Below are 57,230 nucleotides of genomic sequence, written 5' to 3'. Positions count from 1 at the left end.
GTATGCACGTAAGCGAAGCGAAAAGAACAAGCCGCACTGCCTGACCGTGTTCAGGCAAGGCGGCTTTTTCTTTTCGCGCCCGCAAGGGTAGCGATGTGAAAACGCATTGAGTCGGTTGCCTAGCGACGTTGGCTGAAGCGCTGCAATTGTGAGGAGTTGCAGCAGTTCAGCCGGTGCCGGATTCATTGGCCCAAATCGCCTGGCGGTTTGGTCCGATGAATAATTCGCCCGCCAAGGATTGGGTGGGCGGGTTTTAAACCTTGAGCGTATTTCTCATCGCAGATGAAGGAGAATCAAATGGCAACCGCTAAGAAACCAGCAGCAAAGGCTGCAACCGAGAAACCGGCAGCAAAAGTTGCCGCCAAGCCTGCAGCAAAAGCAGCCGCCAAGCCGGCAGCCAAGGCCGCTCCGGCCAAAGCAGCTGCCAAGCCGGCAGCCAAAGCTGCAGCTAAGCCGGCAGCAAAGCCTGCTGCCAAGAAAGCCGCAAGCAAGACCGCTGCAACCAAGACCACCGCCACCAAGGCGACGGCAAAGCCGTCCGCCAAGCCTGCTGCAAAGAAGGCCGCCGCAAGCAAGACCGCAGCAACCAAGACCACTGCTACCAAGGCAGCAGCCAAGCCGGCTGCAAAGAAAGCCGCTGTCAAACCAGCAGCCAAGGCCGCTGCGACCAAGTCGGCAGTCAAGCCGGCTGCAAAGAAAGCCGCAGCAAAACCGGCAGCCAAGCCGGCAGCAAAGAAAGCCGCCGCCAAGCCGGCAGCTAAGCCTGCTGCAAAGAAAGCTGCAGCAAAACCGGCAGCCAAGCCTGCTGCTAAGAAAGCTGCGGCAAAACCGGCAGCGAAGCCTGCAGCAAAGAAAGCTGCAGCAAAACCGGCAGCGAAGCCTGCAGCAAAGAAAGCCGCTGCAAAACCGGCAGCCAAGGCCGCTGCGACCAAGTCGGCAGCGAAGCCGGCAGCAAAGAAAGCCGCCGCTAAGCCGGCAGCCAAGCCCGCTGCAAAGAAAGCCGCTGCAAAGCCGGCTGCTAAACCGGCCGCAAAGAAAGCCGCAGCTGCCAAGCCGGTAGCGAAAACCGCTGCCAAGCCGGCAGCCACGAAATCGGCCGCAACCAAAACCGCTGCGACCAAATCGGCTGCAAAGCCGGCGGCAACGAAAGCGGCCGCGACCAAAGCCGCCGCCAAGCCTGCGGCAAAGCGAGTTTCGCCAGTGGCGAAATCGAGCGCTGCTGCACCGGCTAAATCGCCTGCACCGGCTAAATCGCCTGCACCGGCTAAATCGCCTGCCAAGAAAGCCGCTGCTCCGGCGAAAGCCGCAGCGCCGGCAAAATCGGCCGAAAAAAAAGTCGCTACTCCGGCAAAAGCAGCCGCTCCAGCTAAATCCGCCGCTACCAAATCGGCTGCCGCCAAGCCTGCTGCAAAGCCGGCCGCAAAAGCGGAAGCCAAGCCGGAAGTGAAAGCCGAAGCGAAACCGGAAGCCAAGGCCGAAGCAAAACCGGAAGTGAAAGCCGATAGCAAGGCCGACACCAAATCGGAATCGAAAGCCGATACCAAATCGGAATCGAAAGCCGACGCAAAACCGGAAGCAAAGACGGATTCGAAATCGGACAGCAAGGCCGCAACGCCTGCTCCGGCAGCGAAAACCACGCTGTCCCCGGCAGCCGCATGGCCATTCCCGACCAGCAGCCGCCCGTAATTCCGGCTCGATAGCGAGTCTTGCCTGGATCAGGCAAAATACCGCTGTGTGATCGTTCACACAGCGGTTTTTTTTTTGAGGAGCCTACGTGCTGTCTATTCTCCAGTTTATCGTCGATACCGCTGCCGCCTTGCTGGGAGGGCTGCTCCTGCTGCGCTTCTGGATGCAGGCCACGCGCGTTCGCCCGCCGCAGCAGATCGGGCAATTCACCTTCACCCTGACCGACTGGCTGGTGCTGCCGCTGCGGCGCCTGGTGCCGGGCATGGGCGGCTACGACTGGGCGAGCCTGATCGGCGCTTTCCTCGTGGTGCTGCTGGCCAGTTCGCTGCTGCTGGTGGCGGGGGCGGATGCGCAGATGGTGCTGCTGCATGCGCTGTATCGGTTCCTGAACTGGATCCTGTACGGCTTCATGGCGCTGCTGATCATCGACGCGATTTTCAGCTGGGTGAACCCGCACGCGCCGCTGGCGCCCTTCGTGCATGCGCTGAACACACCGATCCTGCGGCCGATCAGGCGGGTGGTGCCGCCGATCGGCGGGATCGATTTATCGGTGCTGGTGGCGCTGGTGCTGATTCAGATTATCCAGTTCGTGTTAAGGCAGGTTTTCTACGGCTGAAGATCGGCGTGCTTTTAATGCGCGCTAAACAAAATGGGGTCCCCGCAGGGACCCCATTTTTTTTGTGCCTTGTTATCGCATGCTGTTAGCGGAACTTGTATCCAAACGCCGCCTCAAACTTCTGCTCGATTTCTTCCGGCGTGAAGGTGTGGTTCTGGCCACCGGTGCTGCCGATCTTGACCGCGCCCAGCAGGCTGGCGACGCGGCCGGTGGTCGGCCAGTCGAAGCCATTCGTGATCCCGTACAGCAGGCCGGCGCGGTAGGCGTCGCCGCAGCCGGTCGGGTCGACGATGTCGTCGGCCTTCACGGCCGGAATGCGATAGTGCTCGTTGCCGGCATAAATGTCCGAGCCCTCGCCGCCACGCGTCACCACCAGTGCGTCCAGGCGGCCGGCGATGTCGGCCAGGCTCAGGCCCGTGCGGTCCATCACGACTTCGAATTCGTAGTCGTTGCACGCCAGGTAGCTGGCCTGGTCGATGAAGCGGATCAGTTCTTCGCCCGAGAACATCGGCAGCTGCTGGCCCGGGTCGAACATGAAGGGAATGCCCCGCGCCGCGCAATCGGCCGCGTGCTTGATCATGCCGTCGCGGCCGTCCGGCGAGATGATCGCCACACGCAGTTCGCCCTGGTCTGCCACGTTGTTCTCGTGCGAGTACTGCATGGCGCCCGGGTGGAAGGCATTGATCTGGTTGTTGTCCTGATCCGCGGTGACGAAGCACTGCGCGGTGTAGGCATCAGGGATCGTGCGGATGGCGCGGGTCTCGATGCCCTGTTTCTTCATGCGCTCGAGGTAGTCGCCGCCGTCCTGGCCGATGGTGCCCATGACCAGCGGTTCGCCGCCGAGCAGCTTGAGGTTGTAGGCGATGTTCACCGCACAGCCGCCGTACTCCAGGCGCATGGTCGGCACCAGGAAGGAGACGTTCACGCGGTGCAGCTGGTCGGCCAGCAGGGTCTCGGCGAAGCGGCCGTGGTACTGCATGATCTTGTCGAATGCAATCGATCCGCAGATCAGGGCGGTCTTGGTCATGGGGGGCCTTCAAGAGATTAGGGATAAAAGACGGCGACATGGTAACCGGACGGCGCCGGTTCCGCGACACGGAAGTGCAGCTTCACGGGCTGTTCGGCATGCGCGGCGAAGCCAAGCGTCAGGAGCGGCCCGGCCTGCAGCGGCCCTGCGGCCAGGTAGTCGCGCGGGCCGAACACGCGCCGCACCAGCGGCTTGTCATCGGCATCATTCAGGGTCAGCTCGATGCTCGGCCAGGCCTGGGTGGAATCGCCCTGGTTGCGCAACTGCGTCGTAAAGGTGTAGGCATTGCCGCCGAGCGTGGTCAGTTCGCCGGTGTCGATCACCAGTTGTTCGATCCGTGCCGGCAGCTCGACGCGGCAGCCCAGCACGCCGCACAGCGACACCAGCGTCGGCTTCAAGCCGGGATAGCGCGCCGCCAACGGGGTCCCGAAGTGCATGACGACCTGCGCCGCCAGGACCAGCAGCAGCAGCATGCTGCCGACAGCCATCGCGATGCGCATGGCCTTGCCCGAGCGTTCGCGCTGGCGGCCGCGCCGCACGAATTCCGGCTCGTCGGGCTCCGGCACGCGCAGCTTGGGCGGTTCGATTTTTGTGGGTGTCAGCTTGGACTTGCGCGCGGCGCGCGCTTCCGCAGCCCGGGTGCGGGGCGTCCTCGGCGCGACCGGGGGCGCGCTCGGCGGCGCCGGCATGGTGACCGTCGCGGGTCCGGATTCGCGCAGCAGCAGCGGCGGGACGGCGGCCCCGGCCTTTGCGGAGGCGGGGGCCGGCGCCCGCGGATGGACCGCGGCCGGAGCAGCGGCAGGAGCAAGAGCAGGCTCCTCCGGATGGTCGCCATGGTCAGGCGCCGGTGCGGCCAGCAGTTCTTCATCGACCTGCAAGTCCGCCGCTGGCGCCAGCGCCGCCTCGGCGGATGCCTGCGCGGGCGTGGGGTCGGGAACTGGTGCCGGAGCCTCCGGGGCTGCTTCAGTGACTGCTTCAGTGACTGCTTCAGTGACTGCTTCAGTGACTGCTTCAGTGACTGCTTCAGGCATCGGCTCCGGCGCCCGTGCCGGCTGTACCTCGTCCGTCGGCCGCTCCGCTGCGGGCGGCGTGTCTTCGCGGTGCGTCTCGGGTGCAGGCGCGTTGCCGTCCGGCCCGGTGCTTACCTGCGGCAGGATGCCATAGGGCGCGAAGGTGCGGTCGAATTCGAGGGTATAGATGGGATCGTCGGCCGCTTCCTCGGCGGGAGCGGGCAGCGCTTCGGCCGGGGGCGCTGCAGCTGCGGTGGCCGCGGCGGCGGCAGGTGCAGGGGAAGGTGCAGCAACAGGTGCGGCGTCCATCGCCCGGCGGTGCCGTGGAGGAGGAAAGGGGCGCGCCGCGGTGGCCAGGTCGACCAGCGCGGCGTTGCCGTCAAAGACCTCGGTGCAGGCGCCGCAACGCACGATGCCTCCACGCAGCTTGAGCTGGTCCGCAGCGACACGGAACATCGTGCCGCAGTGGGGGCATTGGGTGGCGAGCGCCATGCCTTATCCGCCGGTGGCGGAGCGCGGCGGCGGTGCGGTGTCCTGGCCGAGCGTCCCGTGAAGGGCGACCCAGCCGTCCTGCTCGGCCCAGACGCCCAGCTTGATGAAAGGTGCGTAGGCGGCAGCCACTTCCTCGGCCTGGCGTGCCAGCACGCCGGACAGAATCAAGCTACCGCCCGGCGCCACGCGGCCGGACAGCATCGGCGCCATCAGCTTCAATGGGCTCGACAAGATGTTGGCCACGACGATGTCGAACTGGCCCTTCGCGTGGCGCTCGTTCGGCGCGGCGGCGAAGTCGTCCGGCAGGTAGTAATCGATGCTGACATTGTTGCGCTCGGCGTTGCTGCGTGCCGATTCGATCGCCTGCGGGTCGATGTCGACACCGGCCACGTCCGCCGCGCCCAGCTTCTTGGCGACCATCGCCAGGATGCCCGAGCCGCAGCCGTAGTCCAGCACCGACTTGCCCGGCGCCGGGTGCGCCTCCAGCCACTCCATGCACAGGCGGGTGGTCGGATGGCTGCCGGTGCCGAAGGCCAGGCCCGGATCGAGCTCGAGGATCAGGCCGTTCGGGTCCGGGGCCTCGTGCCAGCTCGGCACGACCCAGATGTTGGTGCCGATGTGGATGGGCTCGAACTGCGACTGGGTCAGGCGCACCCAGTCGGCGTCCGCCACCGCGCGGGTGGTAAAGGAGGGCACGATGGGGAGTTTGATGGCGTTGGCGGCTTCCTGCACGATCGCGAACTGGTCGGCGTCGGTATCGGTCAGCGCAACCACGCGGCTATGGTCCCAGGCCGTTTCGGTGGGTTCCATGCCCGGCTCGCCGAACAGCGGCTTTTCCGCGTCCGTGCCTTCGTCCGCGTCCTCGACGGAGACCGACAGGGCGCCCGCTTCCATCAGGGCGTCCGACAGGGCCTCCGCGTGTTCGCGGGCTACTTCGATGACGACTTCGGTCCAGCTCATAGATCAGCCTTAAGGTCCGCTACCTTGGTTTCCGATTTGGCGCCGATGCCCGTTTCCTTCGGCAGGTCCGGCTTGGAAGCCAGCTTGTGCTCCAGGTAGTGGATGTTGGTGCCGCCCTCGATGAAGCGGGCGTCGACCATCAGCTCACGGTGCAGCGGGATATTGGTGAGAATACCTTCAACCACCATTTCCGAGAGCGCGATTTGCATGCGGCGAATTGCCTGCTCGCGTGTCGCACCGTAAGAAATTACCTTGCCGATCATCGAGTCGTAATGAGGTGGAACATAATATCCTGCATACGAGTGCGAGTCGACACGGATGCCGGGACCGCCCGGCGGGTGCCAGCCGGTGATGCGGCCCGGGGAAGGCGTGAACTTGAACGGGTCTTCGGCATTGATGCGGCACTCGATCGCGTGGCCCGACAGCATGATGTCGCGCTGGCGGAAACGGAGTTTCTCGCCGCAGGCGATGCGGATCTGTTCCTGCACGATGTCGATCCCGGTGATCATCTCGGTGACCGGGTGTTCCACCTGCACGCGGGTGTTCATCTCGATGAAGTAGAACTCGCCGTTCTCGTACAGGAATTCGAAGGTGCCGGCGCCGCGGTAGCCGATCTTGCGGCAGGCTTCGGCGCAGCGGTCGCCGATCTTTTCGATCAGCTTGCGCGGGATGCCCGGCGCCGGCGCTTCCTCGATCACCTTCTGGTGGCGGCGCTGCATCGAGCAGTCGCGCTCGCCCAGCCAGACGGCTTGCTTGTGCTCGTCGGCCAGCACCTGGATCTCCACGTGACGCGGATTTTCCAGGAATTTCTCCATATAGACTTCCGGGTTGCCGAAGGCGGTGCCGGCTTCGGTCTTGGTCATCTGCACGGCGTTCAGCAACGCGGCTTCGGTATGCACCACGCGCATGCCGCGGCCGCCGCCGCCACCGGCCGCCTTGATGATGACCGGGTAGCCGATGCGGCGTGCGGTGGTGATGATCTCTTTCGGATCGTCCGGCAGGGCGCCGTCCGAACCGGGCACGCAGGGCACGCCGGCCTTGATCATCGCCTGCTTGGCCGAGACCTTGTCGCCCATCAGGCGGATCGAGTCCGAACGCGGGCCGATGAAGACGAAGCCCGATTTCTCGACGCGCTCGGCGAAGTCGGCGTTCTCCGACAGGAATCCGTAGCCCGGGTGGATCGCCTCGGCGTCCGTCACCTCGGCGGCGCTGATAATCGCCGGCATGTTCAGGTAGCTGAGCGCCGACTGGGCCGGGCCGATGCAGACGGATTCGTCCGCCAGCTTCACGTACTTGGCGTCCTTGTCCGCCTCGGAGTGAACGACGACCGTCTTGATGCCCAGTTCGCGGCAGGCGCGCTGGATACGCAGCGCGATTTCACCACGGTTGGCGATGAGGATTTTTTCAAACATGGTAGGTTCGGTGTTTCAGTGAAAACCGGCGCTCTGGTGTGCAGGCGCCGGACACGACATGGATGGGCTGGCGGCGGACGCCGCCTGGCCAGACAAACTATCAGATCGTCTAACAAAACCCCAGGCGAGACGATGCAACGCCGCCATGGGGGAATTGCCAGGCGATCTTAACCGATGACGAACAGCGGCTGGCCGAACTCGACCGGCTGGCCGTTTTCCACGAGGATCTTGGTGACCGTGCCGGCGACGTCGGCATCGATCTCGTTCAGGAGCTTCATCGCTTCGATGATGCACAGGGTATCGCCCTGCTTGATGCTCTGGCCGACTTCCACGAAGGCCGGGGCGCCCGGGGCGGAGGAGCGGTAGAAGGTGCCGACCATCGGCGACTTGACCACGTGGCCGGTCTGTTCCGGCGCGGCCGGAGCGGCTGCCGGTGCGGCGGCAGGGGCCGGAACGGCGGCCTGCTGGGCCGGAGCGGCGTAGTGCTGCACGGCCTGCTGCGGCACCATCATCATCTGGTTCTGCGGGTTTGCGGACGACTTGACGATGCGGACCTTGCTTTCGCCTTCGGTCACTTCGAGTTCAGCGATGTCCGATTCGGCGACCAGGTCGATCAAGGTCTTGAGTTTTCTGAGATCCATGTGAAACCCCTTGGTGTTTTATTCGTTTTAAAGAGCTGGCGCCACGCTGGTGGATGGCCGCGTCGCCGCTGATACATGAAGTTGACGTAGATTAACGCGATTTAAGCGCAAAGTCGATGGCAAACCGGTATCCGTCCGGCCCTAGTCCGCAGATCACGCCTTGCGCAATTGCTGCTAGGAGCGAGTGGTGCCGGAAGGGCTCGCGGGCATGGACATTCGAGATGTGTACCTCCACGAACGGGATCGCCACCGCGGCAAGCGCATCGCGCAGGGCCACGCTGGTATGGGTCAGGCCGCCCGGATTGATGACGATCGCCTCCACGCCTTCGCCGCGCGCGGCATGGATGCGGTCGATCAGCGCTCCTTCATGGTTGCTCTGGAAGCAATCGAGGCTTGCGCCCGCGCTTGCCGCCTGTGCCTGTGCTGCCTGTTCGATGTCGGCCAGCGTCGTCGCGCCGTACACCGCAGGCTCCCGGGTCCCCAGTAGATTGAGGTTGGGGCCATTAAGCAGCAGTAGCTTTTTCGCCATGTTGAAGAGTCTGAACGCCCGAAAGGAAGGCATTGTGCCGCCAAGCTCGACTATTGGCAAGCAGTAAAATTGCCAGTTGATGAAGGCATGTTCGACGCAATTCGGAAAAGTACGATCGTTCGATACGTGTGCTTGATGTAGGGTGTACGGCTCCGCCGTACGCGCGTTCAAATGACGCTGATGCTGCCTGCGCGGCTGTTCCATTGCCGCTTGAACGCGCGGTCGGCAAAGCCGACCACCCTACAATTCAGCGAGGTCTGCACGCAGCTCGTCGAACTTCAACTTGCCCAGGTAAGTCTTGCGCACCTGCCCATCGGCGCCGATCAATACGGTATACGGCAGCCCGCCGGCGCTATTGCCGAATTCCCGCGACAATTCGGTCCCGCCCATCCCGGCCACGTACAACGGATACGAAATCTTCAGCTTGGCCGCGAATTCGTTCATGTTCGATGGCGAATCGATGCCGATGCCGATCACGTTGAAGGTCTTGCCGGCGTCAAGCGCCGCCAGCTCGGACAGTTCCGGCATCTCCTGCACGCAGGGCGCACACCAGGTTGCCCAGAAATTGACCACCAGCGGCTTGCCGCGCCACTTGGACAGCGGCTGCGGATTGCCCTGCAGGTCGTTGAGCGATTGGGCAAACAGATTGTCGACCGCGGTGTGCGGCTTGCCGCCGGTCGGCGCGATCGCGGTGGTGATAGGGGGAGGGTCTTTCTTGTTGATCGCCACCAGGGCGCCCATGATGCCGAACATCGCGGCAACGGCCGCATACGCGGCCACGTGTTTCTTGTTCATTCGTCCTGTTCCAAGGATTGATCATCTGCCATCAGCGCGCGCAGCCCGGCTGCGTCGACCCGCTGCAGGCGGCCGTCGGCGCGCGGTTTCAAGGCGCCGCGTAAATCATGAAAGTCGTACAACTCGGCATGAATAGTTTCCTTATGCCACATGAAGCTGACGGTTTCAACCGGATCGTGCCGTCCGCCCTTGAAATGGGGTGTCTCGGAGATCTCGATATTGACGTTGCGGTTGAGCAGGTAGATTTCGACTTCCTTGGCGCTGTCGGCGAACAGCTGCAGGTGGATCTCGTCGTGTTCGCCTGCGGTGCCGTTCAGGACGGCGCCGGTGAGGTAAGGGCGGAAATCGGCGAGCTGGTCCATCACCTGCAGGGCGGTCTCGCGCATGGCAAGCAGGCGCGCGGCCTGGCCGGGTCCGCCGAACAGGGCCTGGTATTGACGTACCTGTTCCTCGATCTGGATGTTATCGGGCATCAGGTTCGGCGCCGGCCGGTCCACCCCGAGCACCTGGCGGGCTGCCTTGCGGCGCGCGGTGTCGTAGTCGGCGCCATCCTGGGCGATCATGCGCGCCGCATTGGCAGCGATTTCGGCGCGCAGCTGGAGTACGTCATAGTTAGGTGTAGGCATGATGCCTGAATCATACTCTTAAGCGGAAAATGACAGCGGGTCGGGTAGAATCGCGCTTTCGGACCAATTCGCGCAGCGCTATTTATTCGACCATGCACATTCATATTCTCGGTATTTGCGGCACCTTCATGGGTGGCCTGGCGGTCCTGGCCAAGGAAGCGGGCCATCGCGTCACCGGTTGCGACGCCAACGTCTATCCCCCGATGAGCACCCAGCTGGAAGCCCAGGGCATCGAGCTGATCCAGGGCTACGGCCCGGAGCAGGTGTCGCTGAATCCCGACCTGTATGTCATTGGTAATGTCATGACGCGCGGTAATCCGCTGATCGAAGAGATCCTGAACCGCGGCCTGCCTTACGTCTCCGGCCCGCAGTGGATCGGCGAGCACATCCTGCGCGAAAAATGGGTGCTGGCCGTCGCCGGTACCCACGGCAAGACCACGACCACCTCGATGCTGGCCTGGATCCTGGAAGACGCGGGCTACGCGCCGGGTTTCCTGATCGGCGGCGTGCCGATGAACTTCGGGGTGTCGGCGCGCCTGCACGGCGACAAGCCGAGCGACTTCTTCGTGATCGAGGCCGACGAATACGACACCGCCTTCTTCGACAAGCGCAGCAAGTTCGTGCACTACCATGCAAAAACGGCGGTGCTGAACAACCTGGAATACGACCACGCCGACATCTTCCCGGACATCGGCGCCATCGAGACCCAGTTCCACCACCTGGTGCGCACCGTGCCGGGCGTGGGCCGCCTGATCGTCAACGGCGACGAAGTCTCCCTGGGGCGCGTGCTCAAGCGCGGCTGCTGGAGCGAGAAGGAAAGCTTCGGCGCCGCCGAAGGCGTGAACTGGACCCTGGTCGAGCACCCGGGCGGTTCCAGCTTCGACGTGCTGTTCAACGGCGACCTGCAGGGCACGGTCGAGTGGGAGCTGACCGGCAAGCACAACCGCTCGAACGCGATGGCCGCGATCGCGGCCGCGCGCCACGTCGGCGTGCCGACCTCGCAGGCGATCGCCGCGCTGTCGCGCTTCCAGAGCGTCAAGCGCCGCATGGAAGTGCGCGGCACCGTGAATAATGTCACCGTGTACGACGACTTCGCCCACCACCCGACCGCGATCGCCACCACGGTCGGCGGCCTGCGTCAAAAAATCGGCACCAATGGCCGCATCCTGGCCGTACTGGAACCGCGCTCGAACACCATGAAACTGGGCGCCATGAAGGATGCGCTGCCGGGCAGCCTGAAGGATGCCGACCTGGTGTTCGGCTTCGGCAGCCAGCAGGCGCTGGGCTGGTCGCTGGCCGACGCCCTGAAACCGCTGGGCGGCATCGCCCACAGCTTCGACCAGCTCGACTACATGGTCGAGGCGATCGTGCAGGCGGCCCAGCCGGGCGACCACATCCTCGTGATGAGCAACGGCGGCTTCGGCGGCGTGCACCAGAAACTGCTGGACGCGCTGGCTCCATGATTTTGTATTTGCACGGATTTCGTTCGTCGCCGAAGTCCTTCAAGGCGCGGGTAGTGCAGAAGGCGCTGGAGGATGCCGGCCGCGCGAGCGAGCTGATCTGCCCGCAGCTGCCTGCGTCGCCGAAAGAGGCGATGGACCTGGCCCTGCTGCTGGCCGAACCTCATGTGCCCGGCAAGCTGTCCATCATCGGCTCCTCGCTGGGCGGCTTCTATGCTACCTGGCTGGCCGAGCGCCTGGACGTGCCGGCCGTGCTGCTCAATCCGTCCGTGAACCCGTTGAAGAACCTGGAGCACCACGTCGGCGTGACCACCGCCTGGCATTCGGATGAATCCTTCGAGTTCCGCCGCGAGTACATCGACGAGCTGGCCGCGCTGCGTGTCGAGAAGATCACGAAGCCGGAGCGTTATTACCTGATCGCCGCGACCGGCGACGAAGTGCTGGACTACCGCGACATGGTGGCGCACTACGCCGGGGCGAAGCAGCACGTGATTACCGGCAGCGACCATGCGATCTCGGAATTCCCGCAGTACGTGGACGACGTGCTGGCTTTCTGCACCAACGCGAGCACCACCCGGTGAAAAAGCGAGTGAGGGGAAGTTCGCTGAGACTGGCCGCCTGGCAGCCGCATGCCGGTGCCGTGCGCGCGCCCGGGAAAATGCGCGAGTGGCTGACCACCGAAGGCTCGCTGACGGCGCGCCTGATGGCGCACAGCGAGACCTTCCGCGTGCGCCGCCTGCACCAGAACCCCGCCTTGTGCCTGGCGGACGAGGCACGGGCGATCGGCCTGCCGCGTCCGGGGCGGGTGTGGGAGCGCGAAGTGCTGCTGGAGTGCGACGGCCGCCCCAGGGTATTCGGTCACACGGTGGTGCCGGCCAGCTGCACGGCCAGCGACTGGCCGCTGTTTTCGGCGCTGGGCGAGCGTTCGCTCGGCACCACGCTGTTTTACGACCCGCTGGTGCGCCGTGGCCAGCTGGAATACGCGCGCATCCGCGCGGGCCATCCGCTGATGGGGCGCGTGCGCGCGGCCCTCGGGGAAGCTCACGAATCCGTTCGTGACGACACAGTTTATTATGCGCGGCGCTGCGTTTACCGCCGCCATCAAGGCCTGCTCCTGGTCACCGAGGTATTCTTGCCTTCGGTGCTGGACCTGAAGCCGACCAGAACACAACAGAACACGAAATAACATGAACGTATTTTTTGAAGAGTCGGGCGACTTCAAGGTCGGCGCCGTATTGTCGCAGGCGGGCGAGGCCTACCAGGTGGAGCTGGCCAGCGGCAAGCGCACCAAGGTCAAGGGCAAGGACGTGCTGATCCAGTTCGAGAAGCCGGAACCGGAAGCCCTGCTGGCCGCCGCCAAGGGCATCGCCGCCGAGGTCGACCTGGACTTCCTGTGGGAGGTCGCGGGCCAGGAGGAGTTCGGCTTCATGGAGCTTGGCGCGGAATACTTCGGCCATGCGCCGCTGCCGAGCGAGGCCGCCGGCCTGGTGCTGGCCCTGCACGCCGCGCCGATCTACTTCCACAAGAAGGGCCGCGGCCGCTACAAGGCCGCCCCCGAGCAGACCCTGAAGGCGGCCCTGGCCGGCATCGAAAAGAAGAAGCAGCAGGCCATCGTGCAGGCGGCCTACGTCGAGGAGCTCAAGGCCGGCAAGCTGCCACAGGCCATGCAGTCCATCGTGCATCAGCTGCTGTTCAAGCCGGACAAGAACACCATCGAATACAAGGCGCTGGAAGCGGCCGCCAACGAGTTGCAGACCACCGCGCCGCGCCTGATGCTGAGCACGGGCGGGCTGGCCTCGCCGAAGGAACTGCACATGTCGCGCTTCCTGTTCGAGCACTTCCCGCGCGGCGCCGGGTTCCCCCAGGTCGGGGCGGGCGGCGTTCCGCTGCCGAAGGCCCCGGACGACCTGCCGCTGGCCGACGTGGCCGCCTTCTCGATCGACGACGTCACCACGACCGAGATCGACGACGCCTTCTCGGTGGTGAAGCTGGATGACGGCCTGGTGCGCGTGGGTATCCACATCGCGGCGCCGGGCCTGGGCATCCGTCCGGACGATGCGATCGATAGAATCGCCCGCGCGCGCATGTCCACTGTTTATATGCCGGGCGACAAGATCACCATGCTGCCGGACGAGGTGGTGGACGCCTTTACGCTGGCCGAAGGCACCGACTGCCCGGCGCTGTCGCTGTATGCGGTGCTCGATCCTTCCGACTGGACGGTGGTCTCGACCACCACCCGCGCCGAGCGGGTGCCGATCAAGAGCAACCTGCGCCACAACGACCTCGACGAGCTGGTCAACGAAGAAACGCTGGCCAGCGGCGCCGGCGCGTACCCGCACAAGGAAGAATTGGGCCTGCTGTGGCAGTGGGCGCTGCAGCTGGAAGCGGGCCGCATGAAGAAGCGCGAAGCCTTCGGCCTCAAGCCGGAGCAGGCCAACCGCGTGGACTTCAACTTCTACGTGGAAGACGACGTGGTCACCATCGTGCGCCGCAAGCGCGGCGCGCCGCTCGACAAGATCGTGGCCGAGCTGATGATCTTCGCCAACAGCACCTGGGGCAAGCTGCTGCACGACTCGGGCGTGCCGGGCATCTACCGCTCGCAGGGGCCGGGCGCGGGCGGCTGGAACGCCAAGATCCAGGTGCGCATGGTGACGCACGCTGCCCCGCACCAGGGCCTGGGCGTGGACCAGTACGCATGGAGCACCTCGCCGCTGCGGCGCTACACCGACCTGGTGAACCAGTGGCAGATCCTGGCTTGCGCCTCCCACGGCGTGACCGCGCCGCTGGTGGCGCCGTTCAAGCACCGCGACGCGACCCTGTTCTCGATCGTCTCGGCTTTTGATGCGGCCTATGCCGCCTACAACGACTTCCAGCAGAACATGGAACGCTACTGGTGCCTGCGCTGGCTGGGGCAGGAGAATGCCAGGCAGGTCGATGCCGTGGTGCTGAAGGACGAAGTGGTGCGCCTGGTGGAGATCCCGCTGGTGACGCGCCTGGCCGGCATGCCGCAAGTGGCCCGTGGGGCCCAGGTCAAGCTCGACATCGTGCGCTGGGATGAAGTCGACCTCTCGCTCGAGGCGCGCCTGCTCGAGGTGGCGGCGCTGGCGCCGGATGCTTCGGTCGAACTCGATGAGGAAGAAGAGGACGATACCGGGGAGGCGGCGCTGGCCGAAGTCGTGGAGGCGGAAGGTGTCGTTGCCGCCGTCACGACGGAAGAAGGCGTCGAGGTTCCCGCCAACGCCGGCACTGCCTGATTTTGTAGGGTGGGCAGGTGTCCTGCCCGCGCGGTCAGCCGGCGGCGCGATCGTCGTCAACGATTATTCATCCAGCAACGATCACCGCGTGGGCAGCAAAGCTGCCCACCCTACGAACCCCACCACACGCTGCCGTTGCAGGTTAGAATGCCCAATCCCTGACCCAACCGCCCGTCCGGGCACGCGTAGTGAAGTATTTGCAAGATAACCGTCCCCTGATGATCGCCCTCGGCGTCTCCGTGCTCGCCCACGCGGCGCTGCTGGCGGTGCGTTTCGCCGCGCCGGATGCCTTCCGCCAGCAGCCGGCCGACCCGGGACTCGAAGTCATCCTGGTGAACGCCAAGCATGCCAAGGCTCCGGCCAAGGCGGACGCGCTGGCCCAGGCCAACCTGGAAGGCGGCGGCACCGCGGACGCGGGCCGCGCCCGTTCCCCGCTGCCCGACCTGCGGAAAGTCGAGAACGGCGAAAGCATCAAGGCCCTGCAGCGCCGCATCGCCGAACTGGAACAGCAACAGCAGAACGTCCTGACCCGGGTGCGCTCGTCAAGCTTCCATGCGCCGCCCAAGACCGAGCAGGACAAGCCCGATCCGACCCGTACCGGCTCCGACGCTTTTGATACCAGCCGCGCCATCGCGCGCGCAGCAAGCGAAGTCATCGAGCGCATCGAAGACCAGAACAAGCGCCCCAAGCGCACCCAGATCACGCCCAGCACGCGCCAGGTCGGCTATGCGCTCTACTACAAGGAGATGCAGAAGCGGATCGAGGAAGTCGGCACGCTCAACTTCCCGCAGCAGAACGGCAAGAAGCTGTACGGTGAACTGGTGGTCTACATCCCGGTGTTCCAGGACGGGACCATCTATATGAAGGACGGCGGCCCGCGCGTCGAACGCAGCTCGGGCAACCCCGCCCTGGATGCCGCCGCCCTGCGCATCGTGCGCCAGGCCGCGCCCTTCGGGAATTTCCCGGCCAATATGCGCACCCAGGGCAAGGACGACCTGTGGGAAGTGATCACGCGCTTCCGCTTCACCCGCGAAGAAAAAATGCAGACCGAACTGCGAGGCAGCGAAGGATGACAAGCTTGAGCGACAAGTACTGCGTGATCGGCAACCCGATCGCCCACAGCAAATCCCCCGAGATCCACCCCGTCTACGCGCGCCAGACCGGCCAGGACCTGGTCTACGAACGCTGCCTCGCGCCGCTCGACGGCTTCGCGGCGACCGTGCAGCGCCTGGTGGCCGAGGGTTATAAGGGAGCCAACGTCACCCTGCCGTTCAAGATCGAAGCCGTGCAGGCCTGCACCCGGCTGGAAGAGCGGGCCAGGGCTGCCGGCGCCGTCAACACCCTGGTGTTCGCGAACGGCGAGATCGTCGGCGACAACACCGACGGTCCCGGCCTGGTGGCCGACATCACCCGCAATGCCGGCGTGGCCATCGCCGGCAAGCGCATCCTGCTGCTGGGCGCCGGCGGCGCCGCGCGCGGCGCGCTGCTGCCCTTCATCCAGCAGGGGCCGCGCGAAATCGTTATCGCCAACCGCACCGTGGCGACCGCCGGGAAGCTGGCCGAGGACTTCGGCCGCTACGGCATCCCGATCCGCGGTACCGGCTTCGCCGACGTCGCCGGCAGCTTCGACATCATCGTCAATGGCACGTCGGGCAGCCTGGCGGGCGAGGTGCCGCCGGTACCGCCGACGGTGTTCGGCCCGGGCGCGCTGGCACTGGACATGATGTACGGGAGCCAGCCCACCGTGTTCATGGCGTTCGCGGCAGGCCATGGCGCCGTCGCCCGCGACGGCCTGGGCATGCTGGTGGAGCAGGCGGCCGAAGCCTTCGCCATCTGGCGCGGCGTGCGGCCCGACACGACGGAAGTATTCAAGAAGATGCGCCCCTGACAAAGCAAGCATGAGCACAACGACAATCACGATGGGTAAAACCCGCAAGGTGGGCGCGAAGTCCTCGCGCCGCTGGCTCAAGTGGCTGATCCTCGGGCCGATCCTGCTGGTGCTGCTGGTCCAGCTTTATTTCTTCATCATGGTCTGCTGGTATGCGGTGTTCAACCCGTCCTCGACCAGCTTCATGCGCCAGCAACTGGCCGCGCTGCAGGAAAAGAATCCCAACGCGAAGCTCAAGCACGAGTGGGTGCCCTACGAGCGCATCTCGGACAACCTGAAGCGGGCCGTCGTTGCCTCGGAAGACGCGCGCTTCAACGAGCACGACGGCGTCGACTGGGAAGCGCTGGAGAAGGCTTACGAAAGGAACAACCGCCGCAGCAAGGTGGTCGGCGGCGGCTCGACCATTACCCAGCAGCTGGCCAAGAACCTGTTCCTGACCGGCTCGCGCAGCTACCTGCGCAAGGGGCAGGAAATGATCATCGCCTTCATGCTCGAGACCGTGATGAGCAAAAAGCGCATCCTCGAAGTCTATCTGAACGTGGTCGAATTCGGCCGCGGCGTGTTCGGCGCCGAAGCCGCGGCGCGGCATTACTTCCGCACCTCGGCCGCCAAGCTGGCGCCGGCGCAGGCGGCGCGCCTGGCGGTGATGCTGCCCAACCCGCGCTACTACGACAAGCATCGCTCTACCAGTTACCTGGTGCGCCGTACCAACGCCATCCAGCGCCAGATGCGTTTCGCCGAGCTGCCCTGAGCGTTCCAGCGTATCCCGTGACGAAATTGTCGTTACGGGGTGGCCGCGTCCGGGGGCTGTCGGTTACACTTGCGGCAGTTTTCGAATCCCGGCCGAGAAAAACGCATGATCAACGTATTTGTCCTACAAAATGGCCGCCTGAACCAGGTCAGCGTCGACTCGCGCGAGGACCTGGAGAATGTGACGCCGGTCTGGGTCGACCTGAACGAGCCCACCGAAGAGGAACGCATCCTGGTCAAGACGACCTATGGGGTGACGCTCCCGGGTGAGGACGAAGTCCAGGACATCGAGGCCTCGGCCCGCTACTACGAGGCGGAGAACGGCGACCTGCACCTGCGCACCGATTTCCTGATCGAAGAAGAGGACGGGCCATCACGCGTGATCACGGTCGCGTTCATCCTGTCCGGGAAAATCCTGTTTTCGGTGCACAACGACGACCTGCCGGTGTTCCGGCTGGTGCGCCTGCGCGCGCGCTCGCGTCCCGGCTCGATCGAAGATTACATGGACGTGCTGCTCGACCTGTACGCGACCGACGCCGAATACTCGGCGGACGCGCTCGAGGGTATTTATGAAGCGCTCGAAGAAGTCTCGACCCGCGTGCTGCAGAAGGAATTCACCGACCAGGACGCGGCCGCCGCGCTGAACGCGATCGCCCACGAGGAAGACTTGAACGGCCGGATCCGCCGCAACATGATGGACACGCGCCGCGCGGTCAGCTTTCTGATGCGCGGCCGGCTGCTGAACTCGGACCAGTTCGAGGAAGCGCGCCAGATCCTGCGCGACATCGAATCGCTGGACGGCCACACTTCCTTCCTGTTCGACAAGGTGAACTTCCTGATGGATGCCACCGTCGGTTTCATCAACATCAACCAGAACAAGATCATCAAGATCTTCTCCGTGGCCTCGGTGGCCTTCCTGCCGCCGACCCTGATTGCAAGCATCTACGGCATGAACTTCGAGGTATTCCCCGAACTGAAATGGGATTTCGGCTACCCGTTTGCGCTGGGGCTGATGGTGGCTGCCATCGCAGCGCCGCTCCTGTATTTCCACCGGCGCGGCTGGCTACGCTAGATGAAATAATCTTTCAAAATAGAGGCGGCGATGAAATAAGATTTCATCGCCGTCTTTCCTGACGCGGGCGGATCAGCCGATACGCTTGAACACCCGGCGCGCCGCCTCGACCGTCTCGTCGATCACCGCATCCGTGTGCTGGCTTGATACGAAGCCCGCCTCGAACATCGCCGGCGCAAAGTACACGCCCTCGTCCAGCATGCCGTGGAAGAAGCGGTTGAAGCGCTCCTTGTCGCCCGCCATCATCTGGCCGTAGGTCGACGGAATGTTGTGGTTGAAGTAGAAGCCGAACATGCCGCCCACCGCGTCGCCGCAGAACGGGATGTCGTTTTCCTGGGCCGCCTCGGTCAGGCCCTGCACCAGGCGGCGCGCGGCCGCACCCAGCTTCTCGTAGAAGCCCGGCTCCTGGATCAGCTTCAGGGTCGTCATGCCGGCCGCCACCGCCACCGGGTTGCCCGACAGGGTGCCGGCCTGGTACACCGGGCCGAGCGGCGCCATCTTCTGCATCAGCTCCGCACGCCCCCCAAAGGCCGCCACCGGCAGGCCGCCGCCGATCACCTTGCCCAGCGCGGTGAGGTCCGGCGTGATGTTGTACATCTCCTGGGCGCCGCCCAGACCCACGCGGAAGCCGCACATCACTTCGTCGAAGATCAGCACGGCGCCGTGCTCGGTGCACAACTCGCGCATGCGGGCCAGGAATTCCGGGGTGGCGCGGATCAGGTTCATGTTGCCGGCCACCGGCTCCACGATCACGCAGGCGATGGTGTCGCCCATCGATTCGAACGCGTCTTCCAGTTGCGGGATATTGTTGTAGTCCAGGACCAGGGTGTGCTTGACGAAGTCTTCCGGCACGCCGGCCGATGTCGGGTTGCCGAAGGTGAGCAGGCCGGAGCCCGCCTTCACCAGCAGCGAATCGGCGTGGCCGTGGTAGCAGCCTTCGAACTTGACGATCTTGTCGCGGCCGGTGGCGCCGCGCGCCAGGCGCAGCGCGCTCATGGTCGCCTCGGTGCCCGACGAGACCAGGCGCACCTGCTCGATCGACGGCACCAGGCGGCAGATCTCTTCGGCGATGTCGATCTCGCCCTCGGTCGGCGCACCGAAGGAGAGGCCGCGGCTTGCGGCTTCCTGCACCGCCTTGATCACCTGCGGGTGGGCATGGCCGACGATGGCCGGGCCCCAGGAACCGATGTAGTCGATGTAGCGCTTGCCGTCGGCATCCCAGAAATACGGGCCTTCGGCGCGGGTGATGAAGCGCGGCGTGCCGCCCACCGAGCGGAAGGCGCGCACCGGCGAATTCACGCCGCCCGGCGTCGATTGCTGGGCGCGGGCAAACAGTTGGTCGTTCTTCGAGGTGTTCTCAATGGTCATGGTAACGAGGGGCCTGGTCAGCTCCGGTAGAATTTATTGGGAATGAACTTGCCCATGCCGAAGCGCTGGGCGTGCTCGAGCGCCCCGGTGGTGTATTCCTGGGCGGCAAACAGCGCCTGGGGCGCTTCCATGCCGCAGGCCATCAGGGCGGTGAAGGCGGCCGAATAGGTGTTGCCGGCGCCAACGAAGGGGCCCGGCAGGTGCTGCCATTCGACCCGGGCGACGATGCCGTCGGCATCGAACAGGGTATTCGAGCAGGCGCCTTTTTCGTCGCGGGTGCCGGTCACGAGCACGTACTGGCAGCCGGCATTGGTCAGTTCGGCCACGTCGGCCAGCAGCGTGTCTTCGCTGTTGTCGTCGGCGCCGCCGTCGCCCAAGCTGTCGCCAACTTCGCGCCAGGTCTCGGCCATGCGGCCCAGTTCCGACTGCGACAGCATGAGCACCGTGGTCTGCGGCGCCAGGATCGAGCGGATCGCCGACAGCATCTCTTCGTCGGCCAGGCCGGAATCGGGCAGGGCGGACAGGAAAGGATCGAGGACCAGGGGGGCGTCCGGGTAGTCGGACACGATCTCGGCGATCGCCGCCAGCTGCAGCACGGTGGCCACGGCGCCCACCTTGAAGGCGGCCACCGGCATGTCCTCGAGCAGGACCCTGGCCTGGTCGGCCATCCAGTCGCTGTCGACTTCGTGCAGGTTCTCCACCTTGGCGCTGTCGGCGACCAGCAGGCCGGCCACCACCGACAATCCGTGGCATCCATGCGCGGCGAAGGCGGCCAGGTCGGCCTGCACGCCGAGCGCGCCGACCGGATCGGACACGCCAAATGTCAGGATGAGGGGTAACGGTTGGTTTTGCACGACGCCTAGATTAAGATACCTGACTCTCCATTCTACTAGACGAGACCTCGAATAACCTACTACGCGTTGCACTGCCGTCCTGCGATGCTCGCTGTACTCCCGTACAGCTGTGCTTCTCGGACAGCATTGCGGCCGCTCGCTACGGTTCTTCAAGGCTCGTAACATACAAGGAACGCATATTGTGAGTAATGATTCGACGGCCCCATTCCAGACCTGGATGTGCCTGATCTGCGGCTGGGTGTATGACGAGGCCGCCGGTGCCCCGGACGACGGCATTGCACCGGGCACCCGCTGGGCCGATGTCCCAATGAACTGGACCTGCCCGGAATGCGGCGCCCGCAAGGACGATTTCGAGATGACGGCAATTTAAATTGTGACAAGAACATGTGTGTTTGCAGGATGTTACGGGAATGTGAGCGTCCTAGTTGACGTACTGCAACACATCGCGCACAAGGGGAAAACCCTGTGCTATCGTGGCGCTTCATGCTGAAGTGAAACGAAAATGACGACATCGCCGCAACCGACCGGCCTGACCATCATGGTGATCGACGACAGCAGCACGATCCGCCGCTCCGCCGAGATCTTCCTGACCCAGGCCGGTTACCGGGTAGTCCTGGCCGACGATGGCTTCGACGCGCTGGCCAAGATCAACGACCACCACCCCGCGCTGGTGTTCTGCGACATCCTGATGCCGCGCCTCGATGGCTACCAGACCTGCGCCCTGATCAAGAAGAGCGCGCGTTTCCACGCCACCCCGGTGCTGATGCTGTCGTCCAAGGACGGCCTGTTCGACCGCGCGCGCGGCGCGATGGTTGGAGCAAGCGCCTACCTCACCAAACCGTTTTCCAAGGACAGCCTGCTGGCCGCGGTGCGCGAGCACACGGCAGCCAAGGCTTGAACCTGTTGACCGAACCGACCCGGAGCCCAAGGTGGCCATTCAAAAAATCCTCATCGTCGACGATTCCCCGACCGAGCGCTTCTACCTGACCGACATCCTGGCACGCGCCGGCTACGCCGTGAGCACCGCCGTCAACGGCGAAGAAGCGATCGACAAAATCCGCGCCGAGCGCCCGCAGCTGATCCTGATGGACGTGGTCATGCCGGGCGCGAACGGCTTCCAGGTGACGCGCTCGATTGCGCGCGACCCGGAGCTGGCGGCGATCCCCGTCATCATCTGCAGCAGCAAGAACCAGGAGACCGACCGCATCTGGGGCATGCGCCAGGGCGCCAAGGACTACCTGGTCAAGCCGGTCGACCCGGCGCTGCTGCTGGCCAGCATCGCCTCGCTCGACCAGAAGCCCGCAGCCGCGGCAGCGGCAGCGGCATGATCGGCGGGGCCGAGGGCGCACGGCCCGATCCCGCATCGCGCCGCACCCGCCTGCGTGAATACCAGGAGCAGCTCCTCGAGCGCATGCAGGCGGCCAAGGGCGGCAGCGGCGCGCCCACCCAGCAGCTCGGCCTGCAGGTGGGCGGCACGCGCTACCTGCTCGACCTGCTCGAAGCCGGCGAGATCGTGTCGCCGGTGCCGCTGGCGCGCGTGCCCCTGACGCTGCCCTGGTACCTGGGCCTGGCCAACGTGCGCGGCACCCTGGTCGGTGTCGTCGACCTGGCGCGCTACCTCGGCGCGGACGGGATACGGCCACCCGGCCAGCCCGCCGGCGCACCTCCGGGCGCATCCCCGGGCACCTCACCAAGCATGCGCATGGTGACCTTCGCCCCCACGCTCGGCTTCAACTGTGCGCTGCTGGCCGACCGCGTGTACGGCCTGCGCCAGGCGGCTTCCATGCGGCGCGAGGGCGAGGTCCTGCGCGACGCGGACGACAATGTGTGGACGCCGCTCTCGCTTGCTGCCCTGGTGCGGGAAGAACGCTTCCTGAATGTCGCACAACAGGCAGACCAACGCAGTTAATCAAAAAAAGCAGGACCAGGAGCCGGTATGGGATTCGCATCGAAACTCAGCATGAACGTATTCTCGAAGGACAGCGCGGACGACGACACCGTGCTGGCCTCGCCCGACACCCAGTTCGGCGCAGGCGTGCTGCCGCACGCCCCCGATGGCGTTCCCCCTCTGCATGGCTCGGCCGAGGCCGCCGCGCGCCGCCTCGGCAACACGCGCCCGCGCAAGCCGCTGAACGCGTCCGGCGAAGGAGACGAGCTGCGCCTGCCGCTGATCGGCCACATGTCGCTTTCGCGCCAGCTGCGCCTGGTACTGGCGGCCTTCGTGATCGGCATCCTGCTGACCGTGCTGTCGATGTGGCAGAACGCAGCCCGCACCGACGTGGTGTCGAGCCAGGGCCAGATCGCGTCCGACGCCCTGATGCATGCGCAGCGCGTGGCCAAGGCCGCACCCGGCGCCCTGCGCGGCGAGATGGGCGCCTTCAACGAATTGGACGACAGCCGCGCCCAAGTCGGCCGCCTGCTGCAGCTGCTGGCGCGCGGCGGCCAGGCGGACGGCAGTACCATCCCGGCATCCTCGGGCGAGCTTCAACTCCTGCTGGCCAAGGCGCGCTCGGCCTGGGTCGCGTCGAATGCCGCCGCCACCACCATCGTCGGCAACAAGCGCCACCTGGTCGGCTTCGGCACCAGCGCCGGCAAGTTCGAGCCGCTTGCCGCCGAGCTGCGGGCCATCGCCGACAAGCAGCCCGGCAACGCCGCTCTCGCCCGCCTGGGCGCACTGGCCGAACGCCTGTCGGTGTCGACCCATGCCTTCCTGGCGCCGGGTGCGGCCCATCGCGACGCCGCCCGCGCCATCGTGCGCGACGGCGCCGAACTGGGCGCGCTGCTCGACAGCCTGGCCGAGGGGAATGCCGCCGGCACGGACGCCGGCCTGCGCGAGCGCATCGTCGATGCCCGCACCGCCTACAAGGGCTGGCAGGAAGGCCTGGCGCCGCTGTCCACCAACCAGCACAACTTCAACGCCGCGCACGCTGCCGAGGGGGTCATCGCGCGCGACAACGAGGGCCTGCGCGCGACGCTGGCACGGGTGCAGCTCCAGTACCGCAACGAGCTGGACGCCAGGAGCGGCTGGTTCTGGCTGCTGGTGGGCGCCTCGATCTTCACCCTGGCCATGGGCGGCAGTATCAGCCGCGTGATGCTGCTGGACTCGCGCAACCGCGCCAGAGGCGCCGAAGCCCGCCGTCACGAGGCCGAGGCGATGCGCCAGCTGGCCCAGGCCAAGGAAGAAGAAGCCAAGGCCACCAACGACCAGAACCAGGCGGCGATCCTGCGCCTGATGAACGAACTGCAGGAAGTGGCGGACGGCGACCTGACCGTGCACGCCACCGTCTCGGAAGACATCACCGGCGCGATTGCCGACTCGGTCAACTACACGGTCGAGGAACTGCGCGGCCTGGTGCTGCGGGTCATCAGGACCACCGAGCAGGTGACGCGTGCGGCCGGCGGGGCGCAGGCAGTGTCGACCGAGCTGCTGGGCGCGGCCGACGCCCAGTCGCGCGAGATCAAGGAAGCATCGAGCACGGTGCTGCATATGGCGGCACAGATCTCGAGCGTGTCGCGCTCGGCGACCGAGTCGGCCGACGTGGCGCGCCAGTCGGTGGCGGCGGCGGAGCAAGGCGCGCGTGCGGTGCAGAACGCGATCCTCGGCATGAACGAGATCCGCGAACAGATCCAGGAAACCTCGAAGCGCATCAAGCGCCTGGGCGAATCCTCGCAGGAGATCGGCGAGATCACCGACCTGATCTCGGACATCACCGAGCAGACCAACGTACTGGCGCTGAACGCGGCGATCCAGGCCGCCTCGGCGGGCGAGGCCGGCCGCGGCTTCTCGGTGGTGGCGGAAGAGGTGCAGCGCCTGGCCGAACGCTCGGCCGAGGCGGCCAAGGGCATCGGCGCGCTGGTGCGTACCATCCAGGCCGACACCCACGACGCCGTGGCAGCAATGGAAAAGTCGACCCAGGGCGTGGTCGAGGGCGCGCGCCTGTCCGACGCGGCCGGCGCGGCGCTCTCCGACATCTCGCGCGTGTCGAACCGGCTGGCGGAACTGATCCAGGGGATTTCCAGCGCGGCCGAGCAACAGGCGACGTCCGCCAACGGCGTGGCCCATAATATGCAGCACATCCTCTCGGTGACCGAGCAGACCCAGGGCGGCACGCGCCAGACGGCGCAGTCGATCCGCGAGCTGGCGCTGCTGGCCCAGGAACTGAAGGATTCCGTGTCGCGCTTCCGCGTGGCTGCCTGAACAAACGCCCGAGTACAACGATCGCGAGCCCATGACCAACCCGACTTCTCCACGCATGCCAGCCTTCGATACCGGTCCCCTGTCCTGGGTGATCGGCGAGATCAGGGACGCGCTGGGACGCTCGGGCACGGCCCTGCGTGACGCGGCCGGCCGCAACCCTGAAGCGCAGCCGACCCTGCTGCTGCACGCGAAGACCCACCTGCACCAGGCCGACGGCGCGCTGCAGCTGGTGGATGTGGAGGGCGCCGCCGTGCTGGGCGGCGCCGCCGAGAAGCTCATCGACGCCTTCAAGGACGGGCGGGTGGCGTGCACGCCGGACACGGTGAAGGTGGTGCAGGATGCCTACCAGGCGCTGGTCGAATACCTCGACGAGCTGCTGGCAGGCAGCCCGCAGCAGCCGGCGCGCCTGTTCCCGTATTACCGCGACCTGCAGGAAAAGCTGGGCGTCGAACGCATCCACCCGTCCGACCTGCTGCCCGCCAGCCTGGGCAAGGGTGTCGCGCTGCATGCGCCGGTGCCCGCGCCTCTCGACGGTACTGCGCCCGACATCGCAGCCTGCCGCGCGCGTTTCGAAAAGGCGCTGCTGCCTTACCTGAAGAGCGGCGAAGCCCGGCATGCGGACGGCATGCGCGACGCGCTGGCGCCGATCGCAGCCAGCCAGGAAGAGCCGCGCGCACGGCTGTTCTGGCAGGCCCTGCACGCCTTTGCCGGCGTGGTGGCCGACGGCCAGCTTGAAAGCGACCTGTATGTAAAACAGCTGCTCGGCCAGGTCAACCTGCAGCTGCGCCGCCTGTCGCAAGGGCAGGGCGGCACGCCGGATGCGATGCTGCGCGATGCGCTGTTCTTCGTCGCTGCGGCAGAAGGTGCGGCAACTGAGCCCAATCCGGACGCCCAGCGCCTGCGCCAGGCCTGCGGCCTGGACGGGCTGGTGCCGCACGACTACGCCGCGCGCCGCTATGGCCGCATCGACCAGGCCACGCTGCAGGAAGCGCGCGAGGCGCTGGCCCGCACCAAGTCGGACTGGGACCGCATCGCCACCGAGGGCGACCTCGGGGTCAAGGATGATTTCACCGAGCAGCTCTCGCGCCTGGCCGGCGCCAGCGAAAAGCTGGGCGCCCCGGCGCTGGCCCAGCTGATGCGCGAACTCGGCCGCGCCGCGACGGATGCCATGCAGGCCGGCCGCAGCAAGGACTTCGGGCTGGAGATGGCGACCGCCATGCTGTTCGTCGAGAACGGCCTGGCCCAGCTGCGCCAGCTGCCCGAGGACTTCGCCGAGGACGCCGAAGCCGTCGGCGCCCGCCTGCTGGCGCTGGCCGCCGGCGAGACCCCGCCGGATGCGCCCCAATGGCAGGGCGAGCTGGCGCGCCAGATCCAGCAGGGCCAGACCGTGGCGGTGCTGGCCGGCGAGATCAAGGCCGGCCTGCGCCAGGTGGAAAAGCTGCTCGACGACTACTACGACGACCCCGCCCGGCGCGATGTGCTGGCCCAGGCCGAGCCGGTGCTGCACGGCTTGCTGGGCGCCTTGTCCATCCTCGACCAGGAGCAGGCCGTGCAGGCCGTGCGCCACGTCGCCGGCGAGGTGCGCGCCTTGGGGCGCAGCGACGGCGACGTGAGCGCGCAATCGAGCGTGCTGCACAACATCGCCCAGAACATCGGCGCGCTCGGCTTCTTCACCGACCTGCTGGCACAGGACAGCGAGGTCGCCAAGGGCCGCTTCACCTTCGATCTCGAGAAACGCCTGCTGCGCGAGCTGCCCTTCGAGTTCGTCGAGGCTGCGCCCGGGTTCGCCCCCGGGTCGGCCGCAACCGAGGAAGTTCCGGAACAGCCCCAGGAAGCGACGATCGAATCCGAACTGCTCGAGATCTTTATCCTGGAGGCACGGGAAGTGCTGGGCTTCGTGGCCGAGGCACTGCCCCAGGCCGAAAGCAATCCCGCCAGCCAGGAGACCCTGACCCTGCTGCGCCGCAGCTTCCACACGCTCAAGGGCAGCGGCCGCATGGTGAGCCTGGACAGCTTTGCCGAAGCTGCTGCTGCGGTCGAGCGTGTCATGAACCTGTGGCTGGCCGAAGCACGCAGCGCCACGCCGGAACTGCTGGCGCTGCTGCGCCAGGCGCATGCGGAACTGTCCGCCTGGGTGGCGGACCTGGTCGCCAGCGGCAGCTCCACGCGCGACAATGCGACGATCGTTGCCGCCGCTGCACGGGTGCAGGAAGGCGGCGCGCCGGTGCCGGATGCAATGCCCGAGCCTGTGGCCGAGGACATCCCGGTGCCGGTGCTCGAGGATATCCTCGAGCCCGAGCCTGAACTGGTGACTGAGCCCGAGCCGGCGCCTGGGCCGGAGCCGCTGCCGGACACGAAACGCATCGGCGGGCTGGAAATCCCGCTCGGCCTGTACACGATCTACCTCGACGAAACCGGGAATCTGGTGCAGCTGCTGGCGCAGGACTTCGATACCTGGCATGCGGAACCGGAGCGGCGCGCCTCGCCGGAAGCCCTGAAGGCTGCCCACACCCTGGCCGGCACCTCGTCCACGGTGGGCTACGCCGCGCTGCGCGATGTCGCCCATGCGCTCGAGCTGGTGCTGGAAAAGCTGGCGGCGCCGGGCCCGACCCTCGACGACGATGGCCGCGCGCTGCTGGACGCGACCCTGTCGCGGGTGCGCACGATGCTGCAGGTCTTCGCCCTCGGCGAACTGGCTCCGGCCCAGCCGGAACTGATCGCCCAGCTCGACACGCTGCTGGCGCGGCTCGCCAGCCAGCAGGCAGCAAGCGTGTACGGCGAAGTCGATCCGGCCCTGGCCCACAAGCTCGATGCGCTGTTCGCCACTGCCTATGGCGAGATCCTGGCGTCGCCGCCTGCCGAACCGGCCCTGGCCCGGCATGACGAACAGGAGCAGGCGCGTGCGGTCAGCGAGATCGACGACCTGTTCGACAGCTTCCTCGACGACCCGTTTGCCGCCCCGGCCCTCGACCAGGCGGCGCCTGCGCAGCCGGGGCCGGCTTCGCATCCCCTCTTTGTCCCGGTCACGCCGGACGAGGCGGTGCTGGACGCGGCGCCGGAAGGCGTGGCGCCAGCGTTCGAATCTGAACCCCTGCAGGAAGCGCTGCATGCGCCGATTTCCCCTGCGGTCCCGGAACCTGCTCCCGCGACAAGCGACAGCGTGCTGGCCACCGGCCCGGTCTTCACCGACGAGCTCGACCCGGACCTGCTGCCGGTATTCCTGGAAGAGGGCGCCGACCTGTTCCCGCAGATCGGCAAGGGCCTGCGCCAGTGGCAGCAGAACCCGCAGGACCATGCCGTCGCCCAGGGCTTGCAGCGCGCGCTGCACACGGTGAAGGGCAGCGCCCGCATGGCGGGCGCGATGCGCCTCGGCCAGCATACCCACGAGCTGGAAACCCAGATCGAGAACATGGTGCACGCCGGAACCAGCACCCCGGCCGCCTTCGACGAACTGCTGGCCAACTACGACCAGGCGCTGCTGCTGTTCGAGCAGCTGCAGCAGCCATCCGGGCCGGCAGCCCCTCCTGTACCAGCATCGGCCGCGGCCGAGCAGCCGGGCAGCCGCGCGCCGCTGGTGCGGGTGCGCGCCGACGTCCTCGACCGCGTCGTCAACCAGGCGGGCGAGGTGTCGATCACGCGTTCGCGCCTGGAGAACCAGGTCGGCTCGCTCAAGGGTGCGCTGTCGGACTTCTCGGAAAACCTCGACCGCCTGCGCCGCCAGATGCGCGAGATCGAGATGCAGGCCGAGTCGCAGATCGCTTCCACCCTGTCGATCGCCGGCGAGCAGAAATTCGACCCGCTCGAGTTCGACCGTTTCACGCGCCTGCAGGAACTGACGCGCATGATGGCCGAGAGCGTGAACGACGTGGAGGCCTTCCACGAGAGCCTGTCGCGTACGGTGGACAGCGCTTCCGAGGACCTGGCGGCGCAGTCGCGCATGACACGCGACCTGCAGCGCGACCTGATGCGGGTGCGCATGGTGCCGTTTGCAAACCTGTCCGAACGCCTGTTCCGGGTGGCGCGCCAGACCGCCAAGGAACTCGAGAAGCGCGTCAACCTGGACATCCGCGGCGGCTCGGTGGAAATCGACCGCAGCGTGCTGGAGCAGATGGCGGCGCCCTTCGAGCACCTGCTGCGCAACGCAATTGTGCACGGCATCGAGGGGCGCACCGCCCGCATCGCGGCGGGCAAGGCCGAGACCGGCGAAGTGCTGGTGCAGGTGAGCCAGCACGGCAACGAAGTGGCGATCGTGTTCAGCGACGACGGCGCCGGGCTGGACCTGGAGCGCATCCGCGCCAAGGCCCGCGATCTTGGCCTGCTCAAACCGGGCCAGTCCGTGCTTGATCAGGAAGCCGCCGAGCTGATTTTCGAACCGGGCTTCTCGACCGCCGACACGCTGACCGAGCTGGCCGGCCGCGGCGTCGGCATGGACGTGGTGCGCTCCGAAGCGCAGGCGCTGGGCGGTCGCGTGCTGGTCTCGACCGAGCCGGGCAAGGGCACGCGCTTCTCGATCCACCTGCCCCTGACCCTGGCGGTGGCGCAGGTGGTGCTCGTCGCGAGCGGCGGGCGCACCTATGCCTTGCCGTCCACCCTGGTCGAGCAGGTGCTGCAGGTGCGCGATACCGAGCTGGCTGCGGCCGAGGCAAGCGGATCGATCGCCGTGGCTGGCCAGTCCCACGCGCTGCACTCGCTGGACGTGCTGCTGGGGGAAGGCAACGGAACGGCGCCGCAGCGCCTGAATCCGGTGCTGGTCGTGCATGGCGCCGGCGGGCGCATCGCGCTGCGCGTGGATGAGGTGCTGGGCAACCGCGAAGTGGTGGTCAAGAACATCGGCCCGCAGCTCTCAAAGGTCCCGGGCATCGCCGGCGCCACCGTGCTGGGCACGGGCGAGATCGTGTTGATCCTCGATCCGGTGGTGCTGGCGCAGCGTCCCATGGCGCCAACGGCAGGCAATCTGGAAGAGGCCCAGCCGGAGCAGCGCCCGGTCATCATGGTGGTGGACGATTCGATCACCGTGCGCCGCGTGACCCAGCGCATGCTGGAACGCGAAGGCTACCGGGTGATGCTGGCCAAGGACGGCGTCGACGCGCTCGAGCAGATCGAGCAGCTGCGGCCGGATTTGATGCTGGTGGATATCGAGATGCCGCGCATGGATGGCTTCGACCTGACGCGCGAGGTACGCAACAACGAGCGCACCAGGTCGATTCCGATCATCATGATCACCTCGCGCACGGCGGACAAGCACCGCAACGTCGCGCTCGGGCTGGGGGTGAATGCCTACTTCGGCAAGCCCTATCAGGAACCGGTGCTGGTGGCGGCGATCGAGAGTTTGCTTGAGTAGGGTGGGCGGGGGAATACAGTCCAGTGGACTGTTTTCCCGCCTGCGCGTTCAAATCACGGTAATGCCGCCCGTGCGTCTGATCAGACAATAACTATCACCGCGTGGGCGTTTGTCATCCCGGGCATTGCCCGGCATTACCCCGCCCACCCTACAGGCCGGGCTATGGGCTAATGCCTGTCACTCAAGAGGCGCCGCTCATCCGTAGGGTGGGCGGGTCTCCCGCCCACGCGGTCAAATCACAGTACTGCAGCCCGGTCGATTTTTCGTATCTCAACTATCACCGCGTGGACGTTTGTAATCCCGGGCATTGCCCGGCATTACCCCGCCCACCCTACAGTCCTTCCTGACTGACAGACATTGGGCTATGGGCGGCTTATCGGCCCGCAGCCTTCTTCACCACCGCAAACCTCTCCAGCGTCCGCTTCCTCGCCACGTCATGGTCGACCACCGGCAGCGGGTAGTCCCGCCCCAGCACCACCCCTTTCTTCGCCAGCACCTCCGCATCCACCAGCCACGGCGCGTGAATCTCCTTCGCGCTCAGGCGTTCCAGGGCGGGCAGCCACTCCCGGATGAAGTCGCCATGCGCATCGAAGCGCTGCGACTGCGCCACCGGATTGAAGATCCTGAACCACGGCTGCGCATCGCAGCCGGTCGACGCCGCCCATTGCCAGCCGCCATTGTTCGAGGCCAGGTCGTAGTCAATCAGCTTCAGCGCAAAATAGCGTTCCCCTCGCCGCCAGTCGATCCCGAGGTCCTTGGTGAGAAAGCTCGCCGTCACCATGCGCAGCCGGTTGTGCATGAAGCCCGTCCGGTCCAGCTGCGCCATCGCCGCATCCACCAGCGGATAGCCGGTGCGGCCTTCGCACCAGGCCGCGAACAGCGCATCCGCGTCGTCTCCGGTCTCCCAGGCCAGCAGGTCGAAGGCCGGCTTGAACGACTGCGTGACCACATGGGGATGACGCGCCAGGATCATCGCGTAGAAATCGCGCCAGATGAGTTCCGACAGCCACACCGATGCGCCCGCGCCGCCCGCTCCGTTCTCGATCATCTGCCGCGCCGTGCGCACCAGGTGGCGGATCGAGGTGGTGCCGAAGCGCAGGTGCACCGACAGGCGCGAGGTGCCGTCTTCAAGCGGGAAATCGCGCGCCCGGCCATAGTCAGCGATGTGCGCCACGAAGCGCTCGAACAGCGCCTGCGCGCCCTCCATCCCGGCTGCCAGCGGCGGCTCGCCCGGCTCGAAGCCGATCTCGGCGAGCGAGGGCAGGGGCGGCGCATCCGGCGGCCGTGGCGCAAAGGCATGCGCGTACGGGTCGACCGGATAGGCCGCCAGCGCTTCCGGCATGCTTGTCAGGCGCTTGAGCCAGGCGTTCTTGTACGGCGTAAACACCGAAAACGGTCCCTTGGCCAGGGTCAAGACCTCGTCCTGCTCGAAAACGACCTGATCCTTGAAGCTCAGAAATTTCCTACCATCGGCTGCCAGTCGTGCTTTCATCCGTGCGTCGCGATCCACCGCGTCGGGTTCATAATCGGCACATACGAACACCGCGTCGACACCCAGTTCGGTGGCGAGCGCCGGGACCACTTCAAGAGGGCGGCCCTGCCGCACAATCAGATAGCCGCCGAGCCGACGCAGCTCGGCGTCGAGGCTGGCCAGGCTGGCGTGGATGAACCGCACACGGCGGTCGTCGCGCGGCAGCGGGTCGAGAATGTCGCTGTCATACACGAAAACGCAGTACACACAATTGGACGAGGTCAGGGCTCGGTGGAGGGCTGCATGGTCGAATGCCCGCAAGTCGCGCCGAAACCAGACCAGGGAGTTGCTCATATTCATCATCGTGTGCAGGGTCAAATTGGCGGCCGATTTTACTGGGTAGGATTCGTCCTAACAGGACTGCGTTTGTAGCTGAACGGGACAGATCCGGGTCGGTCTAGCGGGCTTTTCAAGAGATGCATCGGAGATGTATCGGGGCGCTTCCATCGGCCCTGGACCGATTCGGTGTAAACTATCGAAAAGCGTAACGTTGTTTTGTGGACACTTCGCGGTCAAACCAGAGTGGGCCTATGTGAGAGTAAGCGTATGAAAAAAAGCAAAGTTGGCAGCACTCTACCGATGCCCGGCATGCCACCGGAACAGAATGAAACGCTCGGTAAGATCGGCCCGGCTTCTTCAGGGCTGAACCTCGCCAACCATTTCCTGATCGCGATGCCGTCGATCCAGGATCCGATTTTCGGCGGTACCGTTGTCTATATCTGCGAGCATAACGAAAAGGGCGTGCTCGGCGTGGTCATCAACAAGCCGACCGACATGACGATGGAGGTCCTGTTCGACCGCGTCGACCTAAAGCTGGCGCCGGGACTACGCTCCTCGGTGGTGGACCAGCCGATCATGTTCGGCGGGCCGGTACAGGATGACCGCGGCTTCGTGCTGCATTCGCCGGGCGGGCGCTTCTCGTCCTCGCTCACCGTCACCGACGACGTCGCCTTCACCACCTCGATCGACGTGCTGGAAGCCGTCGCCAGCGGGGCCGGCCCGGCCCGCATGCTGGTGTCGATCGGCTATGCCGGCTGGAGCCCGGGACAACTCGAGGAGGAACTGTCGCGCAACGGCTGGCTTACCGTCGCCGCCGACCCGCGCGTGCTGTTCGACCTGCCGATCGACGAACGCTATACCGCCGCCATCAAACTGCTGGGAATCGATCCACTCATGTTAGCGACCGAAGCTGGCCATGCGTAAGGAGCGCCGTTTGCTCGAGATCGCCCGTGGTTGATATTGTTTTTGGTTTTGACTTTGGGGTCAAACGCATCGGTATTGCCATGGGCAACACCCTGACCGGGCAAGCCCAACCGTTGACCGTCATCAAGGCGGTCGACAACGCCACCCGTTTCCAGGTCATCGAGGACCTGATCGATCAATGGAAGCCGGCCCGCCTCGTGGTGGGCGAGCCGCGCCATCCCGACGGCGCCGAGCACGACATGACCCTGCGCAGCCGGCGCTTCGCCAACCAGCTCCACGGCCGCTTCAAGCTGCCCGTCGAACTCGTCGACGAGCGTTACTCGTCCGCCGTCATCCCGCAAAAGCGCGGCGAGATCATCGACGCCAAGGCGGCTGCTATCATTCTGCAACAATACTTTGACGCTCATTGACTCTCATGCCAACATCTAATCAAGCGTACGACGCGGAAGCGCTGTACCGCGAGCTGCTGGGCCAGGTCCGCGCCGGCCTGGACGGCGTGCCCGACGCCGCCATCGTCGGCATCCACTCCGGCGGCGCCTGGCTGGCCGAACGCCTCGCGCGCGACCTCGACCTGACGAACCGCTTCGGCACCATCGACGTCTCGTTCTACCGCGACGACTACGCCAAGAAGGGCCTGCATCCGGACGTGAAGCCGACCCACATCCGCTTCCCGGTGGATGGGGCGACGGTCGTGCTGGTGGACGACGTGCTGCAGACCGGCCGCACCGTGCGCGCCGCCATCAACGTGCTGTTCGATTACGGCCGCCCGGCCTGCATCCGCCTGGCGGCCCTGGCCGACCGTGGCGGACGCGAGCTGCCGGTGGCCCCGGACTACGTCGGCACGCGCGCCGAACTGGCGCCGAACCAGTCGCTGTGCCTGCAGCGCGACGATGCCGGCCAGCTGTCGCTGACCATCGAAGAAGATCCGCTAGACCCTGCCGCTTCCCACTGATATGCCGAAACTGTTCACCAACCCGCAACTCAACAAGAACGGGGAGCTGCAGCACCTGCTCACCATCGAAGGCCTGCCCAAGTCGGTCATCAACCACATCCTCGACACCGCATCGAGCTTCGTGGGCATCTCGGACCGCGAGGTCAAGAAGGTGCCGCTGATGCGCGGCAAGAGCGTGTTCAATCTCTTCTTCGAGAACAGCACCCGCACCCGCACCACCTTCGAGATCGCCGCCAAGCGCCTGTCGGCCGACGTCATCAACCTGAACATCCAGGCCTCGTCGGCGAGCAAGGGCGAGTCGCTGCTCGACACCATCGACAACCTGTCTGCCATGCATGCCGACATGTTCGTGGTGCGCCACTCGCAGTCGGGCGCGCCCTACCTGATCGCCAAGCACCTGATCGAGACCGGGCAATCGCATGTGCACGTCGTGAACGCCGGCGACGGCCGCCACGCGCACCCGACCCAGGGCCTGCTCGACATGTACACGATCCGCCACTACAAGAAGGACTTCACCAACCTGCGCGTGGCGATCGTCGGCGACATCCTGCACAGCCGCGTGGCGCGTTCGGACATCCACGCCCTGACCACGCTGGGCGTGCCGGAAGTGCGCGCCATCGGCCCGCACACGCTGCTGCCGGGCGGCCTGGCCGAGATGGGCGTGCGTACTTTCACGAACATGGACGAGGGCCTGAAGGACGTCGACGTGATCATCATGCTGCGCCTGCAGAACGAACGCATGAGCGGCGCGCTGCTGCCGTCTGCGCAGGAATACTTCAAGAGCTACGGCCTGACCCCGGAACGCCTCGCGCTGGCCAAGCCGGATGCGATCGTGATGCACCCGGGCCCGATGAACCGCGGGGTCGAGATCGACTCGGCGGTGGCCGACGGCAGCCAGGCGGTGATCCTGCCGCAGGTGACCTTCGGCATTGCGGTACGCATGGCAGTGATGAGCATTTTGGCGGGAGGCAGAGCTTGAAATTCGCACGGATGAAATACCATATCAAGAACGGCCGGGTGATCGACCCGGCGAACGGCATCGACCAGGTACAGGACCTCTACATCGCCGACGGCGTCATTGCCGCCCTCGGCAGCGCCCCGGAAGGCTTCGCGGCGGACCAGACCATCGACGCAAGCGGCCTGGTCGTCGCCCCCGGCCTGGTCGACCTGTCGGCGCGCCTGCGCGAGCCGGGCTATGAGTACAAGGCGACGCTGGAATCCGAGATGCAGGCGGCGATGCAGGGTGGCGTGACCACCCTGGTGTGCCCGCCGGACACCGACCCGGTGCTGGACGAGCCGGGCCTGGTCGAGATGCTCAAGCACCGCGCGCGCATCCTGAACCAGGCCAACGTGCACCCGCTGGGCGCGCTGACGATGGGGCTGAAAGGCGTAGCACTCACGGAAATGGCCGAGTTGACCGAGGCCGGCTGCATCGGCTTCTCGCAGGCCGAGGAACCGGTGCTGGACACCACCGTGCTGCTGCGCGCCATGCAGTACGCCAAGACCTTCGGCTACACCGTCTGGCTGCGCCCGCAGGACGCGCACATCGGCCGCGGCGGCGTGGCCCACAGCGGCCCGCTGGCGTCGCGCCTGGGCCTGTCGGGCGTGCCGGTCATGTCCGAAACCATCGCCCTGCACACCATCTTCGAGCTGATGCGCGCCACCGGCGCGCGCGTGCACCTGTGCCGCATGTCCTCGGCAGCCGGCCTGGCGCTGGTGGCAAGCGCGAAGAAGGAAGGCCTGGACGTCACCTGCGACGTCGGCGTGCATCACCTGCACATGACCGACGCCGACATCGGCTTCTTCGACCCGAACGCGCGCTTCAACCCGCCTCTGCGCAGCCAGCGCGACCGCGATGCGATCCGCAGTGGCCTGCTGGACGGCACCGTGGACGCGGTCTGCTCGGACCACACCCCGGTGGACGAGGACGAGAAGCTGTTGCCCTTCGCTGAAGCGACGCCGGGCGCGACCGGCCTGGAATTGCTGCTGGCGCTCACGCTGAAGTGGGCCGAAGAGCAGCGCGAGCCGGATGCCTTGTCACGGGCGCTGGCCAAGGTGACATCGAGCCCGGCCCGCATCGCCGGCCTGCCTGCCGGCACGCTGTCGGTCGGCGCGGCGGCCGACGTGGTCCTGTTCGACCCGGATGCGCGCTGGAAGGTCGAGCGCAAGGCCCTGGCGAGCCAGGGCAAGCACACGCCTTTCCTCGGCTACGAACTGGCCGGGCAGGTGCGTGCGACGGTCGTGCGCGGCCGCGTGGCCTTCCAGCGATAAGCAACGCGGGCGGTTCAGGCCGCCCGTATCGTTTTCTCCCTGCTTTGAAGATCCGGCTTGCTTTGCGCCTCGCGCGCGTCATGGTCCACCTGGCGGCGGGCCTGGCGACCTGCGCGCTGGTGTTTCCGCTGGCCTCTACCGCCACGCGCGAGCGGCTCACGCGGCGCTGGTCGCGCAAGCTGCTCGGCCTGTGCCGTGTCAGCGTCGAGCAGGGCGGCGCCGAAGGCGTCGCGGCAGCGCCCGTGCTCGATCACGCGCTGATCGTGGCCAACCACGTCTCCTGGCTCGACATCTTCGTCATCAATGCCCTGCATCCCTGCCGTTTCGTGGCCAAGGCCGAGATCCGCTCCTGGCCGGTACTCGGCTGGCTGGCCGCCGCCGCGGGCACGGTGTTCATCGCGCGCGGCAACCGGCGCGAGCTGCGCCACATCTTCAAGGGCCTGGTTACCGTGTTGCAAGAGGGCCAGCGCGTCGCCTTCTTCCCTGAGGGCAGCACCTCGCTGCAGGGCGAGGTGCTGCCTTTCCACGCCAACCTGTTCGAAGCCGCCATCGATGCGAAGGTGGCGGTGCAGCCCTATGCGCTGTCCTACGTCGATGCGGCCGGCGCCTGGCACCGTTCGGTCGACTACGTCGGCGACACCACTTTCGTGGACAGCCTGTTCACCATCCTGGAAGGCGAGCCGGTGATCGCACGCCTGCAGCCCTTGGCGCCGATCATTGCCTCCGGCGCACATCGGCGCGAGCTGGCCCAGGCCGCGCAGGACGCAGTCGCCGGCGCACTTCGCTGTGATATGTAAAACGTATCACAGAACAATAAATCATATATTGGACAACTCACAGCCTTGGCGGCACGCTGGTGCTTTGCTTGATTTGCTGCCGAGGAGACCGCAATGCCCACCTACCGTTCCCGCACCACCACCCAGGGCCGCAACATGGCCGGCGCCCGCGCCCTGTGGCGCGCCACCGGCATGAAGGACGGCGACTTCGAGAAACCGATCATCGCGGTGGTCAACTCCTTCACCCAGTTCGTGCCCGGCCACGTGCACCTGAAGGACCTGGGGCAGCTGGTGGCGCGCGAGATCGAAGCGGCGGGCGGCGTCGCCAAGGAATTCAACACCATCGCCGTGGACGACGGCATTGCCATGGGCCACGGCGGCATGCTGTATTCGCTGCCCTCGCGCGACCTGATCGCCGACTCGGTCGAGTACATGGTCAATGCCCACTGCGCCGACGCCATGGTGTGCATCTCGAATTGCGACAAGATCACGCCGGGCATGCTGATGGCCGCGATGCGCCTGAACATCCCGGTGGTGTTCGTCTCCGGCGGCCCGATGGAAGCGGGCAAGGTGGTCAAGGTGGTCAATAATGACCGCAAGATCATCAAGCTGGACCTGGTCGACGCCATGATCAAGGCCGGCGACAGCACGGTGTCGGACGCCGACGTGGCGGAGATCGAGCGCTCGGCCTGTCCGACCTGCGGCTCCTGCTCGGGCATGTTCACCGCAAACTCGATGAACTGCCTCACCGAGGCGCTGGGCCTGTCGCTGCCGGGTAACGGCACCATCGTCGCCACCCACGCCGACCGCAAGGAACTGTTCCTGCGCGCCGGCCGCCTGATCGTGGAAGTCGCCAAGCGCCACTACGAACAGGATGACTACTCGGTGCTGCCGCGCTCGATCGCCACCAAGGCCGCCTGGGAAAACGCGATGGCGCTGGATGTGTCGATGGGCGGCTCCACCAACACCGTGCTGCACCTGCTGGCGGCCGCGCACGAGGCGGGGGTGGACTTCACCATGGCCGACATCGACCGCATCTCGCGCAAGGTGCCCTGCCTGTGCAAGGTGGCGCCGATGACCGACAAGTACCACATCGAGGACGTGCACCGCGCCGGCGGCATCGTCGCGATCCTGGGCGAGCTGGCGCGCGCCGGCCTGCTCGACACCTCGCTGCCGACCGTGCACAGCGCCACCATGGGAGAAGCGATCGAGAAGTACGACATCAAGCGCAGCGACGACCAGGCCGTGCACCAGCTGTTCCGCGCGGCGCCGGGCGGCGTGCCGACCCAGGTCGCGTTCTCGCAGGCCGAGCGCTTCGATGCGAACGACCTGGACCGCAGCAATGGCTGCATCCGCGACCGTGAGCACGCCTACTCGCAGGATGGCGGCCTGGCGGTCCTGTACGGGAACATCGCCGAGAAGGGCTGCATCGTGAAGACGGCCGGCGTGGACGAGAGCATCCTGACCTTCTCCGGCAAGGCGCGCGTGTTCGAAAGCCAGGACGCGGCGGTGGAAGGCATCCTGGGCGACACGGTGCAGGCCGGCGACGTGGTCATCATCCGCTACGAAGGCCCCAAGGGCGGCCCGGGCATGCAGGAGATGCTGTACCCGACCTCGTACATCAAGTCCAAGGGCCTGGGCAAGGCCTGCGCGCTGTTCACGGACGGGCGCTTCTCGGGCGGCTCCTCCGGCCTGGTGATCGGCCATGCCTCGCCGGAAGCGGCCGAAGGCGGGGCGATCGGGCTGGTGGAAGAGGGCGACATCATCGACATCGACATCCCGGCACGCACCATCAACCTGCGCGTGAGCTTCGAGGAACTGGCGCACCGGCGCGCCAGGATGGAAGAGCGCGGCGTTGACGCGTGGAAGCCGGTGGCGCGCGAGCGCTATGTGTCGCAGGCGCTGCAGGCGTACGCGGCGCTGACGACGTCGGCGGACCGCGGGGCGGTGCGCGATCTCTCGCAGCTCAAGCGTTAAACCGCAGGGTGGGCGGGTCTCCCGCCCACGCGGTGAACGTTTGCAGCCAGATCATCCGGCACGAGAGCGGAGTCGGAAGCGCCCACCCTACCGAAAATACAATCACTTTTTTCCGCTGTGCTCCCGGTACTCGGGACAATCCACCTGCAGCAGCGAGCGGTCGTCCAGGCACACCGCCGTCAGCTTCCCGCCCCACACGCAGCCGCTGTCGAGCCCAACCAGGTTCGGCCGCAGCACCAGCCCCAGCGCCGACCAGTGCCCGAACACGACGGTGACGTCGCGCGTGCGCCGCTGCGCCAGGTCGAACCAGGGCACCAGGCCGGAGCCCTCCGGCCCGCTCTCGCTTTCCTTGTGCAGGAAATCCATGCTCCCGTCGGGAGCGCACAAGCGCATGCGCGTGAGGGCGTTGACGATGCAGCGCAGGCGCGCGATGCCGCTCAAACTGTCGTCCCACTGGTTCGGCTCGTTACCGTACATCCGGGCGAGAAAATCGATCCACCCGTCGCCGCGCAGCACGTCCTCGACCTCGTGCGCCAGCGCCATCGTTTGCGCCGCATCCCATTCCGGCGCGACGCCGGCGTGCACCAGCAGGTGCGCATCCTCGAACATCGCGAGCGGGCGCTGGCGCAGCCACCCGATCAGTTCATCGCGGTCGGGTGCGGCCAGGATCTCGTCGAGCGTGTCGGAACGGCTGGCGCGCTGCGCGCCGACCGCCACCGCGATCAGGTGCAGGTCATGGTTGCCGAGCAGGGCTTCGACACGGCCGGGGTGCGCTTCGCTCAAGGCTTTCATGCGGCGCAGCGCGCCGAGCGAATCCGGACCGCGGTTGATCAGGTCGCCCACAAACAGGATGCGCGGCTGCGCCTGTCCGTGCTGGTGCGCGTCGTCGACGATGCGGTCGATCAGGAGTTGGGCTTCGTGGGCGCAGCCCTGCAGGTCGCCGATGGCGTAGGTTCTCATGTTGTTCTTATCGAAGTAGGTGGAGCAAAGGGCGATACCGCCGCCGCTGTGCCGATACTAAATGATTTCGCGCAGCGCCGCATGGGCGCAGCCGTGCAGCAGCTGCTCCAATCCGCGGCACACGATCGGCCTGCCGCGAAACGCGGCAAATGCAGACGAGCGCGGACATTCGTGGGCTGCGCGAACTCACGCAAATTTGATCCAGTCGAACGACGCCGTACAGAATTCGGTTTGGCTCCGAAGCGCCTCATCCATTCCGGTACAATGGGCCACCATTCCCACGATAAGAGTGCCGTGGTTTTTGCGCTGAGTCGACTATGGAAAAACGACTCGCGTGTGCACCGAAAGAATAATAATGTTCTCCTTTTTTGTCGGTTTCGTATCCTGTGCGCTGCTGACCCTGCTCGTGATTAAGTATGCGAAGCGCAATGCCTTTGCGCTTGATACCGATTATGGCGGTGTGCAGAAGTTCCACTCGCATGTCGTAGCGCGCATCGGCGGAGTGCCGATCTTTCTCGCGGTCTTATTTACCGCCGCCCTGTCGGCAATGCGCGAGCCGGAACTCGGATCATGGATCGCGCCCCTGCTCGGATGCGGCTGCATTGCCATGGCAGGCGGTATCGTCGAAGACTATACGGGCCGCGTTTCGCCGACACGCCGGCTGCTGCTCACGATGCTCGCCGCGCTTTTCGCCTATTACCTGCTCGGAGCGAAACTCGCGCGCCTCGACCTGCCGTGGGGCGTACTGCCGCTGGAGTTGAATCTCGTGGTGCTGCCCCTCACCGTGCTGGCGGTGGCAGGCATCGCGAATGCCGTGAATATCATCGACGGCTTCAATGGCCTGGCCAGCATGGTCAGCATTTGCATGCTGCTGTCGCTGGCCTACGTGGCGCTGCAGGTGGGGGACATGGCCGTGCTGGTGACTGCGCTGATCGTGGCCGGCGCCACCGCGGGTTTTCTGATCTGGAACTATCCCGTCGGCCTGATTTTCCTCGGCGACGGCGGCGCCTACTTCATCGGTTTCATGCTCGGCGAACTCGCGCTGCTGCTGGTGATGCGCAATCCCGAGGTCTCCACCTGGTATGCAGCGCTGCTGCTGATTTATCCCGCATTCGAAACGATATTCTCCGCTTACCGCCGCATGTTCGTGCGCGGTAAATCGCCGGCCCTGCCCGACGGAATTCATCTGCATAGTTTGATATTCCGCCGCATCGTGCAATGGACGGTGGGGCCGCGCGAAGCGCGCGCACTGATGAAACGGAACGCGCGCACCTCGCCTTATTTATGGCTGTTTTCCTTGATGGCCGTCATTCCGGCCACCGTGTTCTGGAAAAACACCAGTGTGCTCATCTTCTTCAGTTTGTTGTTTATAATCAGTTACCTCTGGTTATATGCGCGTATTGTTCGATTTAAGTCGCCACGCTGGCTTTTCTTACAAAAGAAAAAGCGCAATTAACTCATTAATGCTAGTATATTGCGACAATTGGTGAGTATCTCGCCGTGCTGTTTCAACCTTAACGAATGAGGGAACGAAGATGGATCTGTCTAATATGTCCGTAGGTGATTTGCGCAACCTGCAGGAACAAATCAAGCAGGAGATGAAAGCTCGCGAAGCACAGGAAGTGCAAAAGGCACGCGAACAGATTCTGGCAATCGCACAAAGCGTCGGCGTGCCCCTCAAGGATCTGCTGGCGACCGGCGGCCGCGGCGCCGCGGGCAAGGGCAATTCGACCAAGGGCAACACGGTGGCCGTGCGTTACCGCCATCCGGACAATGCATCGCAGCAGTGGACCGGCCGTGGCCGCCAGCCGAAATGGGTCAAGGAATGGGTTGAAGGCGGCAAGTCGCTGGACAAGCTGCGCGTCTGATTATCCTCAACACCGCGCGACATCGTGCGAGGCCGGCAACGCCAGCATTGCACCACGGCGCAAGCGGTCCGTCCGATTCCCACCGGACGCCGCTTGCCGCTACAATAGCTGCATTTGTCATTCCACCAAGTTCATTCCAATAATCCAGCGCCGACGCCTGGCCGCACTGGCCGCGTCCTCCGGCTGCCCTCGCATGCCCGCGCCCCAGCTTTCCAAGGACACCATGGTTGCTCTCTCGAAAACGATCTTCAAGGCCTATGACATTCGCGGCGTCATCGACAAGACGCTCGACGAAGGCATCGCTCGCCACATCGGCCGCGCATTCGGCGCCGCCGCCCTGGCGAAAGGAGAGCGCAAGGTCGTGATCGGCCGCGACGGCCGCCTGTCGGGCCCGGGCCTGACCGCCGCCCTGGGCGAAGGCCTGCGCGACGCCGGCGTCGACGTGATCGACCTCGGCATGGTCGCCACCCCGATGGTCTACTTTGCCACCAACGTGCTCGACACCCGTTCGGGCATCATGGTCACCGGCAGCCACAATCCGCCGGACTACAACGGCTTCAAGATGGTGATGGCGGGCGAGGCGATCTACGGCGACGCCATCCTGGCCCTGCACGACAGCATCGCAAGGTATAGCAACGGCGATGACGGCAAGGTCGCCGAGCAGCGCGGCGCTTACGGCACCCACGACATCCGCGCGGCCTACCTCGAGCGCATCATTGGCGACGTCAGGATCGCGCGCCCGATCAAGATCGCGGTCGACTGCGGCAACGGCGTGGCCGGCGCCTTTGCCCCGGAGCTGTTCCGCGGCATGGGTTGCGAGGTGGTCGAACTGTTCTGCGAAGTGGACGGCCACTTCCCGAATCACCACCCGGACCCGGCGCACCCGGAAAACCTGCAGGATCTGATCAAGGCCTTGCAGGACACCGACGCCGAGATCGGCCTGGCCTTCGATGGCGACGGCGACCGCCTCGGCATCGTCACCAAGGATGGCCAGATCATCTTCCCGGACCGCCAGATGATGCTGTTCGCCAGCGATGTCCTGTCGCGCAACCCGGGCGCCGAGATCCTCTACGACGTCAAGTGCACCCGCCACCTGGCCCCCTGGATCGAGAAAGCCGGTGGCCGCCCCCTGATGTGGAAGACCGGCCATTCGCTGGTCAAGGCCAAGCTGAAGGAAACCGGCGCCCCGCTGGGTGGCGAGATGAGCGGCCACATCTTCTTCAAGGACCGCTGGTACGGCTTCGACGATGGCCTGTACGCCGGCGCGCGCATGCTCGAGATCCTGACCAGGGAAGCCGATCCGTCGAAGCTCCTGAACAGCCTGCCGATCGCTTCCAGCACCCCGGAACTGCACCTGCACCTGAAGGAAGGCGAGAACTTCGCCCTGATCGACAGCCTGCGCGCCAACGCGACCTTCCCGACTTCCGAAAAAATCAACGGCATCGACGGCCTGCGCGTGGAATACCCGGATGGCTTCGGCCTGGCCCGGTCCTCGAACACGACCCCGGTCGTGGTCCTGCGTTTCGAGGGCGAGAATCCGGAAGCCCTGGCACGCATCCAGGGCGAATTCAAGGAGGTGATCCTGGCGGCCAAGCCGGACGCCGAACTGCCGTTCTGATCGTTAGGAAAAGCGCTTGAAGATCCTGCTGGTGCGCGTGTCGTCGCTGGGCGACGTGCTGCACAACCTGCCGATGGTGGCCGACATCCTGCGCCACCATCCGGGCGCCACCATCGATTGGGCGGTGGAAGAAGGCTATACCAGCCTGGTGCGCCTGAACCCGCACGTCCGGAAGATCATTCCCTGGGCGCTGCGCCGCTGGCGCAAGAGCCTCGGCAAGGCGGCGCAGTGGGCTGACACGCGGGCCGAGATCAAGGCCTTCTTCCGGACCCTGCGCGAGGAAGAATACGATGTGGTGTTCGACACCCAGGGCCTGCTCAAGACCGGCGTCATCATGGGCGCGGCGCGCGTGCGCAAGGGCGGCAGGAAGGTCGGCCTGGCCAACGGCAGCGAAGGCTCGGGCTACGAGGGCATCTCGCGCATCTTTCACACCGACAGCATTCCCCTGAACCCGCGCACCCATGCGGTGGCGCGCGGCCGCATGGTGGCCGGAGCGGCCCTCGGCTATGCAGTGGACCATGCCCCCGATTTCGGGCTGCCTGCGCCTGAGGCCGGCTCGCGCCCGGATTTCCTGCCGCTGGAAGACTACGCCGTGTTCTTCCACGGCACTGCGCGCGATGCCAAGAAGTGGTCGCGCGAGAACTGGGTCGAGCTGGGCCATGCGCTGGCGCCGATGGCGGTGCTGTTGCCCTGGGGTTCGCCCCAGGAAAAGCAGGAAGCCGAGGGGCTGGCCGCCAGCCTGCCGAACGCACGCGTGCTGCCCAGGCTGTCGATGATGGACGCGGTGGCCCTGGCCCGGCATGCGCGTCTCGCCGTCGGCGTGGATACCGGCCTGACCCATATCGCCGCCGCCTTCGTGCGCCCCACCGTCGAGATCTACTGCGATTCGCCGAAGTGGAAGACCGAGGGCAACTGGTCGGACCGTATCGTCAATCTCGGCGACCTTGGGGCGCCGCCTTCCGCGCTTGACGTCATCGCCGCGGCGCGCCGCTTGCTGGAGGCGGGATGAGCCGCTGGCTGTACTCGCTGGCCTGGTGGCTGGCGCTGCCGCTCGTGTTCGGGCGCCTGTGGTGGCGCGGGCGCAAGGAGCCCGGCTACCGCGCCCACTGGGCCGAGCGCCTCGGCTTTCCCGACGCCGCCGCAGCGACGCGCATGACCCTGTGGGTGCATGCGGTCTCGGTCGGCGAAACCCGCGCCAGCGAGCCGCTGGTCGAGGCGCTGCTGAGCAGCTATCCCGATGCCCGCATCCTGCTCACCCACATGACGCCGACCGGCCGCGCCACCGGCAAATCGCTGTTCGGCCACCATGGCGAGCGCCTGGTCCAGTCCTATCTGCCGTACGACACCGGCTTCATGGTAGGGCGCTTCCTGCGCCGCTTCCAGCCGTGCGTGTGCATCCTGATGGAGACCGAGGTGTGGCCGAACCTGGTCCACAGCTGCGCAAGGAGCGGGGTGCCGGTGGCGCTGGTGAATGCGCGCCTGTCGGAGCGCTCGCTGCGGCGCGGCCGGAAGATGGGCGCCCTGATGAGCGACGCGGCGCGCGCCATTCCCCTGGTGGCGGCGCAGACCGATGCGGACGCTGCCCGCATCCGCTCGCTCGGCGCGCCGCAGGTCGAGGTTACCGGCAGCATCAAGTTCGACGTGGTGCCGCCGCAGGCCGCGCTGGAGAAAGGCGCCTGGCTGCGCGCCCGGTTCGGCAACCGTCCCGTCTTCCTGTGCGCGAGCACACGCGAGGGCGAGGAAGCGCTGGTCCTGGATGCCTGGCTGCGCGTGGCTGACCGGCCGCGGGGTGCGCTCTTGGTGATCGTGCCCCGCCATCCACAGCGCTTCGACGAGGTCGAGAAACTCATCACGGCGCGCGGCCTGTCGGTGCAGCGGCGCTCGCGCCTCGACGCAGGCGTTGGAGACGCTGACGTGCTGCTGGGTGACTCGATGGGCGAGATGTTCGCCTACTACGCCGCCTGCGACTGCGCCTTCATCGGCGGCAGCCTGATGCCGCTGGGCGGCCAGAACCTGATCGAGGCCTGCGCCCTCGGCAAGCCGGTGCTGGTCGGCGAGCACACCTTCAATTTCGCCCAGGCGACCGAAGAGGCGGTGGCGATCGGTGCGGCCCTGCGCGTGCCCGGCGCCGACGCCCTGGTGGCCGCGGCGCTGCGCCTGCTTGAGGACGAGGGCGCGCGTGCCGCGATGGGCGCCCACGCGCTCGCATTCGCTGGCCGCCACCGCGGCGCCACCCTGCGCACTGTTGAACTCCTGCGACGACTTCTCCGGTAGGTTTTGCTACCATTCCGGTTCGAGCTCGGATAATAACAAGGGGATGCGCAATGTTGTCGTTTAATCACCCGAGACCGCGCAGGGATGAAATGAGTAATGGGAAGCCTGTCGCCATGCTGGTCCAGCAGCAGGCAGATAGTGAGGTGCTGCACATGCATGTCAACGCCAACACTTCAGAGGTACCGGTGTCGCCGGCCGCCGGTGTCCCCCCCGACGTTTCTCCTGTTCTGCCTGTTCCCTTATCCGAACTGCATTTCTTCGTGCGCTACACGCTGGGTGAATACATCAGCTTCATGTGGCAGCACGGCGGTTTCCTCATCCGCCGGCGACGCATTCGCTGGCCTGCCAGCCTCTACCTGCGCCTGAAGAGCACGCTCGGTGCCGCCCTCCATTTCGTCATGCTCGGCCGCGGGCGGCGCACCTATGAATTCACCATCGACCAGCACGGCATCGTGCGCACCAGCGGGGGCGTGACCCTGATCGGGTGGGAAGACGTGATCGGCGTGCGTACTTACACGCGCGGGTTCATGATGGTGCTGAAGCGGGGAACCTTGCCGATTCCGTATCGTGCCCTGTCGGAGGCGCAGGAGGCGGCAATGCGGGAGCTGGCGGCCGCGCGCCGCGATGCGCTGTTGTAGGGGTGATCTGGTCCAGTGGACCAGATCAGGCTTCGCCGCCCACGCGGTGATTGCCATCGGCTCCGTTATCGCGCCGGATGATCTCGCTGCAAACGATCACCGCGTGGGCAGGAAACCTGCCCACCCTGCGAAAGACATCAATCGGCAAATAAGACCGGCATCTCGAGCGAGCGCTTCTTGAGCGCCAGCCGCGCCCCGTCGTAATCCGGATACACCTCGCCCACCGTCGCCCAGAAGCGCGGGCTGTGGTTCATCTCGCGCAGGTGCGCCAGTTCGTGCACCACCACGTAGTCCACCAGCGAAGCGGGATAGTGCATCAGGCGCCAGTTCAGCCGGATGTTCCCTTCGATCGTGCAGGAGCCCCAGCGCGTGCCCGCCGACGACAGGGCAAAGGCCTTGTACGTCACATTCAGCTGTGGCGCGAAGAAATCCAGCCGCTCCTTGAACAGCCGCTTTGCCTCGGCCTGGAACCACAGCTTGACGCGTTCCTTGAGCTGCCATTCCGACAGGCCGGGCACCACGCCGATCCACAGCTCGCGATTGCTTGCGTCGAACTGGCAGTGGCTGCGCGCGGCATCTTCCAGGCGCAGGGTGATTTCGCCGCCCAGGTAGGGCAGGCGCGCGCCGTCCTTCCATTCGACCGGCGGGCGGACCAAGCGCTGGGTGCGGCGCTGGCCGCGTTCGAGCAGCTTGGTGAGGATCCAGCGCTGCTTGGCGCGGATCGCATTGTCGATCTCGGCTTGCGTGCAGCGGCGCGGCGCCGTGACGCGCAGGCCGTCATCGTCGATCATGAAGCCGATCGAGCGGCGCGCCGAGCGGCGCAGGGCGTAATCGACGGTGTGGGCGCCGAGGACGATGCGCTTGAGCGGTGGTTCGCCTTGCGCCACGGGCGGAGCAGGGATGAGGTGGCGTGGCGCCGGAGGCGGCGCCTTGAAGAGGGGTTGCGAGGGCGGGGCCGGTTTATCCGAAGGCTTGAGCGCCGCGAAGAATTCCTGTGCAAACAGTTCCAGCTGGTGCCCGTCGATCTTGGAAGAGGTCATGTCGTGCTGCGGTCTTGAATTCCTGATCTGGGCGCTGACGTCGCTCAGCCACCTCTGTAGACGTGGGGCGAGATAACGCGCATTTCGGATTCTATCCAATTTTCGACCTCTTGCATCATGCTGTCGGGAGTGTGGTTTTCTGGCGATATCGGCTTGCCGATCGAGACCGTCACCACGCCGGGGCGCTTGATGAAGGAATTCTTCGGCCAGCACTCACCTGAATTATGCGCGATCGGGACGACCACCGTTTGGGTTTCGACAGCCAGGCGTGTGCCGCCGCTCTTGTACTTGCCTTTCTGGCCGACCGGGATGCGCGTCCCTTCCGGGAACATGATGATCCACTGGCCGTCTAACAGCCGTCGCTTGCCGTGACGGACGACTTGGGAGAAGGCGTTCTTGCCCTGCGAGCGGTCGATCGGGATCATGCGCAGCAGCGCCATGCCCCAGCCGAAGAAGGGGATGTAGAGGATCTCCTTCTTGAAGACATAGACCAGGGGGCGCGTCAGGTTCGGCAGCAGGAAGATGGTCTCCCAGGCCGACTGGTGCTTCGACAGGATGATGGCCGGCGCGTCCGGCAGGTTCTCGTAGCCCTTGAACTGGTAGCGGATGCCGCAGATGACTTTCGCAGCCCAGATGATGAAGACGTTCCAGCGCGAGGTCACCCAGAAGCGCTTGTTGTAGGGCAGCGGCGCCGCCAGGAAGCATACACAGGCCCACACCACGGTGGCCACGATCATCACGATCTTGAAAAGCAGGGAACGCAGGAACAGGTTGAGGGTATGCAAAGGGGCTCCGGACAAATGGACTGGTTCTGGATCGTGTAGCTGTGTTTTACTCAGGCCGCTGTACCGCGGTCTTGAGGAAGGCGTTGACCATCGCTGCGAGGTCGGGGAATACCTGGGTGCCGGGCGGCAGGCCGCCGGTCTGCTGCGTCGTCTCGCCCTTGCCGGTCAGGACCAGGTAGGGCACGCAGCCCATGATGAAGCCGGCCTGCAGGTCGCGCAGCGAGTCGCCCACGGTCGGCACGCCTTTCAGGCTGACCTTGAAGCGCTTGCTGATCTCTTCGAACATGCCGGCCTTGGGCTTGCGGCAGTCGCAGTTGTCGCTTGCGGCATGCGGGCAGAAGAAGATGGCGTCGATGTCGGCGCCGACCAGATGGGCGCTGTTGTGCAGTTTCTGGTGGATCGCGTTCAGGGTCGTGATGTCGAACAGTTCGCGCGCGATGCCCGACTGGTTCGATGCGATCACGACCCGGTAACCCGCCTGGTTCAGGCGGGCGATCGCTTCCAGCGAGCCGGGAATGGGGATCCACTCCGCCGGCGACTTGATGAAGTCCGGCGAATCGTGGTTGATGACCCCATCCCGGTCGAGGATGATGAGTTTCATGGAACTACCTTAATACGTAGAGTGCAACTCTCAGGCTGCGAGCTTCGAGATGTCGGCCACGCGGTTCATCATGGCGTGCAGCTGCGACAACAGCGCCAGGCGGTTGTTGCGCAGGTTGACGTCTTCCGCCATCACCATGACGTCGTTGAAGAAGGCGTCGACTTCATCCTTCATCAGCGCCAGGGTCTTGAGCGCGCCGGTGAAGTCGCTGCGCTCGAAGGCACCAAGGACTTCGCCGTCGAGCGCGCTCATCTTGGCGGCCAACGCGCTTTCCGCCGGCTCGACCAGCAGCTCCTGCTTGAGCGCGGCGTCCTGCGGCAGGGCGTCTTCGTTCTTCTTCAGGATGTTGGTGATGCGCTTGTTGGCGGCGGCCAGCGAGCTTGATTCCGGCAGGGCCGCGAAGGCCTGCACCGCTTCCAGGCGCTGGACGACGTCGTCGACGCGGTCCGGGTTCTGGGCCAGCACGGCCTCGACCTCGTTTGGCGAGAAGCCGCGCTCGCGCAGCATGCCGCGCAGGCGGTCGAGCATGAAGGGGATGACTTCGCCGCGCGGGTCCCGCATTTCCTTTACCTTGGCAGCCTGACCCTGGAACAGCGCGCAGGCGTCATTGACCAGGTCCCACAGCGACAGCGGCAGGCGCTTTTCGACCAGCATGCGCATCACGCCCAGGGCGTGGCGGCGCAGCGCGAACGGATCCTTCTCGCCGGTCGGCTGCAGGCCGATGCCCCAGATGCCGACCAGGGTTTCCAGCTTGTCGGCCAGCGCGACCGCCAGGCCGGTATTGGTCGAGGGGAGAAGGTCGCCGGCAAAGCGCGGCTGGTAGTGCTCGGAGGCGGCCAGGGCGATTTCCTCGTGCTCGCCGTCGTGGCGCGCGTAATAGGTGCCCATGATGCCCTGCAGTTCCGGGAATTCGCCCACCATGTCGGTCAGGAGGTCGGCCTTGGCCAGGCGCGCGCCGCGTTCTGCCAGCGCCACGTCGAAGCCGAGGCGGCGCGCGATGGCGGCGGCCAGGCTCATGACGCGCTGGGTGCGATCAAGCTGGGTGCCCAGCTTGTTGTGGTAAACCACGTTGGCCAGCTGCGGCAGGCGCGACTCGAGGGTCTTCTTCTTGTCCTGCTCGAAGAAGAACTTGGCGTCCGACAGGCGCGGGCGCACCACGCGCTCGTTGCCGCCGATGATGGCGGACGGGTCGCTTGTCTCCAGGTTCGAGACGATCAGGAAGCGCGAGCGCAGCTTGCCCGAGGCATCGGTCAGCGCGAAGTATTTCTGGTTGGTCTGCATCGTCAGGATCAGGCATTCCTGCGGCACCGACAGGAATTCCTCTTCGAAGCGGCATTCGTAGACCACCGGCCATTCGACCAGGGCGGCCACTTCGTCGAGCAGCGATTCCGGCATCAGGACCTGGTCGGCGCCCGCCTTGTCGAGCAGCTGGCGGCGGATGCTCTCCTTGCGCGCTTCCGCGCTCGACAGTACCTTGCCTTCGCTCTCCAGCACGCCGGCATAGTGGTCGGCGTGCGGGATGGCGATTTGCCCGCCGTGCGACAGGAAGCGGTGGCCCATGGTGTGGCGGCCGGCCTCCAGGCCCAGCAGCGAGAGCGGCAGCACCTGTTCGCCATGCAGGGCGAGCAGCAGGTGCACCGGGCGCACGAACTGCACGGTGGCGCCGTCCGGGCGCTGGTAGCTCATGACCTTCGGGATCGGCAGCTTGGACACGGTGTCCTGCAGGACGTCCTGGAGGGCGCTGGCGAGCGGGCTGCCGCTGGCGGTATAGGTGTAGAAGAAGGATTCGGCCTTGCCGTCCTGGGCGCGTTCGAGGTCGCTGACCTGCAGGTCCGGGAAGCCGAGGGCGGCCAGCTTCTTGGCCAGCGGCGCGCTCGGGTTGCCGTCCTTGTCCAGCGCGACCGAGACCGGCAGCACCTTCTCGCGGATGGACTTATCGGGCGAGGTGCCGCGCACGTTGCTGATGGTGACGGCCAGGCGGCGCGGGGTGGCGTGGGCGGTGGCGATGCTGTCCGCCTCCAAAAAGTCGCGCGCCTTCAGGCCATTGGCGATGCCGTTGGCAAAAGCGGCGCCGAGCTTGACGAGCGCTTTCGGCGGCAGTTCTTCGGTCTGGATTTCGACGAGGAGAGTCTGGTTCATGATTTGTTCTGTTCTTCTTTTAAGCAGCAGCCTTGTCGGAGGCTTCAGTAGAAGCGGGCAGCATCGGGAAGCCGAGCTTCTCGCGCGAGTCGTAGTAGGCCTGCGCCACGAGGCGCGACAGGGTGCGCACGCGGCCGATGTAGGCGGCGCGTTCGGTCACCGAGATGGCGCCGCGCGCGTCCAGCATGTTGAAGCTGTGCGAGGCCTTCATGATCTGCTCGTAGGCCGGCAGGGTCAGCTGCAGCTCGACCAGGCGCTTGGCCTCGGCTTCGTGATGCGAGAAGGCCTGGAACAGCAGTTCGGTGTTCGCATGCTCGAAGTTGTAGGTCGACTGCTCGACTTCGTTCTGGTGGAAGACGTCGCCGTACTTCAGGGTCTTCTTGACGCCATCTTCTTCCCACTCGGTCCACACCAGGTCATACACGTTCTCGACGCCCTGCAAGTACATGGCCAGGCGCTCGACGCCGTAGGTGATCTCGCCCAGCACCGGCTTGCAATCGAGGCCGCCGACTTGCTGGAAGTAGGTGAACTGGGTAACTTCCATGCCGTTCAGCCAGACTTCCCAGCCCAGGCCCCAGGCGCCCAGGGTCGGGCTTTCCCAGTCGTCCTCGACGAAGCGCACGTCGTTTTTCTTCAGGTCCAGGCCCAGCGCCTCGAGCGAGCCGAGGTAGAGGTCGAGGATGTTTTCCGGCGCCGGTTTCAGCACCACCTGGTACTGGTAGTAGTGCTGCAGGCGGTTCGGGTTCTCGCCGTAGCGGCCGTCCTTCGGGCGGCGCGAAGGCTGCACGTAGGCGGCGCGCCAGGGTTCCGGACCGATCGCACGCAGGAAGGTGCCGGTGTGGAAGGTGCCTGCGCCGACTTCCATGTCGTACGGCTGCAGCAGTGCGCAGCCCTGCTTGTCCCAGTAGGTCTGCAGGGTCAGGATGATTTGTTGGAATGTGAGCATCGGAATGTGAGCAATATGTGGGGCGCTGCGGCGCTGCGCGCCGCGGTCACGGTAAATTTGCCAAATGACCAATTCTACTGAATTTTCACGGCCTTCTGGGGGCGATTCAACTCAGCAGTATGGAATGGCGGAATATTTTTGTCGCGGCCGTCCGTGGGGTGGGCGGCTACGCCGCCCATGCGGTGATCGCTATCGGCTCCGTTATCACACCGGATGATCGCGCTGCAGACTCTCACCGCGTGGGCGGGAAACCCGCCCACGCTACGAAACCGTTTGGCGATAGCGGCGACCGGCGAACCAGGCGCCTGCCAGCATGAGCACGCCAAGCGCCAGGAAAGCGAGGTTGCCGGCGCGGACGTACGGCGTCAGCCCTTCGGTGCCGCGTACCGTGGCCGTCAGGACGCCGCGCTGGTAGAAGGGCAGCTGCTGCAGCACCTTGCCGCGGCCGTCGATGACGGCGGTGGCGCCGTTGTTGGTCGAGCGCAGCATCGGGCGGCCGGTCTCGATGGCGCGCATCTGCGAGATCTGCAGGTGCTGCGGGATGGCCACCGATTCGCCGTACCAGGCCAGGTTCGACACGTTGAGCAGCAGGGTCGCGGGCTTCGGCGCATTGCGCAGCTGGGCCGCGATCTCTTCGCCGAAAGCGTCCTCGTAGCAGATGTTGGGCAGCACCAGCTGGTCCTTGATCGGGAAGGGCGCCTGCAGCGGCTCGCCGCGGGTCTGGTCGCCCAGCGGGATGCTCATCAGGTCGGTGAACCAGCGGAAGCCCGGCGGGATGAACTCGCCGAAGGGCACCAGGTGGAACTTGTTGTAGAGGTAGGACTGCGTGCTTCCGGGACCGAGGGGATCGATGGCGATCACGCTGTTGGCGTAGCGTCCCGCGCCGTCCAGGGTCGGGATGCCGATCATCAGGTGGCTGCGGGTCTGGGCCGCGAAGCCCTGCAGGGACGCCAGGTAGCCGTCCGGCAGCTGCTGCGGCGTGACCGGAATCGCGGTTTCCGGCGTGGCGACCAGGTCGGCCGGGGCCGCCGTGATCATCGCCTGGTAGCGCTCGATGATCTCGTACAGATAGGCGGCGTCGAACTTCTGGTCCTGCTTCACGTCGCCCTGCAGCAGGCGCACGCTCAGGGGCTGTCCCACTTCCCGGGTCCAGTCGACGAACTTCAGGGCAAAGCCGCCCATCATGATCGCCGCGAACAGGGACAGTGCCGGCCAGCGTGCGCGCTGGGTGAGCATGACGAGGCAGCCGGCGCACAGGGCAGCCAGCACGCCGAGGCCGTAGACGCCGAGGATCGGCGCATAGCCGGCGAGCGGCGAAACGTTGTGGGCATAGCCCGAGGCCGCCCACGGGAAACCGGTGAAGATCCAGCCGCGCATCCACTCCGACACACCCCACACGGCGGGCAGCACCAGCAGCACGAAGGCGCTTACCGGCAGCGACCACTTGCGGCGCAGCCAGCTGGCGACGCCGCCGGCAAAGGCGCCGAACAAGCCCATGTAGAGGCCGAGCAGGGCGATCGCGATCGCGCCGAGGATGGCGGGCAGGCCGCCGAAGCGGGTGACGGCGATGTACAGCCAGTGCATGCCGGCCACCGACCAGCCGAAGCCGAAAGCCCAGCCGAGCCAGACGCCGCGCCTCGGCGAGGTGCTCATGCCGACCTGGTAGAAGAAATAGGCCAGCGCCAGGAACTGCACCGGCCACCAGCCGAAGGGCTGGAAGGACAGCAGGCTGGTAGCCCCGGCCAGCGCCATCGCCACCAGGGCCTTCGGGGAAGGCCTGGTGCCGCGGCTTGCTGGGTCAGGGGCGGTGGTAGCGCGGTCCGGCGATCCGGGCTGGGTACGGCGGCGCAGCATCAGTCGTGGTCGTCTTCGTCCAGCGGCAGCTTCTCGACCAGCAGCACGTGGATCTGGCGCGCGTCGGCGCGCAGCACTTCGAAGCGCAGGTTCTGGAGGTCGAACACTTCGCCCTTGTGCGGCATGCGCCCGAGATGGCTGGCGACCAGGCCGCCGATGGTGTCGGCATCAATCTCGGGCAGGTCGGCGCCGATCTCTTCGTTGAACTGCTCGATCTCGGTCAGGGCCTTGACGCGCCAGCGCGGGCCGAGCTGGCCTTCCTTGATCGACAGGACGTTGTCCTCGTCCTCGTCGACGTCGTACTCGTCGTCGATGTCGCCGACGATCTGCTCGAGCACGTCCTCGATGGTGATCAGGCCAGCGACCCCGCTGTACTCGTCGACGACGATGGCCATGTGGTTGTGGTTGGCGCGGAAGTCGCGCAGCAGCACGTTCAGGCGCTTCGACTCCGGGATGAAGATCGCCGGGCGCAGCATCTTGCGCACGTCGAAGGATTCTTCGGCGTAGTAGCGCAGCAGGTCCTTGGCCAGCAGGATGCCGACCACCTTGTCGCGCTCGCCCTCGATCGCGGGGAAGCGCGAGTGCTGGGTTTCGAGCACGATCGGGAGCCACTCCTCGATCGGATCGGTAATGTCGATCACGTCCATCTGCGAACGCGGCACCATGATGTCGCGCACGGACAGGTCGGAGACCTGGAATACGCCCTCGATCATCGAGAGTGCGTCGGCATCGATCAGGTTGCGCTCGTGGGCTTCGTGCAGGACTTCAAGCAGTTCTGCGCGGTTTTCAGGCTCGGGGGAGATGAGTGCGGTCAGCCGTTCGAACAGCGACCGGTGGGGTTTGGCGTCCGATCGGACGTCACTGGGATACTCGGGCATAGTTGGCGTGAAGCCGTTGTTGCGATGGGTATAGGATACACCAAAAGGGCGGATGGCCCACAATGCGCGCTGTTAGCGCATGTTGACGTAGAGAAAATACGTAGCGTGGGCGGCTGGTGAACTGGTCCACTGGACCAGTTCACCCCACGCGGTGATCGTTTGCAGCGCGATCATCTCACCCGAAAGCGGAGCCGATAACCATCACCGCGTGGGCGGGAGACCCGCCCACCCTACGGATCACTCGGCATACGGATCCGGATAGCCGAGCACTTCCATGATGTCGCGCTCGAACTGCTCCATCTCATCGGCTTCCTCGTCGTGCTCGTGGTCGTAGCCCTGGGCATGCAGGACGCCGTGCACCACCAGGTGGGCCGCGTGCTCCTCGACCGTCTTCTTCTGCTCCTCCGCCTCGCGCAGCAGAACGTCGGTGCACAGGACGATGTCGGCCTGGGTCGGGTCGTCCTCGCCCAGTTCCTCGCCTTCGTTGTAGGCGAAGGTCAGCACGTTGGTCGCATAGTCCTTGCCGCGGTACTGGCGGTTCAGGGCCTGGCCCTCCTCCGCATCGACGAAGCGGATCGACAGCTCGGCCGGGCCGAGCAGGGCTGCTTCCACCCAGCGCTGCAGCATGGCTTCCGTGATTTCCTGTTCCAGGCGGGTGTCGGCGTACTGGACTTCAAGGTCGAGCTTATGTTTTTTTTCTTGCATTTTTGACAGGGGTCGGTTTGGGTAAGGCGGCCAGCTCCTCGACCGAGGAGTTCTTCTCGTAGGCATCGATGATACGCGCCACCAGCGGGTGGCGCACCACGTCGACGCTGGAGAACTGGGTGAAGCCGATGCCGCGTACGTTCTTCAGCACGTGCATGGCGTCCACCAGGCCGGAACGCTGGGTCTTGTGCAGGTCGACCTGGGTCACGTCGCCGGTGATCACGGCCTTGCTGCCGAAGCCGATGCGAGTCAGGAACATCTTCATCTGCTCGACCGTCGTGTTCTGGGCTTCGTCCAGGATCACGAAGGCGTGGTTCAAGGTACGGCCGCGCATGTAGGCCAGCGGGGCGATTTCGATCACCTGTTTCTCGAACAGCTTCTGGGTGCGGTCGAAGCCGAGCAGGTCGTACAGCGCGTCGTACAGCGGTCGCAGGTAGGGATCGACCTTCTGGTTCAGGTCACCCGGCAGGAAACCGAGGCGTTCGCCTGCTTCCACGGCGGGACGGGTCAGGATGATGCGCTTGACTGCGTCGCGCTCCAGCGCGTCCACGGCGCAGGCCACGGCGAGGTAGGTCTTGCCGGTGCCGGCCGGACCGATGCCGAAGCTGATGTCGTGTTCGAGCACGGACTTCAGGTACTGGATCTGGTGCACGGTGCGGCCGCGCAGGTCGCTGCGGCGGGTCTTGAGCGTCGGACTGACCAGTTCGGAAGGCGCTTCCTCCCCGGCCTCGTCGCCGGCCTCCTTGTCGTCCCTGGCGGCCGGCGCTTCGGCAGCGTCGTCGCCCGGTGTGCGCGGCTTCAGGCCGGAGCGCTGTTCCACCAGGGCCAGCTGCACTTCCTCGATCGGAACGACCTTGTTGGCGACCGCGTAGAAGCGTTCCAGCAGTTCCACGGCGCGTTCGGCATTGCTGCCGCTGACGATGAATTTCTCGCCGCGCCGGAAGATGGTGACGTCAAGCGCGGCCGAGATCTGGCGCAGGTTCTCGTCGAGCGGGCCGCACAGGTGGGCAAGCCGCGTGTTGTCGAGCGGCTCGGGGATGAAGTACGAAGGCTGGGTAGGTGTGTTTTTCAACTGGCTTTGGCAATCGTATCTAGGTTGGCGACGAGTTCGCCGCTAAGGAAGTAATCGTGGCTGGTCACAATGCGCACGTCGACCAGTTGCCCAACCAGGCCGACACCGTCGTCTGCGCTGAAGTTGACCACGCGGTTGTTTTCGGTACGGCCTTGCAGCTGTTCCGGGTTTTTCTTGGAGGGGCCTTCGACCAGCACGCGCTGGACACTGCCGACCATTGCTGCACTATATTTGCGCGTATTCGCGTCAATCAAGGCCTGCAAGCGCTGCAGGCGCGCCAGCTTGGCCTCGTGCGGCGTATCGTCCTCGAGATTGGCCGCCGGAGTGCCCGGGCGCTTGCTGAAGATGAAGCTGAAGCTGTTGTCGAAGCCCACATCCTCGACCAGTTTCATCATGGCTTCGAAATCGGCATCGGTTTCGCCGGGGAAGCCGACGATGAAGTCGGACGAGAAGGCCATCTCCGGGCGCACCGCGCGGATGCGGCGGATGATCGACTTGTACTCGAGGGCAGTATAGCCGCGCTTCATGGCGCCGAGCACGCGGTCGGAACCGTGCTGCACCGGCAGGTAGATATGGTTGACCAGCTGCGGGATCTTCGCGTAGGCGTCGATCAGGCGCTGGGTGAATTCCTTGGGGTGGCTGGTGACGTAGCGCAGGCGCTCGATGCCGGGGATGGCGGCAATGTACTCCAGCAGCAGGGCAAAATCAGCCGTACCCGCTGCCTCCTCGCCGTCGGCCGTTCCGCCCGACCTGATCAGGCCGCGGTAGGCGTTCACGTTCTGGCCCAGCAGCATGATTTCCTTCACGCCCTGGGCGGCCAGGCCAGCACACTCGGTCAGCACGTCCTCGAAGGGGCGCGAGACTTCCTCGCCGCGGGTATAGGGCACCACGCAGTAGCTGCAGTACTTGCTGCAGCCTTCCATGATCGAGACGTAGGCGACCGGGCCTTCCACCTTGGCGGGCGGCAGGTGGTCGAACTTCTCGATCTCTGGAAAGGTAATGTCGACCTGGGCCGTGCCGGTGTGGCGGCGCTCGCGGATCAGCTGGGGCAGGCGGTGCAGGGTCTGCGGCCCGAACACGACATCCACGTGCGGCGCGCGCTTGACGATGGCTTCCCCTTCCTGCGAGGCCACGCAGCCGCCCACGCCGATTACCAGGTCCGG

At 65.7% G+C, this 57,230-nt stretch carries 51 protein-coding genes (1 of these 51 cut by a window edge); 29 read left to right on the top strand and 22 right to left on the bottom strand.

Annotated elements, in window-relative coordinates; genetic code table 11:
- Positions 1–297 precede the first annotated feature (297 nt).
- Complete coding sequence (locus tag MA09_RS25545; RefSeq protein WP_081897648.1) at positions 298–1,686, top strand: hypothetical protein; 1,389 nt, start codon at positions 298–300, stop codon at positions 1,684–1,686.
- 88 nt (positions 1,687–1,774) lie between these two features.
- Entirely contained in the window at positions 1,775–2,302 is a 528-nt protein-coding gene (locus tag MA09_RS16795; protein ID WP_036250990.1) for a YggT family protein, read from the top strand.
- 85 nt (positions 2,303–2,387) lie between these two features.
- Here the strand turns inward: MA09_RS16795 and MA09_RS16790 are convergent, their stop codons facing one another.
- The 8 genes from MA09_RS16790 to MA09_RS16755 all read right to left on the bottom strand — a co-directional run bounded on the left by MA09_RS16790 (position 2,388) and on the right by MA09_RS16755 (position 9,794).
- Entirely contained in the window at positions 2,388–3,329 is a 942-nt protein-coding gene (locus MA09_RS16790) for a carbohydrate kinase family protein (protein WP_036250988.1), read from the bottom strand.
- Between the two features lie 17 nt (positions 3,330–3,346).
- A complete protein-coding gene (locus tag MA09_RS16785) occupies positions 3,347–4,831 on the bottom strand; it encodes a zinc-ribbon and DUF3426 domain-containing protein (RefSeq protein ID WP_081897647.1) in 1,485 nt (494 codons plus the stop codon).
- Positions 4,832–4,834: 3 nt separating this feature from the next.
- Positions 4,835–5,791, bottom strand: coding sequence for a 50S ribosomal protein L11 methyltransferase (gene prmA / locus MA09_RS16780; protein WP_036250984.1), 957 nt, complete (start codon positions 5,789–5,791; stop codon positions 4,835–4,837).
- Positions 5,788–7,203, bottom strand: a complete 1,416-nt coding sequence (accC, locus tag MA09_RS16775) for an acetyl-CoA carboxylase biotin carboxylase subunit (RefSeq protein ID WP_036250982.1) — start codon at positions 7,201–7,203, stop codon at positions 5,788–5,790. The genes prmA and accC overlap by 4 nt, the downstream gene beginning before the upstream one ends.
- A gap of 167 nt (positions 7,204–7,370) precedes the next feature.
- Positions 7,371–7,844, bottom strand: a complete 474-nt coding sequence (gene accB / locus MA09_RS16770; protein WP_036250980.1) for an acetyl-CoA carboxylase biotin carboxyl carrier protein — start codon at positions 7,842–7,844, stop codon at positions 7,371–7,373.
- Between the two features lie 91 nt (positions 7,845–7,935).
- The gene (aroQ, locus tag MA09_RS16765; RefSeq protein WP_036250978.1) at positions 7,936–8,373 is read right to left on the bottom strand and encodes a type II 3-dehydroquinate dehydratase; all 438 of its coding nucleotides are present in this window, start codon (positions 8,371–8,373) and stop codon (positions 7,936–7,938) included.
- Between the two features lie 240 nt (positions 8,374–8,613).
- Positions 8,614–9,168, bottom strand: coding sequence for a TlpA disulfide reductase family protein (locus MA09_RS16760; RefSeq protein ID WP_036250975.1), 555 nt, complete (start codon positions 9,166–9,168; stop codon positions 8,614–8,616).
- On the bottom strand, positions 9,165–9,794 hold the full coding sequence (locus MA09_RS16755; RefSeq protein ID WP_036250973.1) for a hypothetical protein: 630 nt from the start codon (positions 9,792–9,794) through the stop codon (positions 9,165–9,167). Before MA09_RS16755 ends, MA09_RS16760 begins: the two co-directional genes overlap by 4 nt.
- A 92-nt stretch (positions 9,795–9,886) precedes the next feature.
- On the opposite strand from MA09_RS16755, the gene mpl reads away from it, so the two are divergent.
- The 8 genes from mpl (at position 9,887) to corA (ending at position 18,218) form a co-directional block, all read left to right on the top strand.
- Positions 9,887–11,257 (top strand): UDP-N-acetylmuramate:L-alanyl-gamma-D-glutamyl-meso-diaminopimelate ligase, encoded by a 1,371-nt coding sequence (mpl, locus tag MA09_RS16750; protein ID WP_081897645.1) that lies wholly within the window; start codon positions 9,887–9,889, stop codon positions 11,255–11,257.
- Positions 11,254–11,835, top strand: coding sequence for a YqiA/YcfP family alpha/beta fold hydrolase (locus tag MA09_RS16745; RefSeq protein ID WP_036250968.1), 582 nt, complete (start codon positions 11,254–11,256; stop codon positions 11,833–11,835). The genes mpl and MA09_RS16745 overlap by 4 nt, the downstream gene beginning before the upstream one ends.
- An 8-nt stretch (positions 11,836–11,843) precedes the next feature.
- Positions 11,844–12,440 carry a chorismate lyase gene (locus MA09_RS16740; protein WP_036250965.1) on the top strand — a complete coding sequence of 199 codons (597 nt, stop codon included), beginning with the start codon at positions 11,844–11,846 and terminating at the stop codon, positions 12,438–12,440.
- Position 12,441: 1 nt separating this feature from the next.
- Positions 12,442–14,508: a ribonuclease catalytic domain-containing protein gene (locus tag MA09_RS16735; protein WP_036250963.1), complete on the top strand. Its 2,067-nt coding sequence runs from the start codon at positions 12,442–12,444 to the stop codon at positions 14,506–14,508.
- 218 nt (positions 14,509–14,726) lie between these two features.
- Positions 14,727–15,581 (top strand): TonB family protein, encoded by an 855-nt coding sequence (locus MA09_RS16730; protein WP_051933536.1) that lies wholly within the window; start codon positions 14,727–14,729, stop codon positions 15,579–15,581.
- On the top strand, positions 15,578–16,396 hold the full coding sequence (gene aroE, locus MA09_RS16725) for a shikimate dehydrogenase (protein ID WP_036250958.1): 819 nt from the start codon (positions 15,578–15,580) through the stop codon (positions 16,394–16,396). Before MA09_RS16730 ends, aroE begins: the two co-directional genes overlap by 4 nt.
- 31 nt (positions 16,397–16,427) lie before the next feature.
- Complete coding sequence (mtgA, locus tag MA09_RS16720; RefSeq protein ID WP_036250954.1) at positions 16,428–17,147, top strand: monofunctional biosynthetic peptidoglycan transglycosylase; 720 nt, start codon at positions 16,428–16,430, stop codon at positions 17,145–17,147.
- Between the two features lie 105 nt (positions 17,148–17,252).
- On the top strand, positions 17,253–18,218 hold the full coding sequence (gene corA / locus MA09_RS16715; protein WP_036250951.1) for a magnesium/cobalt transporter CorA: 966 nt from the start codon (positions 17,253–17,255) through the stop codon (positions 18,216–18,218).
- A 72-nt stretch (positions 18,219–18,290) separates the two neighbouring features.
- Here the strand turns inward: corA and hemL are convergent, their stop codons facing one another.
- Both hemL and MA09_RS16705 read right to left on the bottom strand, forming a co-directional pair.
- Positions 18,291–19,586, bottom strand: a complete 1,296-nt coding sequence (gene hemL / locus MA09_RS16710) for a glutamate-1-semialdehyde 2,1-aminomutase (RefSeq protein ID WP_036250949.1) — start codon at positions 19,584–19,586, stop codon at positions 18,291–18,293.
- A 17-nt stretch (positions 19,587–19,603) separates the two neighbouring features.
- On the bottom strand, positions 19,604–20,440 hold the full coding sequence (locus tag MA09_RS16705; RefSeq protein WP_036250946.1) for a hydroxymethylpyrimidine/phosphomethylpyrimidine kinase: 837 nt from the start codon (positions 20,438–20,440) through the stop codon (positions 19,604–19,606).
- A gap of 217 nt (positions 20,441–20,657) precedes the next feature.
- Here MA09_RS16705 and MA09_RS16700 point away from each other — a divergent pair, with 217 nt between their 5' ends.
- The 6 genes from MA09_RS16700 to MA09_RS16675 all read left to right on the top strand — a co-directional run bounded on the left by MA09_RS16700 (position 20,658) and on the right by MA09_RS16675 (position 29,979).
- Positions 20,658–20,810 (top strand): rubredoxin, encoded by a 153-nt coding sequence (locus MA09_RS16700; protein WP_029755924.1) that lies wholly within the window; start codon positions 20,658–20,660, stop codon positions 20,808–20,810.
- A 132-nt stretch (positions 20,811–20,942) separates the two neighbouring features.
- Positions 20,943–21,338, top strand: coding sequence for a PleD family two-component system response regulator (locus tag MA09_RS16695; RefSeq protein ID WP_036250944.1), 396 nt, complete (start codon positions 20,943–20,945; stop codon positions 21,336–21,338).
- Positions 21,339–21,369: 31 nt separating this feature from the next.
- On the top strand, positions 21,370–21,768 hold the full coding sequence (locus MA09_RS16690; RefSeq protein WP_051933535.1) for a response regulator transcription factor: 399 nt from the start codon (positions 21,370–21,372) through the stop codon (positions 21,766–21,768).
- Positions 21,765–22,349: a chemotaxis protein CheW gene (locus tag MA09_RS16685; protein ID WP_036250941.1), complete on the top strand. Its 585-nt coding sequence runs from the start codon at positions 21,765–21,767 to the stop codon at positions 22,347–22,349. The genes MA09_RS16690 and MA09_RS16685 overlap by 4 nt, the downstream gene beginning before the upstream one ends.
- Positions 22,350–22,400: 51 nt before the next feature.
- A complete protein-coding gene (locus MA09_RS16680; protein ID WP_229440766.1) occupies positions 22,401–24,638 on the top strand; it encodes a methyl-accepting chemotaxis protein in 2,238 nt (745 codons plus the stop codon).
- 31 nt (positions 24,639–24,669) lie between these two features.
- Positions 24,670–29,979 carry an Hpt domain-containing protein gene (locus MA09_RS16675; protein ID WP_036250937.1) on the top strand — a complete coding sequence of 1,770 codons (5,310 nt, stop codon included), beginning with the start codon at positions 24,670–24,672 and terminating at the stop codon, positions 29,977–29,979.
- A 373-nt stretch (positions 29,980–30,352) separates the two neighbouring features.
- On the opposite strand, the gene MA09_RS16670 is transcribed toward MA09_RS16675, so the two are convergent.
- Positions 30,353–31,810, bottom strand: coding sequence for a deoxyribodipyrimidine photo-lyase (locus MA09_RS16670; protein ID WP_036251029.1), 1,458 nt, complete (start codon positions 31,808–31,810; stop codon positions 30,353–30,355).
- Positions 31,811–32,089: 279 nt separating this feature from the next.
- On the opposite strand from MA09_RS16670, the gene MA09_RS16665 reads away from it, so the two are divergent.
- The 7 genes from MA09_RS16665 to ilvD all read left to right on the top strand — a co-directional run bounded on the left by MA09_RS16665 (position 32,090) and on the right by ilvD (position 38,689).
- On the top strand, positions 32,090–32,713 hold the full coding sequence (locus MA09_RS16665; RefSeq protein WP_373887852.1) for a YqgE/AlgH family protein: 624 nt from the start codon (positions 32,090–32,092) through the stop codon (positions 32,711–32,713).
- A 26-nt stretch (positions 32,714–32,739) separates the two neighbouring features.
- Positions 32,740–33,123 carry a Holliday junction resolvase RuvX gene (gene ruvX / locus MA09_RS16660; RefSeq protein ID WP_036250931.1) on the top strand — a complete coding sequence of 128 codons (384 nt, stop codon included), beginning with the start codon at positions 32,740–32,742 and terminating at the stop codon, positions 33,121–33,123.
- 5 nt (positions 33,124–33,128) lie between these two features.
- Complete coding sequence (gene pyrR, locus MA09_RS16655) at positions 33,129–33,665, top strand: bifunctional pyr operon transcriptional regulator/uracil phosphoribosyltransferase PyrR (RefSeq protein WP_036250929.1); 537 nt, start codon at positions 33,129–33,131, stop codon at positions 33,663–33,665.
- A 1-nt stretch (position 33,666) separates the two neighbouring features.
- Positions 33,667–34,644, top strand: a complete 978-nt coding sequence (locus MA09_RS16650; protein WP_036250926.1) for an aspartate carbamoyltransferase catalytic subunit — start codon at positions 33,667–33,669, stop codon at positions 34,642–34,644.
- An 11-nt stretch (positions 34,645–34,655) separates the two neighbouring features.
- Entirely contained in the window at positions 34,656–35,936 is a 1,281-nt protein-coding gene (locus tag MA09_RS16645) for a dihydroorotase (protein WP_036250923.1), read from the top strand.
- Positions 35,937–36,016: 80 nt separating this feature from the next.
- On the top strand, positions 36,017–36,733 hold the full coding sequence (locus MA09_RS16640; RefSeq protein ID WP_200883083.1) for a 1-acyl-sn-glycerol-3-phosphate acyltransferase: 717 nt from the start codon (positions 36,017–36,019) through the stop codon (positions 36,731–36,733).
- Positions 36,734–36,826: 93 nt separating this feature from the next.
- A complete protein-coding gene (gene ilvD / locus MA09_RS16635) occupies positions 36,827–38,689 on the top strand; it encodes a dihydroxy-acid dehydratase (protein WP_036250919.1) in 1,863 nt (620 codons plus the stop codon).
- Positions 38,690–38,791: 102 nt separating this feature from the next.
- Here ilvD and MA09_RS16630 read toward each other — a convergent pair whose 3' ends face one another.
- A complete protein-coding gene (locus MA09_RS16630; RefSeq protein WP_036250916.1) occupies positions 38,792–39,649 on the bottom strand; it encodes a symmetrical bis(5'-nucleosyl)-tetraphosphatase in 858 nt (285 codons plus the stop codon).
- A gap of 355 nt (positions 39,650–40,004) precedes the next feature.
- Here MA09_RS16630 and MA09_RS16625 point away from each other — a divergent pair, with 355 nt between their 5' ends.
- The 6 genes from MA09_RS16625 (at position 40,005) to MA09_RS16600 (ending at position 46,047) form a co-directional block, all read left to right on the top strand.
- Entirely contained in the window at positions 40,005–41,105 is a 1,101-nt protein-coding gene (locus MA09_RS16625; RefSeq protein ID WP_036250915.1) for a glycosyltransferase family 4 protein, read from the top strand.
- A 79-nt stretch (positions 41,106–41,184) separates the two neighbouring features.
- Positions 41,185–41,517, top strand: a complete 333-nt coding sequence (locus tag MA09_RS16620; protein WP_036250914.1) for an H-NS family nucleoid-associated regulatory protein — start codon at positions 41,185–41,187, stop codon at positions 41,515–41,517.
- A 223-nt stretch (positions 41,518–41,740) separates the two neighbouring features.
- Positions 41,741–43,135, top strand: coding sequence for a phosphomannomutase/phosphoglucomutase (locus MA09_RS16615; RefSeq protein WP_036250911.1), 1,395 nt, complete (start codon positions 41,741–41,743; stop codon positions 43,133–43,135).
- Between the two features lie 16 nt (positions 43,136–43,151).
- Complete coding sequence (gene waaC / locus MA09_RS16610; RefSeq protein WP_036250908.1) at positions 43,152–44,144, top strand: lipopolysaccharide heptosyltransferase I; 993 nt, start codon at positions 43,152–43,154, stop codon at positions 44,142–44,144.
- The gene (waaA, locus tag MA09_RS16605) at positions 44,141–45,409 is read left to right on the top strand and encodes a lipid IV(A) 3-deoxy-D-manno-octulosonic acid transferase (protein WP_036250906.1); all 1,269 of its coding nucleotides are present in this window, start codon (positions 44,141–44,143) and stop codon (positions 45,407–45,409) included. Before waaC ends, waaA begins: the two co-directional genes overlap by 4 nt.
- Before the next feature lie 113 nt (positions 45,410–45,522).
- Complete coding sequence (locus tag MA09_RS16600; protein WP_229440764.1) at positions 45,523–46,047, top strand: YcxB family protein; 525 nt, start codon at positions 45,523–45,525, stop codon at positions 46,045–46,047.
- Positions 46,048–46,184: 137 nt separating this feature from the next.
- Here MA09_RS16600 and MA09_RS16595 read toward each other — a convergent pair whose 3' ends face one another.
- The 10 genes from MA09_RS16595 to miaB all read right to left on the bottom strand — a co-directional run.
- Positions 46,185–47,087 carry a M48 family metallopeptidase gene (locus MA09_RS16595; RefSeq protein ID WP_036250901.1) on the bottom strand — a complete coding sequence of 301 codons (903 nt, stop codon included), beginning with the start codon at positions 47,085–47,087 and terminating at the stop codon, positions 46,185–46,187.
- Between the two features lie 44 nt (positions 47,088–47,131).
- Positions 47,132–47,824: a lysophospholipid acyltransferase family protein gene (locus tag MA09_RS16590; protein ID WP_051933543.1), complete on the bottom strand. Its 693-nt coding sequence runs from the start codon at positions 47,822–47,824 to the stop codon at positions 47,132–47,134.
- A gap of 94 nt (positions 47,825–47,918) precedes the next feature.
- A complete protein-coding gene (gene gmhB / locus MA09_RS16585; protein ID WP_036250898.1) occupies positions 47,919–48,473 on the bottom strand; it encodes a D-glycero-beta-D-manno-heptose 1,7-bisphosphate 7-phosphatase in 555 nt (184 codons plus the stop codon).
- A 30-nt stretch (positions 48,474–48,503) separates the two neighbouring features.
- Positions 48,504–50,612 carry a glycine--tRNA ligase subunit beta gene (gene glyS, locus MA09_RS16580; RefSeq protein ID WP_036250896.1) on the bottom strand — a complete coding sequence of 703 codons (2,109 nt, stop codon included), beginning with the start codon at positions 50,610–50,612 and terminating at the stop codon, positions 48,504–48,506.
- Positions 50,613–50,631: 19 nt separating this feature from the next.
- Entirely contained in the window at positions 50,632–51,558 is a 927-nt protein-coding gene (glyQ, locus tag MA09_RS16575) for a glycine--tRNA ligase subunit alpha (RefSeq protein ID WP_036250895.1), read from the bottom strand.
- A 261-nt stretch (positions 51,559–51,819) separates the two neighbouring features.
- Positions 51,820–53,412 carry an apolipoprotein N-acyltransferase gene (gene lnt, locus MA09_RS16570; RefSeq protein ID WP_036250893.1) on the bottom strand — a complete coding sequence of 531 codons (1,593 nt, stop codon included), beginning with the start codon at positions 53,410–53,412 and terminating at the stop codon, positions 51,820–51,822.
- Positions 53,412–54,290, bottom strand: coding sequence for an HlyC/CorC family transporter (locus MA09_RS16565; protein WP_036250890.1), 879 nt, complete (start codon positions 54,288–54,290; stop codon positions 53,412–53,414). Before MA09_RS16565 ends, lnt begins: the two co-directional genes overlap by 1 nt.
- Before the next feature lie 237 nt (positions 54,291–54,527).
- Positions 54,528–54,995, bottom strand: coding sequence for an rRNA maturation RNase YbeY (gene ybeY, locus MA09_RS16560; protein WP_036250887.1), 468 nt, complete (start codon positions 54,993–54,995; stop codon positions 54,528–54,530).
- Complete coding sequence (locus MA09_RS16555; RefSeq protein ID WP_036250885.1) at positions 54,976–56,067, bottom strand: PhoH family protein; 1,092 nt, start codon at positions 56,065–56,067, stop codon at positions 54,976–54,978. Before MA09_RS16555 ends, ybeY begins: the two co-directional genes overlap by 20 nt.
- A protein-coding gene (gene miaB, locus MA09_RS16550) for a tRNA (N6-isopentenyl adenosine(37)-C2)-methylthiotransferase MiaB (protein WP_036250883.1) crosses the window boundary here: on the bottom strand, positions 56,064–57,230 show its 3' portion. 219 nt of this gene lie beyond the right edge of the window; only the last 1,167 of its 1,386 coding nucleotides appear in the window; its start codon lies beyond the right edge, outside the window — the gene reads right to left on this strand; the stop codon is at positions 56,064–56,066. The genes MA09_RS16555 and miaB overlap by 4 nt, the downstream gene beginning before the upstream one ends.

The sequence above is a fragment of the Massilia sp. BSC265 genome (assembly GCF_000740675.1).
Classification (GTDB): Bacteria; Pseudomonadota; Gammaproteobacteria; order Burkholderiales; family Burkholderiaceae_D; genus Telluria.
The sequence above is the reverse complement of the archived record's forward strand: the minus strand, read 5'-3'. Positions and strand labels throughout refer to the sequence as shown.

Excerpts from the sequence above, each read along its gene's own strand:
- MA09_RS16625 (WP_036250915.1), top strand. The coding sequence starts at position 40,005 with ATGTTCTCCTTTTTTGTCGGTTTCGTATCCTGTGCGCTGCTGACCCTG.
- MA09_RS16685 (WP_036250941.1), top strand. The coding sequence starts at position 21,765 with ATGATCGGCGGGGCCGAGGGCGCACGGCCCGATCCCGCATCGCGCCGC.
- MA09_RS16630 (WP_036250916.1), bottom strand. The coding sequence starts at position 39,649 with ATGAGAACCTACGCCATCGGCGACCTGCAGGGCTGCGCCCACGAAGCC.
- MA09_RS16745 (WP_036250968.1), top strand. The coding sequence starts at position 11,254 with ATGATTTTGTATTTGCACGGATTTCGTTCGTCGCCGAAGTCCTTCAAG.
- pyrR (WP_036250929.1), top strand. The coding sequence starts at position 33,129 with ATGCCAACATCTAATCAAGCGTACGACGCGGAAGCGCTGTACCGCGAG.
- MA09_RS16645 (WP_036250923.1), top strand. The coding sequence starts at position 34,656 with ATGAAATACCATATCAAGAACGGCCGGGTGATCGACCCGGCGAACGGC.
- MA09_RS16760 (WP_036250975.1), bottom strand. The coding sequence starts at position 9,168 with ATGAACAAGAAACACGTGGCCGCGTATGCGGCCGTTGCCGCGATGTTC.
- MA09_RS16730 (WP_051933536.1), top strand. The coding sequence starts at position 14,727 with ATGATCGCCCTCGGCGTCTCCGTGCTCGCCCACGCGGCGCTGCTGGCG.
- MA09_RS16755 (WP_036250973.1), bottom strand. The coding sequence starts at position 9,794 with ATGCCTACACCTAACTATGACGTACTCCAGCTGCGCGCCGAAATCGCT.
- MA09_RS16650 (WP_036250926.1), top strand. The coding sequence starts at position 33,667 with ATGCCGAAACTGTTCACCAACCCGCAACTCAACAAGAACGGGGAGCTG.
- aroE (WP_036250958.1), top strand. The coding sequence starts at position 15,578 with ATGACAAGCTTGAGCGACAAGTACTGCGTGATCGGCAACCCGATCGCC.
- MA09_RS16735 (WP_036250963.1), top strand. The coding sequence starts at position 12,442 with ATGAACGTATTTTTTGAAGAGTCGGGCGACTTCAAGGTCGGCGCCGTA.
- MA09_RS16700 (WP_029755924.1), top strand. The coding sequence starts at position 20,658 with ATGTGCCTGATCTGCGGCTGGGTGTATGACGAGGCCGCCGGTGCCCCG.
- MA09_RS16565 (WP_036250890.1), bottom strand. The coding sequence starts at position 54,290 with ATGCCCGAGTATCCCAGTGACGTCCGATCGGACGCCAAACCCCACCGG.
- MA09_RS16785 (WP_081897647.1), bottom strand. The coding sequence starts at position 4,831 with ATGGCGCTCGCCACCCAATGCCCCCACTGCGGCACGATGTTCCGTGTC.
- MA09_RS16680 (WP_229440766.1), top strand. The coding sequence starts at position 22,401 with ATGAACGTATTCTCGAAGGACAGCGCGGACGACGACACCGTGCTGGCC.
- aroQ (WP_036250978.1), bottom strand. The coding sequence starts at position 8,373 with ATGGCGAAAAAGCTACTGCTGCTTAATGGCCCCAACCTCAATCTACTG.
- accB (WP_036250980.1), bottom strand. The coding sequence starts at position 7,844 with ATGGATCTCAGAAAACTCAAGACCTTGATCGACCTGGTCGCCGAATCG.
- lnt (WP_036250893.1), bottom strand. The coding sequence starts at position 53,412 with ATGCTGCGCCGCCGTACCCAGCCCGGATCGCCGGACCGCGCTACCACC.
- accC (WP_036250982.1), bottom strand. The coding sequence starts at position 7,203 with ATGTTTGAAAAAATCCTCATCGCCAACCGTGGTGAAATCGCGCTGCGT.
- MA09_RS16615 (WP_036250911.1), top strand. The coding sequence starts at position 41,741 with ATGGTTGCTCTCTCGAAAACGATCTTCAAGGCCTATGACATTCGCGGC.
- ybeY (WP_036250887.1), bottom strand. The coding sequence starts at position 54,995 with ATGCAAGAAAAAAAACATAAGCTCGACCTTGAAGTCCAGTACGCCGAC.
- glyS (WP_036250896.1), bottom strand. The coding sequence starts at position 50,612 with ATGAACCAGACTCTCCTCGTCGAAATCCAGACCGAAGAACTGCCGCCG.
- gmhB (WP_036250898.1), bottom strand. The coding sequence starts at position 48,473 with ATGAAACTCATCATCCTCGACCGGGATGGGGTCATCAACCACGATTCG.
- ilvD (WP_036250919.1), top strand. The coding sequence starts at position 36,827 with ATGCCCACCTACCGTTCCCGCACCACCACCCAGGGCCGCAACATGGCC.
- mtgA (WP_036250954.1), top strand. The coding sequence starts at position 16,428 with ATGGGTAAAACCCGCAAGGTGGGCGCGAAGTCCTCGCGCCGCTGGCTC.
- MA09_RS25545 (WP_081897648.1), top strand. The coding sequence starts at position 298 with ATGGCAACCGCTAAGAAACCAGCAGCAAAGGCTGCAACCGAGAAACCG.
- MA09_RS16665 (WP_373887852.1), top strand. The coding sequence starts at position 32,090 with ATGCCCGGCATGCCACCGGAACAGAATGAAACGCTCGGTAAGATCGGC.
- prmA (WP_036250984.1), bottom strand. The coding sequence starts at position 5,791 with ATGAGCTGGACCGAAGTCGTCATCGAAGTAGCCCGCGAACACGCGGAG.
- MA09_RS16600 (WP_229440764.1), top strand. The coding sequence starts at position 45,523 with ATGCTGGTCCAGCAGCAGGCAGATAGTGAGGTGCTGCACATGCATGTC.
- MA09_RS16675 (WP_036250937.1), top strand. The coding sequence starts at position 24,670 with ATGACCAACCCGACTTCTCCACGCATGCCAGCCTTCGATACCGGTCCC.
- waaA (WP_036250906.1), top strand. The coding sequence starts at position 44,141 with ATGAGCCGCTGGCTGTACTCGCTGGCCTGGTGGCTGGCGCTGCCGCTC.
- MA09_RS16590 (WP_051933543.1), bottom strand. The coding sequence starts at position 47,824 with ATGATCGTGGCCACCGTGGTGTGGGCCTGTGTATGCTTCCTGGCGGCG.
- glyQ (WP_036250895.1), bottom strand. The coding sequence starts at position 51,558 with ATGCTCACATTCCAACAAATCATCCTGACCCTGCAGACCTACTGGGAC.
- MA09_RS16595 (WP_036250901.1), bottom strand. The coding sequence starts at position 47,087 with ATGACCTCTTCCAAGATCGACGGGCACCAGCTGGAACTGTTTGCACAG.
- mpl (WP_081897645.1), top strand. The coding sequence starts at position 9,887 with ATGCACATTCATATTCTCGGTATTTGCGGCACCTTCATGGGTGGCCTG.
- MA09_RS16695 (WP_036250944.1), top strand. The coding sequence starts at position 20,943 with ATGACGACATCGCCGCAACCGACCGGCCTGACCATCATGGTGATCGAC.
- MA09_RS16790 (WP_036250988.1), bottom strand. The coding sequence starts at position 3,329 with ATGACCAAGACCGCCCTGATCTGCGGATCGATTGCATTCGACAAGATC.
- MA09_RS16640 (WP_200883083.1), top strand. The coding sequence starts at position 36,017 with ATGGTCCACCTGGCGGCGGGCCTGGCGACCTGCGCGCTGGTGTTTCCG.
- hemL (WP_036250949.1), bottom strand. The coding sequence starts at position 19,586 with ATGACCATTGAGAACACCTCGAAGAACGACCAACTGTTTGCCCGCGCC.
- MA09_RS16620 (WP_036250914.1), top strand. The coding sequence starts at position 41,185 with ATGGATCTGTCTAATATGTCCGTAGGTGATTTGCGCAACCTGCAGGAA.
- corA (WP_036250951.1), top strand. The coding sequence starts at position 17,253 with ATGATCAACGTATTTGTCCTACAAAATGGCCGCCTGAACCAGGTCAGC.
- MA09_RS16670 (WP_036251029.1), bottom strand. The coding sequence starts at position 31,810 with ATGAATATGAGCAACTCCCTGGTCTGGTTTCGGCGCGACTTGCGGGCA.